Source organism: Inquilinus ginsengisoli (genome assembly GCF_050434925.1).
Lineage (GTDB): Bacteria > Pseudomonadota > Alphaproteobacteria > DSM-16000 > Inquilinaceae > Inquilinus > Inquilinus ginsengisoli_B.
This window is the reverse complement of the sequence record NZ_JBNDJK010000001.1, coordinates 7,897,501-7,953,253: the sequence shown is the minus strand read 5'-3', so window position 1 is coordinate 7,953,253 and position 55,753 is coordinate 7,897,501. Positions and strand designations below refer to the sequence as shown.

49 protein-coding genes, 2 tRNA genes, 2 rRNA genes and 1 pseudogene (2 of these 54 running past the window's edge) are annotated in these 55,753 nt (G+C 69.5%); 27 read left to right on the top strand and 27 right to left on the bottom strand.

Annotated elements, in window-relative coordinates; translation table 11 throughout:
* The 8 genes and pseudogenes from QFZ27_RS37055 to QFZ27_RS37020 form a co-directional block, all read right to left on the bottom strand.
* Positions 1-755, bottom strand: partial view of an ABC transporter ATP-binding protein gene (locus QFZ27_RS37055; protein ID WP_429231892.1) — the 5' portion only. 358 nt of this gene lie to the left of the window's left edge; 755 of the gene's 1,113 nt are visible here — the first part of the coding sequence; its start codon is at positions 753-755; its stop codon lies beyond the left edge, outside the window.
* Positions 756-773: 18 nt separating this feature from the next.
* Positions 774-1,691 (bottom strand): ABC transporter permease subunit, encoded by a 918-nt coding sequence (locus tag QFZ27_RS37050; protein ID WP_429231890.1) that lies wholly within the window; start codon positions 1,689-1,691, stop codon positions 774-776.
* A 10-nt stretch (positions 1,692-1,701) separates the two neighbouring features.
* On the bottom strand, positions 1,702-2,229 hold the full coding sequence (locus QFZ27_RS37045) for an ABC transporter permease (protein ID WP_429231888.1): 528 nt from the start codon (positions 2,227-2,229) through the stop codon (positions 1,702-1,704).
* A gap of 232 nt (positions 2,230-2,461) precedes the next feature.
* Positions 2,462-2,623: pseudogene (gene oppB, locus QFZ27_RS37040) on the bottom strand (oligopeptide transporter permease); the annotation flags it as partial.
* 110 nt (positions 2,624-2,733) lie between these two features.
* Positions 2,734-4,338, bottom strand: a complete 1,605-nt coding sequence (locus QFZ27_RS37035) for a peptide ABC transporter substrate-binding protein (protein WP_429231887.1) — start codon at positions 4,336-4,338, stop codon at positions 2,734-2,736.
* Between the two features lie 247 nt (positions 4,339-4,585).
* Entirely contained in the window at positions 4,586-5,653 is a 1,068-nt protein-coding gene (locus QFZ27_RS37030; protein WP_429231886.1) for a COX15/CtaA family protein, read from the bottom strand.
* 109 nt (positions 5,654-5,762) lie between these two features.
* Positions 5,763-6,707: a DnaJ C-terminal domain-containing protein gene (locus tag QFZ27_RS37025; protein ID WP_429231884.1), complete on the bottom strand. Its 945-nt coding sequence runs from the start codon at positions 6,705-6,707 to the stop codon at positions 5,763-5,765.
* Positions 6,708-6,795: 88 nt separating this feature from the next.
* Positions 6,796-7,764: a Gfo/Idh/MocA family protein gene (locus QFZ27_RS37020; protein WP_429231883.1), complete on the bottom strand. Its 969-nt coding sequence runs from the start codon at positions 7,762-7,764 to the stop codon at positions 6,796-6,798.
* A 142-nt stretch (positions 7,765-7,906) separates the two neighbouring features.
* Between QFZ27_RS37020 and QFZ27_RS37015 the strand changes: the two genes are divergently transcribed.
* The 4 genes from QFZ27_RS37015 (at position 7,907) to QFZ27_RS37000 (ending at position 10,400) form a co-directional block, all read left to right on the top strand.
* Positions 7,907-8,650: an SDR family oxidoreductase gene (locus QFZ27_RS37015; RefSeq protein WP_429231882.1), complete on the top strand. Its 744-nt coding sequence runs from the start codon at positions 7,907-7,909 to the stop codon at positions 8,648-8,650.
* A 48-nt stretch (positions 8,651-8,698) separates the two neighbouring features.
* Positions 8,699-9,541, top strand: a complete 843-nt coding sequence (locus tag QFZ27_RS37010; protein WP_429231880.1) for a fumarylacetoacetate hydrolase family protein — start codon at positions 8,699-8,701, stop codon at positions 9,539-9,541.
* Between the two features lie 153 nt (positions 9,542-9,694).
* Positions 9,695-10,081, top strand: coding sequence for a hypothetical protein (locus QFZ27_RS37005; RefSeq protein ID WP_429231878.1), 387 nt, complete (start codon positions 9,695-9,697; stop codon positions 10,079-10,081).
* Between the two features lie 136 nt (positions 10,082-10,217).
* Entirely contained in the window at positions 10,218-10,400 is a 183-nt protein-coding gene (locus QFZ27_RS37000) for a hypothetical protein (RefSeq protein WP_429231877.1), read from the top strand.
* An 8-nt stretch (positions 10,401-10,408) separates the two neighbouring features.
* On the opposite strand, the gene QFZ27_RS36995 is transcribed toward QFZ27_RS37000, so the two are convergent.
* The gene (locus tag QFZ27_RS36995) at positions 10,409-11,326 is read right to left on the bottom strand and encodes a DMT family transporter (protein WP_429231875.1); all 918 of its coding nucleotides are present in this window, start codon (positions 11,324-11,326) and stop codon (positions 10,409-10,411) included.
* Complete coding sequence (locus QFZ27_RS36990; protein ID WP_429231873.1) at positions 11,323-12,087, bottom strand: class I SAM-dependent methyltransferase; 765 nt, start codon at positions 12,085-12,087, stop codon at positions 11,323-11,325. Before QFZ27_RS36990 ends, QFZ27_RS36995 begins: the two co-directional genes overlap by 4 nt.
* Positions 12,088-12,258: 171 nt before the next feature.
* Here QFZ27_RS36990 and QFZ27_RS36985 point away from each other — a divergent pair, with 171 nt between their 5' ends.
* Genes QFZ27_RS36985 through QFZ27_RS36975 form a run of 3 tightly spaced genes read left to right on the top strand, consistent with a single transcriptional unit; the run spans position 12,259 to position 14,130 of the window.
* Positions 12,259-13,119 carry a helix-turn-helix domain-containing protein gene (locus QFZ27_RS36985; RefSeq protein WP_429231872.1) on the top strand — a complete coding sequence of 287 codons (861 nt, stop codon included), beginning with the start codon at positions 12,259-12,261 and terminating at the stop codon, positions 13,117-13,119.
* Between the two features lie 16 nt (positions 13,120-13,135).
* Positions 13,136-13,834, top strand: coding sequence for an AzlC family ABC transporter permease (locus QFZ27_RS36980; protein WP_429231871.1), 699 nt, complete (start codon positions 13,136-13,138; stop codon positions 13,832-13,834).
* On the top strand, positions 13,831-14,130 hold the full coding sequence (locus QFZ27_RS36975; RefSeq protein ID WP_429231869.1) for an AzlD family protein: 300 nt from the start codon (positions 13,831-13,833) through the stop codon (positions 14,128-14,130). The genes QFZ27_RS36980 and QFZ27_RS36975 overlap by 4 nt, the downstream gene beginning before the upstream one ends.
* A gap of 249 nt (positions 14,131-14,379) precedes the next feature.
* Here QFZ27_RS36975 and QFZ27_RS36970 read toward each other — a convergent pair whose 3' ends face one another.
* From QFZ27_RS36970 to QFZ27_RS36945, 6 genes are all read right to left on the bottom strand, one after another.
* Positions 14,380-14,595 carry a type II toxin-antitoxin system Phd/YefM family antitoxin gene (locus QFZ27_RS36970; RefSeq protein ID WP_429231867.1) on the bottom strand — a complete coding sequence of 72 codons (216 nt, stop codon included), beginning with the start codon at positions 14,593-14,595 and terminating at the stop codon, positions 14,380-14,382.
* 26 nt (positions 14,596-14,621) lie between these two features.
* The gene (gene acs, locus QFZ27_RS36965; protein WP_429231866.1) at positions 14,622-16,565 is read right to left on the bottom strand and encodes an acetate--CoA ligase; all 1,944 of its coding nucleotides are present in this window, start codon (positions 16,563-16,565) and stop codon (positions 14,622-14,624) included.
* 135 nt (positions 16,566-16,700) lie between these two features.
* On the bottom strand, positions 16,701-17,957 hold the full coding sequence (locus QFZ27_RS36960; RefSeq protein ID WP_429231864.1) for an LVIVD repeat-containing protein: 1,257 nt from the start codon (positions 17,955-17,957) through the stop codon (positions 16,701-16,703).
* A 46-nt stretch (positions 17,958-18,003) separates the two neighbouring features.
* Complete coding sequence (locus QFZ27_RS36955; RefSeq protein ID WP_429231862.1) at positions 18,004-19,113, bottom strand: ABC transporter substrate-binding protein; 1,110 nt, start codon at positions 19,111-19,113, stop codon at positions 18,004-18,006.
* Position 19,114: 1 nt separating this feature from the next.
* The gene (locus QFZ27_RS36950; protein ID WP_429231860.1) at positions 19,115-20,218 is read right to left on the bottom strand and encodes an ABC transporter permease; all 1,104 of its coding nucleotides are present in this window, start codon (positions 20,216-20,218) and stop codon (positions 19,115-19,117) included.
* A 336-nt stretch (positions 20,219-20,554) separates the two neighbouring features.
* Positions 20,555-22,114: a sugar ABC transporter ATP-binding protein gene (locus QFZ27_RS36945; RefSeq protein WP_429231858.1), complete on the bottom strand. Its 1,560-nt coding sequence runs from the start codon at positions 22,112-22,114 to the stop codon at positions 20,555-20,557.
* Between the two features lie 147 nt (positions 22,115-22,261).
* Between QFZ27_RS36945 and QFZ27_RS36940 the strand changes: the two genes are divergently transcribed.
* The 4 genes from QFZ27_RS36940 (at position 22,262) to QFZ27_RS36925 (ending at position 27,725) form a co-directional block, all read left to right on the top strand.
* Entirely contained in the window at positions 22,262-23,047 is a 786-nt protein-coding gene (locus QFZ27_RS36940; protein ID WP_429231856.1) for a helix-turn-helix domain-containing protein, read from the top strand.
* Between the two features lie 105 nt (positions 23,048-23,152).
* The gene (locus QFZ27_RS36935; protein ID WP_429231854.1) at positions 23,153-25,651 is read left to right on the top strand and encodes a mechanosensitive ion channel domain-containing protein; all 2,499 of its coding nucleotides are present in this window, start codon (positions 23,153-23,155) and stop codon (positions 25,649-25,651) included.
* The gene (locus QFZ27_RS36930) at positions 25,641-26,414 is read left to right on the top strand and encodes a methyltransferase domain-containing protein (protein WP_429231852.1); all 774 of its coding nucleotides are present in this window, start codon (positions 25,641-25,643) and stop codon (positions 26,412-26,414) included. The genes QFZ27_RS36935 and QFZ27_RS36930 overlap by 11 nt, the downstream gene beginning before the upstream one ends.
* A gap of 240 nt (positions 26,415-26,654) precedes the next feature.
* On the top strand, positions 26,655-27,725 hold the full coding sequence (locus QFZ27_RS36925) for an OmpA family protein (RefSeq protein WP_429231850.1): 1,071 nt from the start codon (positions 26,655-26,657) through the stop codon (positions 27,723-27,725).
* Between the two features lie 31 nt (positions 27,726-27,756).
* Here the strand turns inward: QFZ27_RS36925 and QFZ27_RS36920 are convergent, their stop codons facing one another.
* From QFZ27_RS36920 to QFZ27_RS36895, 6 genes are all read right to left on the bottom strand, one after another.
* On the bottom strand, positions 27,757-28,548 hold the full coding sequence (locus QFZ27_RS36920) for a DUF2182 domain-containing protein (RefSeq protein ID WP_429231848.1): 792 nt from the start codon (positions 28,546-28,548) through the stop codon (positions 27,757-27,759).
* A gap of 9 nt (positions 28,549-28,557) precedes the next feature.
* Positions 28,558-29,193: a DUF1326 domain-containing protein gene (locus QFZ27_RS36915; RefSeq protein WP_429231846.1), complete on the bottom strand. Its 636-nt coding sequence runs from the start codon at positions 29,191-29,193 to the stop codon at positions 28,558-28,560.
* Between the two features lie 121 nt (positions 29,194-29,314).
* Positions 29,315-31,393, bottom strand: coding sequence for a hypothetical protein (locus tag QFZ27_RS36910; RefSeq protein ID WP_429231844.1), 2,079 nt, complete (start codon positions 31,391-31,393; stop codon positions 29,315-29,317).
* Between the two features lie 13 nt (positions 31,394-31,406).
* Positions 31,407-34,163 (bottom strand): DUF4159 domain-containing protein, encoded by a 2,757-nt coding sequence (locus tag QFZ27_RS36905; RefSeq protein WP_429231843.1) that lies wholly within the window; start codon positions 34,161-34,163, stop codon positions 31,407-31,409.
* Positions 34,157-35,074, bottom strand: coding sequence for a DUF58 domain-containing protein (locus QFZ27_RS36900; protein ID WP_429231841.1), 918 nt, complete (start codon positions 35,072-35,074; stop codon positions 34,157-34,159). The genes QFZ27_RS36905 and QFZ27_RS36900 overlap by 7 nt, the downstream gene beginning before the upstream one ends.
* Positions 35,075-35,081: 7 nt before the next feature.
* Positions 35,082-36,089: an AAA family ATPase gene (locus QFZ27_RS36895; protein ID WP_429231839.1), complete on the bottom strand. Its 1,008-nt coding sequence runs from the start codon at positions 36,087-36,089 to the stop codon at positions 35,082-35,084.
* Positions 36,090-36,251: 162 nt separating this feature from the next.
* On the opposite strand from QFZ27_RS36895, the gene QFZ27_RS36890 reads away from it, so the two are divergent.
* From QFZ27_RS36890 to QFZ27_RS36875, 4 genes are all read left to right on the top strand, one after another.
* Positions 36,252-36,722 (top strand): DUF1285 domain-containing protein, encoded by a 471-nt coding sequence (locus tag QFZ27_RS36890; protein WP_429231837.1) that lies wholly within the window; start codon positions 36,252-36,254, stop codon positions 36,720-36,722.
* The gene (locus QFZ27_RS36885) at positions 36,719-37,333 is read left to right on the top strand and encodes a CoA pyrophosphatase (RefSeq protein WP_429231836.1); all 615 of its coding nucleotides are present in this window, start codon (positions 36,719-36,721) and stop codon (positions 37,331-37,333) included. Before QFZ27_RS36890 ends, QFZ27_RS36885 begins: the two co-directional genes overlap by 4 nt.
* Positions 37,334-37,596: 263 nt before the next feature.
* Entirely contained in the window at positions 37,597-38,799 is a 1,203-nt protein-coding gene (locus QFZ27_RS36880; protein WP_429231834.1) for a CCA tRNA nucleotidyltransferase, read from the top strand.
* 182 nt (positions 38,800-38,981) lie between these two features.
* Complete coding sequence (locus tag QFZ27_RS36875; RefSeq protein WP_429231832.1) at positions 38,982-39,830, top strand: alpha/beta fold hydrolase; 849 nt, start codon at positions 38,982-38,984, stop codon at positions 39,828-39,830.
* A gap of 4 nt (positions 39,831-39,834) precedes the next feature.
* Here the strand turns inward: QFZ27_RS36875 and QFZ27_RS36870 are convergent, their stop codons facing one another.
* Positions 39,835-40,773, bottom strand: coding sequence for an aldo/keto reductase (locus QFZ27_RS36870; RefSeq protein WP_429231830.1), 939 nt, complete (start codon positions 40,771-40,773; stop codon positions 39,835-39,837).
* Positions 40,774-40,923: 150 nt separating this feature from the next.
* Between QFZ27_RS36870 and gfa the strand changes: the two genes are divergently transcribed.
* A complete protein-coding gene (gene gfa / locus QFZ27_RS36865; RefSeq protein WP_429231828.1) occupies positions 40,924-41,493 on the top strand; it encodes an S-(hydroxymethyl)glutathione synthase in 570 nt (189 codons plus the stop codon).
* 221 nt (positions 41,494-41,714) lie between these two features.
* Here the strand turns inward: gfa and QFZ27_RS36860 are convergent, their stop codons facing one another.
* Positions 41,715-42,380: a dihydrofolate reductase family protein gene (locus QFZ27_RS36860; RefSeq protein ID WP_429231826.1), complete on the bottom strand. Its 666-nt coding sequence runs from the start codon at positions 42,378-42,380 to the stop codon at positions 41,715-41,717.
* A gap of 404 nt (positions 42,381-42,784) precedes the next feature.
* Here QFZ27_RS36860 and QFZ27_RS36855 point away from each other — a divergent pair, with 404 nt between their 5' ends.
* Positions 42,785-43,192 carry a hypothetical protein gene (locus QFZ27_RS36855; RefSeq protein ID WP_429231824.1) on the top strand — a complete coding sequence of 136 codons (408 nt, stop codon included), beginning with the start codon at positions 42,785-42,787 and terminating at the stop codon, positions 43,190-43,192.
* Positions 43,193-43,357: 165 nt separating this feature from the next.
* Here QFZ27_RS36855 and hemF read toward each other — a convergent pair whose 3' ends face one another.
* A complete protein-coding gene (hemF, locus tag QFZ27_RS36850) occupies positions 43,358-44,221 on the bottom strand; it encodes an oxygen-dependent coproporphyrinogen oxidase (RefSeq protein WP_429231822.1) in 864 nt (287 codons plus the stop codon).
* 78 nt (positions 44,222-44,299) lie between these two features.
* Positions 44,300-44,758 carry a tRNA (cytidine(34)-2'-O)-methyltransferase gene (locus QFZ27_RS36845; protein ID WP_429231820.1) on the bottom strand — a complete coding sequence of 153 codons (459 nt, stop codon included), beginning with the start codon at positions 44,756-44,758 and terminating at the stop codon, positions 44,300-44,302.
* 185 nt (positions 44,759-44,943) lie between these two features.
* Here QFZ27_RS36845 and petA point away from each other — a divergent pair, with 185 nt between their 5' ends.
* The 6 genes from petA (at position 44,944) to QFZ27_RS36815 (ending at position 50,742) form a co-directional block, all read left to right on the top strand.
* Positions 44,944-45,528, top strand: coding sequence for a ubiquinol-cytochrome c reductase iron-sulfur subunit (gene petA, locus QFZ27_RS36840; protein ID WP_429231818.1), 585 nt, complete (start codon positions 44,944-44,946; stop codon positions 45,526-45,528).
* Between the two features lie 25 nt (positions 45,529-45,553).
* Positions 45,554-46,825 carry a cytochrome b gene (locus QFZ27_RS36835; RefSeq protein WP_429231816.1) on the top strand — a complete coding sequence of 424 codons (1,272 nt, stop codon included), beginning with the start codon at positions 45,554-45,556 and terminating at the stop codon, positions 46,823-46,825.
* Positions 46,826-46,827: 2 nt separating this feature from the next.
* A complete protein-coding gene (locus QFZ27_RS36830; protein WP_429231814.1) occupies positions 46,828-47,628 on the top strand; it encodes a cytochrome c1 in 801 nt (266 codons plus the stop codon).
* An 80-nt stretch (positions 47,629-47,708) separates the two neighbouring features.
* Complete coding sequence (locus QFZ27_RS36825; protein ID WP_429231812.1) at positions 47,709-49,418, top strand: acyl-CoA dehydrogenase family protein; 1,710 nt, start codon at positions 47,709-47,711, stop codon at positions 49,416-49,418.
* Positions 49,415-49,975, top strand: coding sequence for a DUF924 family protein (locus QFZ27_RS36820; RefSeq protein ID WP_429231810.1), 561 nt, complete (start codon positions 49,415-49,417; stop codon positions 49,973-49,975). The genes QFZ27_RS36825 and QFZ27_RS36820 overlap by 4 nt, the downstream gene beginning before the upstream one ends.
* A complete protein-coding gene (locus QFZ27_RS36815; protein WP_429231808.1) occupies positions 49,975-50,742 on the top strand; it encodes a VOC family protein in 768 nt (255 codons plus the stop codon). The genes QFZ27_RS36820 and QFZ27_RS36815 overlap by 1 nt, the downstream gene beginning before the upstream one ends.
* Here QFZ27_RS36815 and QFZ27_RS36810 read toward each other — a convergent pair.
* Complete coding sequence (locus QFZ27_RS36810) at positions 50,739-52,115, bottom strand: M23 family metallopeptidase (RefSeq protein ID WP_429231806.1); 1,377 nt, start codon at positions 52,113-52,115, stop codon at positions 50,739-50,741. The genes QFZ27_RS36815 and QFZ27_RS36810 overlap by 4 nt on opposite strands.
* A gap of 746 nt (positions 52,116-52,861) precedes the next feature.
* On the opposite strand from QFZ27_RS36810, the gene QFZ27_RS36805 reads away from it, so the two are divergent.
* From QFZ27_RS36805 to QFZ27_RS36790, 4 genes are all read left to right on the top strand, one after another.
* Positions 52,862-54,347, top strand: a 16S ribosomal RNA gene (locus tag QFZ27_RS36805).
* A gap of 183 nt (positions 54,348-54,530) precedes the next feature.
* Positions 54,531-54,607 (top strand) — tRNA-Ile (locus QFZ27_RS36800).
* 5 nt (positions 54,608-54,612) lie between these two features.
* Positions 54,613-54,688: transfer RNA gene (locus QFZ27_RS36795), tRNA-Ala, on the top strand.
* A 335-nt stretch (positions 54,689-55,023) separates the two neighbouring features.
* Positions 55,024-55,753 (top strand): 23S ribosomal RNA (locus QFZ27_RS36790); it runs 2,010 nt beyond the window's last position.
* The 16S and 23S rRNA genes sit together here with 2 tRNA genes alongside, the layout of an rRNA operon.

Sequence of the window (55,753 nt, the reverse complement as noted above, 5' to 3'; positions counted from 1 at the left end):
CCGGCATACATCACCATCACCCGGTCGGCGAGGCCGGCGATGACGCCGAGATCATGGGTGATCAGCACGATCGAGGTGTTGAACTCGCGCTTCAGGTCGCGCATCAGGTCCAGGATCTGGGCCTGCACGGTGACGTCCAGCGCGGTGGTCGGCTCGTCCGCGATCAGCAGGTCGGGCTGGCACAGCAGGGCCATGGCGATCATCACGCGCTGGCGCATGCCGCCCGAGAATTCATGCGGGTACATGCCGATGCGCCGCTTCGCCTCGGGGATGCGGACCAGGTCCAGCATCTCGATCGAGCGCTTCAGCGCCTGGCCCTGGTTCATCCCCTTGTGCTGCACCAGCACCTCGGTCATCTGCCGCGAGATCGGCAGATAGGGGTTCAGCGACGTCATCGGATCCTGGAAGATCATCGACATCTTCGAGCCACGGAAGCGGTTCAGCTTCGCCGGCGGCAGGCCCAGGATCTCCTGCCCGCGGTACTGGACGCTGCCGGTGGCGTGGCCGTTCGAGGCCAGGAGGCCCATCACCGACATGAACAGCTGGCTCTTGCCCGAGCCGCTCTCGCCGACGACGCCAAGGGTTTCCCCGGCGGCGATGTCGAGCGAGATGCCGTTCACCGCGGCGACCAGGCCGTCGCCGGTCCGGAAGCGGGTGACGAGGTTGCGGATCGCCAGGATGGTCTCGGCCTGGGCGGCGGGGGAGGCCACGGTGCCGGCGCTCGGGGTCGGGGTGGTCACGAGTGTTGCGGTCATTGTGCGTTGGCCTCGGGCTCAGCGATCGCGCGGGTCGAGGGCGTCGCGCAGCCCGTCGCCGATGAAGTTGAGGCAGAACAGGGTGACGGCCAGGAACACGGCCGGGAACACCAGCATCCACCAGGCGATGGTCATGCTGCGGGCGCCTTCGGAGATCAGCACGCCCCAGCTCGTCATCGGCTCCTGCACCCCGAGGCCGAGGAAGGACAGGAAGCTTTCCAGCAGGATCACCTGCGGCACGGTCAGTGACATGTAGACGATGACCGGGCCGAGCGTGTTCGGGATCACATGCTTGCGGATGATGCCCCAGCTCGACACGCCGCAGGCATGCGCCGCCTCGATGTATTCCTTGCGCTTGATCGACAGGGTCTGGCCCCGGACGATGCGCGCCATGTCCAGCCAGTTCACCGCGCCGATGGCGACGAAGATCAGGAAGATGTGCCTCCCGAAGAACACCATCAGCAGGATCACGAAGAACATGAACGGCAGCGAATACAGCACGTCGACGACGCGCATCATCATGCTGTCGACCCGGCCGCCCAGAAAGCCGGAGGTGGCGCCGTAGGCCACGCCGATGACCAGGCTGACCAGGGTGCCGACGATGCCGACCATCAGCGAGATCTGGCCGCCATACAGGGTGCGGACCAGCAGGTCGCGGCCATTGGCCTCGGTGCCGAAATAATGCGCGGCTGTGCCGTCATCCGACGCCGCGAAGCTCGGCGGCGCGGTGAAGGCGGTGTAGTCGACCTCGTCCAGCCCCCAGGGCAGCAGATAGGGCCCGACGAGGCAGGCGATCCCGATGATCGCCAGCATCGCCACGCTGGCGATGGCGGCCTTGTTGCCGCGCAGGCGCCGCCAGGCGTCCTGCCACAGGCTGCGGCCCTTGATCGGCTGGGCGACGGGGGGCGGAAGGGTTCCGATGGTGGCGTCGGTCATCGCCGCGTCCTCAATCGTAGCGCACGCGAGGGTCGAGCGCGCCGTACAGCAGGTCGACCATGAGATTGAACAGGATGATCAGCACGGCGAAGAAGATCACCGTGCCCATCACCAGCGTGTAGTCGCGGTTCAGCGAGGCCTGCACGAAGTAGCGGCCGATGCCGGGGATGCCGAAGATCTGCTCGATCACGACCGAGCCGGTGATGATGCCGGCGGTGGCGGGGCCGAGATAGGAGACGACGGGCAGCAGCCCGGCCTTCAGCGTGTGCCGCACGATGGTGATCCGCTCCGGCAGGCCCTTGGCGCGGGCGGTGCGGATGAAGTTCGAGCGCAGCACCTCGATCATGCTGGCCCGGGTCAGCCGCGCGATATAGGCGGTGGGCGGCAGCGACAGCGCGATGATCGGCAGGATGAAGGAGGTCCAGCCGCCGGCGATGCCGCCCGCGGGCAGCACCCGCCAGGTCACGGCGAAGATCAGGATCAGCAGCGGCGCGACGACGAAATTGGGGATGGTGATGCCGACCATGGCGATCGCCATGGTGCCGTAGTCGCCCGGCGTGTTCTGCTTCAGCGCGGGCGATGGTGCCGAACAGGATGCCGAAGAAGCTGGCGATCACGATCGCGATCAAGCCGAGCTGCAGCGAATAGGGGAAGCCCTGATAGATCAGGTCGTTGACCGAATAGTCCTTGTATTTGAACGACGGCCCGAAATCGCCCTGCAGGACATTGCCCATATAGCGGCCGAACTGCATGTAGAGCGGCTCGTCCAGGTGATAGGCCTTCTCCAGGTTCCGCTTGATCTCGATCGGCAGCGGCTTGTCGCTGGCGAAGGGGCCGCCGGGCGCCAGCCGGATCATGAAGAACGCGATCCCGATGATCACCAGGATGGTCGGTATGGCGCCGAGGATGCGGCGCACGGCATAGGTCAGCATCGTTTCATATCCCTGCCCCCGCCCGAACGTCGGACATGTCGTGGGGGTAAAAAGGGCGATGCCCGCCCTCCGGCGCGAACCGGGGAGCGGGCATCGTCACGGAACCGCTGTTACCGCTCGACGGAGAGCCAGCGCGACAGATGGTAGTCCTGCACGTTGTCCTCCCAGCCCTTCACGGCCGGCGAGACGGCATGCTTGGTGGTGTAGAAGTAGATCGGGATGATCGGCAGATCCTGGATCATCATCTTCTCGGCTTCGACCATCAGCTCGCCGCGCTTGCCGAGATCGGTCTCGAGGCCGGCCTTCTTCATCAGCTCGTCGAACTTCGGATTTTCGTAACCCGAGGTGTTCTGCTCGCCGATATAGGCGGTCTCCAGCTCCAGGAAGTTGTTGGCGTCGTTATAGTCGCCGATCCAGCCGTGGCGGGCGATGTCCGGAAACTGCTTCTTGTCGCGCGTCTCCTGGAAGGTGCCCCATTCCTGGTTCTGCAAGGTGACGTCGACGCCCAGCGTCTTCTTCCACATCGCGGCGATGGCGACCGCCACCTTCTTGTGGTTCTCGCTGGTGTTGTAGGTGATCTCAAGCTTCAGCGGCTTGTCCGGGCCGTAGCCGGCCTTGGCGAACAGCTCCTTGGCCTGGGCGTCGCGCTCGGCCTGGGTCATCTTCGCCACATCGGGCTCGAAGCCCGGGTAGTTGTCGGTGCCCGGCGGCACGAAGCTGTAGGCCGGCAGCTGGTCGGCCTGCGTCACATGCTTGATCAGCGTGTCGCGGTCGATCGCCAGATACAGGGCGCGACGCAGGTCGGCGTTGCTCTTCCACGGCTCCTTGGTGAGGTTGTACGCGTAGAAGTAGGTGCCGAAATACGGCGTGATGTGGATCTGGTCCGGGATCTCTTTCTTCAGGGTCGGGATCTGCTGGCTCGGCAGCTCATAGGTCATGTCGAGCTCGCCGGCCTTGAAGCGCTGCAGCTCGGCGTCGATGTCCTCGGTCGGGTAGAACATGACCGTGTCGATCTTGACGTTGGCCGCATCCCAGTAATTCGGGTTCTTGACCACCTTGATGTAGCCCTGCGGCACCGCCTCGGCCAGCATGTAGGCGCCGTTCGAGACCATGTTGCCCGGCTTGACGAAGTCGTCGCCGAACTTCTCGTAATTGGCCTTGCTGATCGGGTGGGTCGAGTGGTGCAGCAGCGACGACAGGAAGTATGGGGTCGGCGCGACCAGCTTGATCTCGAGGGTGTGGTCGTCGATCGCCTTGACGCCCATGTCCTCCAGCTTCTTGCCGTTCTTGCCCTCGCGGATGTCGCGGGCATTGACGACCTGGTCGAGGAAGTAGCCGTAGTCGCTGGCCGTCTTCGGGTCGATCAGGCGGCGCATCGAGAACACCCAGTCCTCGGCGGTCACCGGGGTGCCGTCCGACCACTTCGCGTTCTGGCGCAGCTTGAAGGTGTAGGTCAGGCCGTCATCGGAGAGGGTGTAGCTTTCGGCCTGGCCGGGAACCGGCTCGCCCTTGGCATCGGCCATCAGAAGGCCCTCATAGAGGTCCATCTGGATGAAGGATTCAGGCACGCCCGAGGATTTGTGGACATCCAGCGTCTCCGGCTCGGAGCCGTTGCCGCGGTTGAATACCATCTCGGCCAGGGCCGCGCTCGAAACGCTGCCCAGGAGGGCGGCGGCGAGCAGCCCGCGCGCCAGGATTTTGGTGAAGCTGTGCATGTGTTCGCCCCTACTGTTTCCGGTTTCCCGGTCACTGGTTTGTTTACAAGGCACGCCTAAACGGCACGCTCTCGTCCGTCTCCCACCAGCGAGGAGTGATGGCGTGGACGGTATCGTTTTGACCGCATTTGAGCAATCGAATTCGCGGGTCTGCTATGAATCCGGCGCGCGTTTCATGCCTTGCAAAAGTCGCAAACAGGAAAGTGTCGAATCGGCTCTGCGCTTGTTCTTTACTTTCTTCTTGGCCTCATCTGAGCCGCGATTCCGAAACCGGCCGGGTTACGAAACGCAGCGCGAGCAGCAGGGCGAGCAGCAGCAGCGCGCCCGCCTGATGCATCGCCCCCAGCCAGACCGGCACCTGTGCCAGCAAGGTGGAGATGCCGAGGCCGACCTGGACCACCACCATCAGCCCGGCCAGATGGCCCCAGCCGACCACCGGCGTGCGGCTGCAGCGGAAAGCGAGGGCCAGCACCACCAGGGACGTGCCGATCGCCAGCCAGCGATGGGTGAACTGCACCAGGGCCGTGTTGTCGAACCAGTTCAGCCAGGCCGGGATGATGCTGAAGGATTCCGGCGGCGGCAGCAGGCGCCCGTCCATCAGCGGGAAGGTGTTGTAGACCTGTCCGGCGTCGAGCCCCGCGACGAAAGCGCCCCAGCACATGGTGACGGCGACGCAGCCGATCGCGAACGAGGCGTGCCGGCGCAAGGACCGCGCCCCGGCGAAGCCGCCCAGCCGCGGCAGCACCAGCCCGTAGGCGGTCCATAGGATCAGGGCATAGAGCAGCACGGCCAGGCCGAGATGCGCCGCCAGACGGTAATGGCTGACCGACGGCCGGTCGACCAGGCCGCTCATCACCATGAACCAGCCCAGCGCGCCCTGCAGCCCGCCCAGCACCAGCAGGCCGAGCAGGCGCAGCCGCAGGCCGCGGTCCAGGCCGCCGCGCCACCAGAACCAGGCCAGGCCGGCGGCGAAGACCAGGCCAATCGCCCGGCCCCACAGCCGGTGCAGCCATTCCCAGAAGAAGATCTGCTGGAACGCCTCCAGCGACATGCCGGTGTTCTTGTAGAGGTATTCCGGCGTCGCCTTGTAGGCGGCGAAGGCATCCGCCCAAGCCTGGTCCGACAGCGGCGGCAGCGCGCCCTTGATCGGCGCCCATTCGACGATCGACAGGCCGCTCTCGGTCAGCCGCGTGATCGCACCGATCACCGCCATGGCGAAGACCATGGCGGCGCACAGGAACAGCCACAGCGCGACGGAGCGCGTGGCTGGAGCGGCGGCAGGGCGCAGGGCCGCGGCGGCGGGGGCGGAATGCATGAACCGGCTTATCGCGCCGGCCCGCGGCGGCGTCAAATCTGCTTTTGTCGCAGGGATAGGAAGACGATCGTTTTGGACAAATGCCGCGGCAACTTACTGTGCCGAACCTTTACCGGATCTTTCCCTTGCGGGGGTCGTAGGGGTGGCGGGCGCCCCACTCCTCCACGAAGCTGGCCAGCTCCGGATCGGCCGGGTCGGGCAGGGTGACTGCCAGCCGGACATACTGGTCGCCGCGATTGCTGCCGGTGGGATTGCGCACGCCCTTGCCCTTCAGCCGCAGCACCGCGCCGCTGTTCGACCCCCTCGGGATGGTCAGCATCACCGGGCCCAGCAGCGTCGGCACCTCGACCCGGCCGCCCAGAACCGCCTCCTGCAGCGATATCGGCAGGGTCATGCGGATGTCGCTGCCGTCGCGCTCCAGCACCGGGTCTGGGATGATCCGGACCTCGATCAGCGCATCGCCGGGAACGCCGCGGCCGCCTTTCTCGCCTTGGCCGCGCAGGCGGATAGTCTGGCCGTCGGTCAGGCCGACCGGCAGGGTGACCTTGAGCGACCGGCCGTCGGCGAGCGTCACCGTGGTCTCGCCGCCCTCGACGGCCAAGCGGAATTCGGCCCGCAACGTGTAACTGATGTCGCGGCCCTTGCCGCCGGCCTTGCCGCCGCCGGCCCGGGCGCCGCCCTGGCCGAACATGCCGCGCAGGATATCGTCGATGTCGCCGGCGTCGGTGAAGGCATCATAGCTGTCGGTGCGCTGGTAGCGGGTGCCGCCGGCGCCGCTTCCGGCCCCTGCGCCGGGCCAGCCGCCGCCGGGCCGGCGGGCATAGCCGCGCTCGGTGCCGTTGGCGTCGATCTCGCCGGCGTCGAAGCGGCGGCGCTTTTCGGCGTCGCTCAGCAGGTCATAGGCGGTCGACACCGCCTTGAACCGGTCCTCGGCGCGCGCGTCGCCCTGGTTCAGGTCAGGGTGGTGCTTCTTGGCGAGCTTGCGATAGGCCCGCCGGATCTCGTCCTCGCTGGCGGTGCGGGCCACGCCCAGCACGGCATACGGGTCATCCATGGCTCGGATCTCGGGAGGTAAGTCTTTGATCCGGATAGATGATGTCGTGCCGTCCCGGTTTCAACATTCCCCTGCGCCCTGCTGGCGTTCAATTTGCGGTTGCGTCGCCGTCCTGGAACTTCCGGCGCCAGTCGGCCAGCTGGTGCGTGATGTCCAGCGCCGCGGCCAGCGCCGCCCGGCCTTCCGGCCCGCTGACCGCCGGCGGGCGCCCGTTGCCGACGCTGTCGAGGAAGCTCTGGATCTCCAGCTTCAGCGGGTCGCCGGTCTCGAACTGCTGCTCTTCCTGGTACAGCTCCGGCTGGCCGTCGCGGCCGCGGGTCTTGCGGATGAAGGTCAGCTTGGCCTCGCTCAGGTCGACCATGATGTAGCCGTCCTGCTGGAAGATCCGCATGGTGCGGTGGCGCTTCCAGCTGACCCGGCTGGCCGTCACCGTGGCGGTGCAGCCATTGGCGAATTGCAGCCGGGCGTTGACGATGTCGTCGGCCTCGCTCAGCACCGGCGCGCCGACGGCGTCGATCCGGTCGAGCGGCGCGCCGACGATCTTCAGCACCAGGTCGATGTCGTGGATCATCATGTCGAGCACGACATTGACGTCGGTGCCGCGCGGCTTGAAGGCGGAGATGCGCTGGCATTCGATGTAGCGCGGCCGGTCCAGGATCTTGGCCAGGCCCTGCACCACCGGGTTGAACCGCTCGAGATGGCCGACCTGCAGCACCAGCTTGCGGTCGGCGGCCAGGCGGCTCAGCGCGTCGGCCTCCTCCAGCGTGTTGCTGATCGGCTTCTCGATCAGCACGTGGATGCCGGCCTCCAGGCAAATGCGCGCCGTGTCGAAATGGGCGTTGGTGGGCACCGCGACGCTGACCGCGTCGACCTGGCCGATCAGCTCGGACAGGTCGCTCACCGCCCGAACGCCCAGCTTGGTCGCCAGCGCCCCGGCCCGGGCCGGGTCGGTGTCGCAGACCGCGACCAGCTCGGCCTCGGGCAATTCCGCATGCTTGGCGGCGTGCAGGCTGCCGAAATAGCCCGCCCCGATCACCGCGGTCCGGGTCCGCTTCATGTCGTCTCCACGCTCGTCAGCAACACTGCTGCGCCTTCCTAACGCTGTTGCCCACGCTTTGACCAGCGGTGATACGCTTCCGCTTGACGGGCGCGCCGCTCGGGGCGAGGAATACGTCCGACTTAACAAGCGGGTTCAAGACATGGCTGGCAGGCTGGCGGGCAAGACGGCGGTGCTGACCGCGGCGGGGCAGGGGATCGGCCGGGCGACGGCGCTGGCCTTCGTCCGCGAAGGGGCGACGGTCCACGCCACCGACATCAACGAAGCCGCGCTGCAGGCGCTGGCGGCCGAGGTGCCGGGGATCTCGACCACCCGGCTCGACGTGCTCGACCATGACGCGATCAAGGCCTATGCGGCCGAGCGCGGCGCCGTCGACGTGCTGTTCAACTGCGCCGGCTTCGTCCATGCCGGCACCATCCTCGACTGCGAGGAAAAGGACTGGGATTTCTCCTTCAACCTCAATGTCCGCTCCGCCTACCACATGTGCCGCGCCTTCCTGCCGGCGATGATCGGGGCCGGCGGCGGCACCATCGTCAACGTCGCCTCGGTCTGCTCCTCGATCAAGGGCCTGCCGAACCGCTTCGTCTACGGTGCCACCAAGGCGGCCGTGCTGGGCCTGACCAAGTCGATCGCCGCCGATTTCGTCGGCCAGGGCATCCGCTGCAACGCCATCTGCCCGGGCACGGTGGAGACGCCGAGCCTGCATGACCGCATGGCGGCGCAGGGCGATGTCGAGAAGGCGCGCGCCGCCTTCGTGGCGCGCCAGCCGATGGGTCGCCTCGGCAACGCCGAGGAGATCGCGTCGCTGGCCGTGTACCTGGCCTCGGACGAAGCCTCCTACCTCACCGGCCAAGCCATCAATGTCGACGGCGGCATCACCATCTGACCGCGGCTTCCGGCCGCCCAACACCCGCGTTCCAGGGAGAGAACACCAATGAAGCTGCTGCGCTACGGCCCCGTGGGGCAGGAGAAGCCGGGCCTGCTCGACGCCGAGGGCCGCATTCGCGACCTGTCGGGCGCGGTCCCCGACATCGCCGGCGACGCGCTGACCCCGGCCGGGATCGCCCGGCTGAAGGGTCTCGACCCGTCCTCGCTGCCGGTCGTCTCCGGCAATCCGCGGCTCGGTGCCTGCGTCGCCGGCACCGGCAAGTTCATCTGCATCGGCCTGAACTACTCCGACCACGCCGCCGAGACCGGCGCCACCGTGCCGCCGGAGCCGATCATCTTCATGAAGGCCACCAGCGCCATCGTCGGCCCGAACGATGATGTCGAGATCCCGCGCGCCAGCGAGAAGACCGACTGGGAGGTCGAGCTCGGCATCGTCATCGGCAAGCCGGCGAAATACGTGTCGGAGGCCGACGCGATGAGCCATGTCGCCGGCTTCTGCGTCATCAACGACGTGTCCGAGCGCGCCTTCCAGACCGAGCGCCACGGTCAGTGGACCAAGGGCAAGAGCTGCGACACCTTCGGCCCGACCGGCCCGTGGCTGGTGACGCCGGACGAGGTCGGCGACTACGACAACCTGCACATGTGGCTGGAGGTCGACGGCCACCGCTACCAGAACGGCTCGACCAAGACGATGGTCTACAAGACGCCGTTCCTGGTCAGCTATCTCAGCCAGTTCATGGGGCTGCGCACCGGCGACATCATCTCCACCGGCACTCCGCCGGGCGTCGGCATGGGCCAGAAGCCGCCGAAGTACCTGAAGGCCGGCCAGACCATCCGCCTCGGCATCGAGAAGCTGGGCGAGCAGGCGCAGAAGACCGTCCAGGCCTGACGGCCAGTCTCCGGATGACACGGGCGCCATCATGCCCGTGTCATCCGCCGCATTAATTTGCGGTAAGTCGCCTTGCCGCCGGCGACGGCGGCGCACCATCTCTTCGTGTAGGACAAGAGACACGCCGGCTTCGGCGTGCCGCGTTCAGCAGAGATGGTGTTCACCATGTTGAAGGTGTTCCACGTCACCCCGCGTCGCGCCGCGGTCTTCGCCGCTCTCGGCGCCGCGTTGGCCCTGCCGCTGATGGTGTCCACCCCGGCCGAGGCCTGGTGGCGCGGCGGCGGGTGGGGCGGCGGATGGCATGGCGGCTGGCATTCCGGCGTCAACATCGGCATCGGCCTGCCGCTCTACGGGCCGCCTCCGGTCTACTATGCGCCGCCACCCCCGGTTTATTATGGGCCGCCAGTGGTCTATGGACCCCCGCCGCCGGTCTATTATGCACCGCCGCCGCCGCGCGCGGTTTATGCCGGGCCGCCCGCCCGGACCTGGGTGCCCGGCTTCTGGAGCCGCGGCGTCTGGATCGAGGGCCACTGGCGCTGAGCCCTCGGCGACTTCTCTGCTCCGTCTGTGCCCTCGGTCACAGCGCCGGCCCGCCAACTTCGCCATAGTCGTCAATGCGCCTCGGTCGGATGGTCCGGCCGGGGCGTTGCGCTGGAATGCAGCGCGGAGTTGGAACATGAGCATCATCGGAACGACCGGCGTCGTGCCGGACGAAACGGTGGCGCAGAGCCGCGGCTGGTGCGCTTCGAAGTCGGAGTCCCGGTCCGCCCAGATATCCTGGTCCGAGGTCGCGGTCGCATGGGTGGCCGTACCCGTCGTGCTCGGCGCCATCACGGCGATCATCGCCCTGTTGTCTTGAGCTTGCGGTCAGCGTCGCGGCAGCGTCAGCAGCCCGACGCCGCCCAGCACCAGCAGCGCTCCCACAACCTGCAGCCCCGTCAGCCCTTCGTCCATCCCGGCCCAGGCCAGGAGGATGGTCGAGACGGGGCCGAGCGCGCCCAGCAGCGCCGCCCGGGCCGCGCCGATCCGCTTCAGCGCCTCGCTGGTCGCCCAGACCGGCAGCACCGTGCCGATCACCGCGATCCAGGCGGCGATGCCCAGTACTTTGCCCGACACCAGCAGGTGGTCGGCCGGGCGCAGCACGAAGAACTGGGCGATGCAGGCGACGCAGGCCGACATCATGGCGATGGCGGTGAAGCGGGTGCTGCCGATCCGCGGTACCGTCTCGCTGCCCCAGACCAGATAGGCGGCATAGCCCAGCGCGCTCAGCAGGATCAGCCCGGCGCCACCCAGCCGGGCCGCGTCGAAGCTGTCGGCCGCGGCGTCCAGCACCAGGAACAGCCCAGCATAGGCGACCGCCAGGCACAGGATCTCCCGCCGCTGCGGCCGGCGGCCGAGCACCACGGCCGATAGCATCAGCACGAAGGTCGGGTACAGGAACAGGATGATCCGGCCCAGCCCGGCCGGCACCGTGCGCAGCCCCAGGAAGTCGCAGTAGCTGGCAATCCAGTAGCCGAGCAGCCCCAGCGCCACGGTGCGCAGCAGGTCGCCCGGCGCCAGCGGCCCCGCGGCGCGGCGCCGGGCCCAGGCCCACATCGCCACGAAGAAGGGCAGCGACAGGCCCATGCGCAGCGCCAGCAGCGTCTCGGCGTCGACGCCCTCGGCATAGCCCAGCCGGATCAGCACCGGCCGGGTGGAGAAGGCGAGTACGCCGAGGATCGCCAGCAGATAGCCGACCGCCTCGCCGCGCCGGCCACCCTCGGTCCGCGCCGCCGCCGCGGTCATGGCGCCAGGGTCGCGGCGAAGCGCAGCCGGACGTAATCCGCGGTCCAATTGCCGGACTGGTCGCGCAGGCTGGGCGCCAGCAGCGCCTCCACCTCATCCAGGATCTCGGCCCGGGCCGCACCGGCGATGCAGTCGAGCAGCGGGTTGGCGAAGGTGTCGAGCCAGCCGCGCATGCCGGTGGGCAGCGGCGTCGGCCGCGGCACCAGGCCGATGCTGTCGACCCGGAAGCCCTGCGCCTCCAGCTTCGCCGCATATTCGGCCGGGGTCGGGAAGAACCAGGGGATCCGGGCGGCGCCGTCCAGGCCGCGGGCGTTCAGCGCCGCGACCAGGGCGGTCACGATCGCCGCGACATTGCCGTGGCCGCCGAACTCGCCGACGAAGCGTCCGGCCGGCTTCAGCGCCCGCCGGACGCCGGCGATCACGGCATCGGGCTGCCGCATCCAGTGCAGCGCGGCATTGCTGAACACCGCATCGAACTCGGGCCCGAACGCCAAGGCTTGGCCGTCGGCGATGCGCGCATCCAGCCCCAGGGCCCGCGCGGCGGCCACCAGCTCGGCCGAGGCGTCGGCGCCGACCACTTCGGCGCCGGCCGCAACCAGCTTGGTCGTCAGGGCGCCGTCGCCGCAGCCGAGATCGAGGATGCGCTCGCCCGGCCGCGGCGCCAGCAGCTCGAGCACCGGCTGGCCCAGATCGGCGACGAAGCGCGCATTGCGGGCATAGCCCTCGGCGCTCCAGGACTGCGCTTCCTTGATCGTGCTCATGGCGGTGGTCCTTGGGTATGGGCCCTGTTATGCCGGCAGACTATCGCGCCGGCGGGCGTCCCTGAGCCAATGCCCGATCGGTGTATCGGTCGTGACGGCGCAAAGCAGGCTCGCTCCGATAATGCCGATTTTCTACAAGACCGGGCCGGCGCCGGCCCTATGATCGGGCCGATGGACAGCATCACGCAGGAACAGGCGGTGGCGGCCGAGCCGCTCGCGCAAAGCGAGCGGTCGCGGTTCTTCACAGTGTCGGGCTTCGACGGGCTGGAATGCCTGGAGGCGACGTTCCGCACCCATCGCTATGCCCTGCACATGCACGAGACCTATGCGATCGGCGGCATCTTCGCCGGCTGCGAGACCTTTCTCGCCCGCGGCGAGCAGCGCTATGGCGGCGCCGGCGACCTCGCTCTGGTCAACCCGGAGGACGCGCATGACGGCGAGCCCTATGGCGGCGGCTACCGCTACCGCATGACCTATCCCTCGGTCGCGCTGATGCGGCGCCTGGCGTCGGAGATCGCCGGCCGGCCGGTGACCGAGACCCCGTTCTTCCCCCAGCCGGCGGTGCACGACTCCGAGACCGTGGCGCTGTTCGCCGAGGCCTTCGCCGCCCAGGCCCGGGGCGACGCCCTGGCGATGGAGGAACTGCTGCTGCGCGCCTTTGGCCGCTGCCTGATCCGCCACGCCGCATTCCGCCCGGCCGAAGCGCCATCGGATTCGGGCCGCATCGCCCGGGTGACCGAGCTGATGCGCGACCGCTATGCCGAGGAGCTGTCGCTCGACGATTTCGCGGCCGAGGCCGGGCTGTCGCGCCACCATCTGATCCGCGCGTTCCGGCGCGAGCTGCGGATGACGCCGCACGCCTATCTGCTGAACCTGCGCGTCCAGGCGGCCCGGCGCCGGCTGCGGGCGGGCGAGGCGCCGGCCGAGGTCGCGGCCGCCACCGGCTTCTGCGACCAGGCTCATCTGACCCATGCCTTCAAGGCGCGGCTGGGCGTTGCCCCCGGCGCCTACCGGGCCGGCTTCCACCTCTGACCCCATCGGCTTCCGCATGACCCGAGACTTCCGGCGCGATGCCCTGGACGGCATCCGCGATATCCTCCCGCCCGCCATCGCCGCGATCCCGATCGGCCTGCTCTGCGGCGCGCTCGGCGCCGCCAAGGGGCTGTCGCCGGCCGAGATGGCGCTGATGTGCGCCCTGGTCTTCGCCGGCGGCGCCCAGTTCGCGGCCATCGATCTGTGGTCCTACCCCGTGCCGGTGGCGACGCTGGTGCTGTCGACCCTGCTGATCAACTCCCGCCACATCCTGATGAGCCTGTCGCTGGCCCGCCGTACCGGGCACTTCACCTGGGGCCAGCGCCTGCTCGGCTATGCCGTGCTGGCCGACGAGAACTGGGCGATGGCGGAGCGGCGGGCCGCGGGGCGGGCGCTGACGCCGGCCTATTTCCTGGGGATGGGGGCCTTCTTCTATCTGAACTGGCTGGTGTGGGGGACGCTCGGCGCCGTGGTCGGCGCGGCGATCGGTGACCCGTCCCGGATCGGCGCCGATTTCGCCTTCACCGCGCTGTTCATCGGCCTGGTCGTCGGCTTCTGGCGCGGCCATCGCAGCACCGTCACCATCGCCGCCAGCCTGGTCACCGCCGCCCTGGTCTATCACCTGGCCGGCCCGCCCTGGCATGTCGCCGCCGGCGCCCTGGCCGGCATCGCCGCCGCCTGGCTGGCCGCCGAGCCGGAGGAGGTGCCGGCATGAGCGTCGATCCGACCACCCTGGCCGCCATCCTGGGCATGGCGGCGGTGACCTACCTGACCCGGATCTCCGGCCTGTTCCTGGTCGGGCGGCTGCGGCTGCAGGGCCGGCTGAAGGCGGCGTTCGACGCGGCGCCGCCGGCGGTGCTGACCGCGGTGATCGCGCCGATGGTGCTGGCCACCGGCTGGCCCGAGACCGCGGCGGCGGTGGTCACCGCGCTCGCCGCCACCCGCCTGCCGCTGCTCGCCACGATCCTGGTGGGCGTGGCCGCGGTGGTGGCGCTGCGGGCGGTCGTCTGACGGGCGCTCCAGAGTAGTGCGAACGCGTAGCCTCTCCCGCTTGCGGGAGAGGTCGGACATCCGAAGGATGTCCGGGTGAGGGCCAGCGGCGCTGCCGCGTTCACTGACCTTACCATGAACGAGCGATCATCTGCCCATCCTGAAGCGGTGATCCCGGCTGCGCCGCCGCGAGCCCTCACCCGGAGCCGCTTCGCGTCCCCGACCTCTCCCGCAAGCGGGAGAGGCAACGCGCACTAAATCGACAGATTCCTACGTACGAGGAGGCAGTTCGATCTTGGTTCCCGAAGGTGCGTGCTGGATCAGCCAGCGGCCGAGATGCTGGTCGTCAGGTCTCGTCAGCGCCTCGAAGGCCTGAGCCGAGATCACGATGCAGGGATCTGTGGTCCCGATCACCTGCGGCTCGCCAGCCCTGGCGCGCCGCAGGATTTCGGACAGATGGACCTTGGCGTCTTCAACGGTCCACACGGCAACCTCCAGTCGCGAAGCGGCGCCTACCCCCGGTTCATCCGGTTGTCGACGAGGTCGGACACCACCGCCGGGTCGGCCAGGGTGGAGGTGTCGCCCAGGGCTTCGTGCTCGTTGGCGGCGATCTTTCGCAGGATGCGGCGCATGATCTTGCCGGACCGGGTCTTCGGCAGGCCCGGCGCCCACTGGATCAGGTCCGGCGTGGCGATCGGGCCGATCTGCTTGCGCACCCACTGCGCCAGTTCTTTCCTGAGCTCCTCGGTCGGCTGCTCGCCGGCGATCAGGGTGACATAGGCGTAGATGCCCTGGCCCTTGATGTCGTGCGGATAGCCGACCACCGCGGCCTCGGCCACCTTCGGATGGGCCACCAGCGCGCTCTCGACCTCGGCCGTGCCCATGCGATGGCCGGAGACGTTCAGCACGTCGTCGACACGGCCGGTGATCCAGTAATAGCCGTCCGCGTCGCGGCGGCAGCCGTCGCCGGTGAAGTACAGCCCCTTGAAGGTGGCGAAGTAGGTCTGGATGAAGCGCTCATGGTCGCCGAACACCGTGCGCATCTGGCCCGGCCAGCTGTCGGCGATGCAGAGATTGCCCTCGGCCGCGCCCTCCAGCGGCTTGCCGTCGCCGTCGACGATCAGCGGCTTGACCCCGAAGAAGGGCAGGGTGGCCGAGCCGGGCTTCTGGGCGATGGCGCCGGGCAGCGGCGAGATCAGGATGCCGCCGGTCTCGGTCTGCCACCAGGTGTCGACGATCGGGCAGCGGCCGTCGCCGACCACGCGGTGGTACCACAGCCAGGCCTCGGGGTTGATCGGCTCACCGACCGAGCCGAGCAGCCGCAGCGAGGCGCGGCTGGTCTTCTGCACCGGCCCCTCGCCGTCGCGCATCAGGGCGCGGATCGCGGTCGGGGCGGTGTAGAAGATGTTGACCTTGTGCTTGTCCACCACCTGCCAGAAGCGCGAGGTGTCCGGATAGTTCGGCACGCCCTCGAACATCAGCGTGGTGGCGCCGTTCGCCAGCGGCCCGTACAGAATGTAGCTGTGCCCGGTGACCCAGCCGACATCGGCAGTGCACCAGTAGATGTCCCCGTCATGGTAGTCGAAGACGTACTGGTGGGTCATCGCGGCATAGACCAGGTAGCCGCCGGTGGTGTGCAGCACCCCCTTCGGCTTGCCGGTCGAGCCGGAGGTGTAGAGGATGAACAGCGGGTCCTCGGCGCTCATCTCCTCCGGCGGGCAGTCGGCAGAGACCTGGGCGGCGGCCTCGTGCAGCCAGAGGTCGCGGCCCTCGGTCCAGCCGATCTTGCCGCCGGTGCGGCGCACGACGATGACGGTGTCGACCTCCGGGCAGCTCTTCAGCGCCTCGTCGGCATTGGCCTTCAGCGCCACGGCGCGGCCGCCGCGCAGGCCTTCATCGGCGGTGATCAGCACGGTCGAGCGGCAGTCGAGGATGCGGTCCTTCAGGCTGTCGGGCGAGAAGCCGCCGAACACCACGGAATGGACGGCGCCGATCCGGGCGCAGGCCAGCAGGGCATACGCCGCCTCCGGGATCATCGGCAGGTAGATGGTGACCCGGTCGCCCTTCTTGACGCCGCGCGCCTTCAGCACATTGGCCAGGCGGCACACCTGCTCGTGCAACTCGCGATAGGTGATGTGGCGGCTGTCCTTCGGGTCGTCGCCTTCCCAGATGATCGCGGTCTGGTCGGCGCGCTTGGCCAGATGCCGGTCGATGCAGTTGTAGGCGGCGTTCAGCGTGCCGTCCTCGAACCAGCGGATCCGGACGTCGCCGGTGTAGCTGGTGTTCTTGACCTTGGTGAACGGCTTGATCCAATCGACCCGCTTGCCGTGCACGGCCCAGAAGCCCTCGGGATCATTGACCGAACGCTCGTACAGCTTTTCATACTGGGCGGCATCCACCCAGGCGCGCTTGGCCCAGTCGTCGGACACGGGAAAAAGGCTGGTGTCGCTGCTCATGGGGTCTCCCCGATCGATCTTTTCTCTCCGCGCCGGCCGGGTGGGCGCACCCCGGCCGGACGATCCCGCATTCATAGCAAGACGACCCCGCCCATGGCCACGGCTTGATCGGGAGAGACGCAGCGAGGCGATCGCTTAACCGGTATACTGCATGATCGACAGCCCGCCATTGTAGTCGTTGGCGTAGACCAGCCCCTGGGCGTCGACGAAGATGTCGCAGGACTGGACCACCCGGGCCCGGTTCGGCCGGCGGTCGACCAGGCGGCTGGGCGTGGCCGGCACCAGGGCCGCGGTCTCGACCGGGCGGAACGGGTCGCGGATGTCGTGCACCCGGATCCCGGCATTCTGCCAGGTCGAGAAGATCAGCTCCGAGCTGACGAAGCTGCCCGGCCGGTTCTCGTGCACATTGTGCGGCCCGAAATGCCCGCCCTTGGCGGCGTAGTCGGCCTCGTCCGGCCGCGGGAAGGTCGAGATGCTGATCGGATTCGCCGGCTCGCGGATGTCGAACAGCCAGATGTGCTTGACCCCGTCCTCCTGGTGGTCCAGCACCGCCTCGTCCAGCACCACCAGCAGGTCGCGATCCGGCAGCGGCAGGCAGTTGTGGGTGCCGCCGCCGAAGGGTGGGCTCCAGTTGCGATGCACGATCAGCTTCGGGTCGGCGCGGTCGGCCACGTCGATCATCACCAGCCCGGCGTCGCGCCAGGCGCCATAGGCGGTGTCGCCATGGATGATCGGGTGGTGCAGGCCGTAGCGGCGCTGCGCCGGCCAGTCCGGCTTCTCGCCCGCCGCCAGGTTCATGCCGGGCAGCCAGTAGCGGCCGGCGGCGCGCGGCTTCGTCGGGTCGCTCATGTCGACGGTCATGAAGATGTAGTCGGTGAAGCCGTCGAGCAGGGCCGAGACATAGGCCCAGCGGCCGCCGGTGTACCAGATCCGGTGCACGCCGCCGCCCTCGACCGGCATGAAGCCGATCTGCCGCGGCGCCGCCGGCTTGGAGATGTCGTAGACGGCCATCCCGGCGGTCCAGTTCCGCTCGGCCGGCTGCGTCGTCGCCGCGGTGCCGACCTTCTCGCCCAGCGCGCCCTTGTAATAGGCGCGCTCGTCCTGGAACTCCGCCGCCGCGAACATGTCCTTGGCGTTGATCACCAGAAGCAGGTCGTCATGGGTCTGCAGGTGGATGTTCCAGGTGCCGGGCGGCGCCGGCACATAGGCCACGGGTTTGGGGGCGCGCGGGTCGCGCACGTCGATGACGCTGAACCCCTTGGAGAACATGTGCCCGGTATAGGCGTGGCCGCGATGGATCATCAGTTGCACGCCGTCCGGCCGGCCGCCCTGGTCGCTGTGGCCGATCAGCGTCAGGTTCCGGGCATGGTCGGGGGTCGGGAGGTCGCTCATTGGCTCTGCCCTGGGTGTGAGGGAGGGGGCGCCAGGCGCCCCCGGGTCAGTTGACGCCCCAGATCTTCTTGTAGGCGTCGCGGTAGCCGTTCTCCGGGTCGTAGACATTGTCCGGCCCGCCATCGGCCTTGATGTTGGCCGGGGTGAACAGATGCGCGGGCGCGACATAGCCGCTGGCCTTCTCGCCGGCGAAGGCGCGGTTCAGCTCGTCGACCAGTTGCCAGCCATGCAGGCGCAAAGGCTCGGCCACGGTGCCGACCTGGTACTGGTTGGCGCGGATCCGCTGGAACGCGACCTCGCTGCCGTCGCCGGCCGAGACGTTGTGCGGCCTGCCGTCGCCGCCAATGCCGGCCGAGGCCAGCGACGGCGCCATGAAGTCGAAATACAGATCGTTGATGCCCAGCGCGTAGGTCCACTCATCGCCGAAGCGCTGCAGCAGCGCCGTGGTCAGCGGCCCCATCCGGGTGCCGGTGTCGCTCAGCGGCGTGTCCTCGACCGACAGCACCTTGCAGCCCGGGCAGCCGCGGATCACCTCGGCCATGGCGTCCGACTTGGCGATGGCGATGCGGTAGACCGAGTCGGTGAAGATGACGACGCCGGCCTTGCCGTCCGAATCGGCGATGGCGTAGGAGGCGGCGGCGCGGGCCACCTCCAGCGGGTCGGTGGTGATGTTGGTGAACACCGGCAGCGTGTCGCTCGGCCCCGGCTTGGCGAAGGAATGCCAGCCGACGATGACGATCTTCTGCTTCGCCGCGTCCTCGATCGGGGCAGCCTGCTCGGCGGCGTCGAGCGCGCCCAGCACGATCGCGTCCGGCTTCAGCGCGATCGCCTGGTTCATCGCGGCGGACCGGCCGGAGACGGTGCCCTGGCCGTCGATCACGCGGAAGTCCCAGCCGGCCAGCTTCGCCGCCTCGTCCATGCCCTCGGCGACGCCGCGGGCCCCGCCGTTGCGCTGGTCGGCCGAGACATAGACCACGGTCTTGCCGGATTGCAGCTTCGGCCCGGTGGTGGGGCCATCCCAGGGCGGGTTGGGCCTGATCACCTTCTCGACCACCGCCTTGGCCGCGGCGACGGCGTCCTGCGCCACCGCCGGAAGAGGGGCCGCCATCAGGGTCGCGAGCAGAAGTGCCGATGCCAGTGCCGAACGCCGTATCATCTCAGATCCTCCCAGTTTCGTTTGGTTGTCCGGCGGCCGTCGCGGCGCCGGTTGTGGTGGATGCTTCGGGGCCGTCCGGCCGCCGGCGGCGGGCCAGGCCACGCTTGCGCTGGGCGTAGCCGGCCAGGCCGATCGCCAGCAGCAGGGTCAGGCCGTTGAACAGCGGCTCGACATAGAAGGCGCCGCCCAGCTGCTGGATGCCGGAGATGCCGACCGCCAGGATGGCGACGCCGATCAGCGTGCCCCAGACATTGACCCGGCCGGGCTTGATCGTGGTCGATCCGAGGAAGGCGCCGACCAGGGCCGGCAGCAGGAACTCAAGCCCGACGCTGGCCTGGCCGATCCTGAGCTTCGCCGCCAGCACGATGCCGGCGAGGGCGCCGAGCAGGCCGGAGGCGACGAAGGCGCCGATGACGTAGCGCCGGGTCGGGATGCCGTTCAGCTCTGCCGCCCGCGGATTGGCGCCGATGGCGTAGAGGCAGCGGCCGACCGGCAGGAACTCGGCGGCGATCCACAGCATCAGCCCGATCGCCAGGACATAGAAGGCGGCGATCGGGATGCCGAAGACCTGCAGCGTGTACAGCGCCAGGAAGCCGTTCGGCAGCACGCCGATGACCTGGCGGCCCTCGGTGTACCAGAGGGCGATGGCGTACAGCACCGTGCCGGTGCCGAGCGTGGCGATGAAGCTGTCGATCCGCGCCACCTCGACCAGCAGGCCGTTGATGGCGCCGAGGACGCAGCCGAGCAGCAGCACGACGACCACCGCCACGCCCCAGGGGAGGCCGAGCTGGGTCTGCAGCGCGATCGCCACGATGTGCCACAGCACGATGCCGTAGCCGACGGTCAGGTCGATCCGCCCCGCCATCATCGGGATCATCGCGGCCAGCGACAGCAGCGCGATCACCGACTTGTCGCCCAGGATCGAGCGCAGGTTCAGCATGGTCGGGAAGGTGCGCGGCAGCAGCAGCGAGAACAGCAGGATCAGGACGACGGTCAGGATCGGCAGGCCGTAGACCGGCAGCAGCCGGGCGACCCGCTGCGCCGGGTTGAGGGCGGCAAGCTCCAGCCGCGTCGGCTCCAGGGCGTTCGACTTGATCGACTGCATGCGGGGTCGGCCCTTCCTGTCAGCGGCGGTTGATGTTGCGTGGCCTCGCCCGCGGGGCGGGAGCGGTCGGATATCCGCCGAAAACCAAATGAGTCCCCCCTCCCCTCGCGGGAGGGGGATAGGGGGAGGGGGTTTTCACCGCCGGAGCCGGCCTGAACTCTGGCGATCCAGCCTGGATAGCGAAGCCGGTCCTTTGCGCATTCGCGCGCGGACGCGCGCAGACCCCTCCCCCAGCCCCCCTCCCGCAAGGGGAGGGGGGACTAAAAAGGGATAGGCTTCGGCTATACTGAAAGAACCCTGCAGCCGGGAGAGGCAGCGCTCCGGTGCGGGACGCCCTCACTGCACCGACTCCCGGGCATCGGGCGCCAGCGAGACGGCGTGGACCAGGCGCTCGACCGACAGGCCGTCCTCGTCGATCTCGGCGACGATGCGGCCGTCGCGGAACACCACGGCGCGGTGGCAGATCTGGGCGACCTCCTCGACATCGGTCGAGACCAGGATCACGGCCAGACCGCGCTGCACCGCATCGGCCAGCAGGCGGTAGATCTCGGCCTTGGCGCCGACATCGACCCCCGCGGTCGGGTCCTCCAGCACCAGCACCCGGCCGCCGATGCGCAGCCAGCGGGCCAGCACCACCTTCTGCTGGTTGCCGCCGGACAGGGTCTCGACCGGTGCCGCGGGGTCGTTCGGCCGCAGCCCGACCCGGCCGCCCAGCAGCGCCGTCTCGGCCGCCTCGTCGGCGGCGCCGCGCCAGGCCAGCAGGCCGCGGCCGCAGGCGGCGGGGTTGAGGAACATGTTCTCGCGCACGCTCAGGCCTGCGGCCACCGAATCGGCGTTGCGGTCGGCGGCGACGAAGCCGATGCCGGCGCCGATCGCCCGCGGCGGCGAGGCCAGGTCGCAGGGCGCGCCGTCCAGCCGCACCGTCCCGGCCTCCAGCGGCAGCAGGCCGAACAAAGCGCGGCCGACCAGCTCCTGCCCGGCGCCGCGCAGCCCGACCAGGCCGACGATCTCGCCGCCCGACACGGCCAGGTCGACCGGCCCGACATCGCCGATCACGGCGCCCTCCAGCCGCAGCACGGCGTCGCCGCCGCGGCGCGGCGGGCGCACGAACAGCGATTCCGGCGGCCGGCCGATGATCAGCCGCACCAGCGCCTCGGGCTCGGTCGCCGCGGTCTCCTGCACCGCCACCAGCCGGCCGTCGCGCAGCACCGCCAGCCGGTCGGCGATGGCGTAGACCTCGTCCAGCCGGTGCGAGACGTAGATCATCGACACGCCGCGCGACTTCAGCCCGCGCAACACCCGGAACAGCCCCTCGACCTCTTCCTGCGGCAGGCTGGCGGTGGGCTCGTCGAGAACCAGGATGTCGGGGCGGGCGCCCAGCGCCCGGGCGATCGCCACCAGCGACTTCTCGGTCCGGGTCAGGGTCTGCACCCGCCGGCCGGGATCGATGCCCTCGGCCACCAGGGCCAGCGAGGCGCGGGCCGTGGCCTCGACCCGGCGCCAGTCGATCAGGCCCAGCCGCCGCGGGAAGCCCTGGGCGAAGGCGATGTTCTCCGCCACCGTCATCCAGTCGATCAGGCCGAGATCCTGGTGGATGAAGGCGATCCGGCCGCGGCCGGACCGCGCTTCCGTAGAATGGGGGTCATAGGCGGCGCCGTTCAGCCGGATCTCGCCGGAATCGGGGGCGTGCACGCCGGCCAGCATCTTGATCAGGGTGGATTTGCCGGCGCCGTTCTGGCCCAGTAGCGCCAGGATCTCGCCCGGGCGCAGCGCCAGGTCCAGCCCGTCGACCGCCAGCGTGCCGCCGAAGCGCTTGGCCAGGCCGCGGAACTCCAGAACCGGCACCGCCGACGCGGCAGGCGGGCCCGGCTCGGCCGGCGCCGAACGCAGCTCCATGCGCTTCCTCCTGCACCCCGCCTCGGCTCGGGCCGGGCGGATTGTTGCAGCGAGTGTGTCAGAAAGATCGGATGAGCGTCTTCCGGAAATCGCCCATAATCTTACGCGAAGGGGCCAATCGAGCGCCCCGGCCAGCGGGAGGAGCCCATGTCGCCATTCGCCAGCACCTCGACCTGCCCCGAGCACGCCGAGCTGTCGCGCTGCGGCCGGCTGGCCGAACGGTCGGCCGGGGACGCGAAGCACAAGGTGGTGCATGTCCGCGCCGGCCGGCTGGAGCTGGAAGGGCCGCGCGGCGTCTGGGCGATCCTGCCGACCCATATGGTGTTCATCCCGGCCGGGCGGCCCTACGAGATCCGCACGGACGACGGCACCGAAGTCACGGTGGTGCATCTCGACGCGCCGATGACGCCCTGGCACCACGACGGCTGCTGGGCCGCCGGCACCAGCCCGCTGGCGCGCGAGATGGTCGACTATGCCCTGCGCTGGCCGCGCGACCGCGACCGCGACGACCCGGTCGCCGGCTCGTTCTTCCGCACCTTCGGGCTGCTCTGCGCCGACTGGTTCAGCCGGCAGCGCATCCTGTGGCTGCCGACCGGCCAGTCGCCCGGCATCCGGGCCGCGATCCGCCATGTCATCGCCCATGTCGACGACGGCTCGCTGGAGGGGGCGGCCAGCGCCGCCAAGCTGTCGCCGCGGACGCTGCGCCGGCACTTCCGCGAGGACACCGGCATGACCTGGCGCCAGTTCGTGCGCGAGGCGCGGATGATGCAGGCGATGGAGATGCTGGCCACGGGCCGGCACCGGATCAGCGACGTCGCCATGGCGGTCGGCTTCAGCAGCTTCGGCGCCTTCACCCAGGCCTTCAGCGCCTGCGTCGGCCGCACCCCGAGCGATTTCGCCCGCAGCCAGCGCGGTGGCCCCGTTTCCGCCTGAGCGGCGCATTGCTGCTGCGACGACAGGCGGCCTCGCCTTCTTATCGCCGCTTTGGCATGCAGGGTGGAGCCTCTCCCCATCCATCCAGGTGCCATCCGGCCGACCATGACCTTTCGCGCCCTGTTCCTCCGCCTGCTGCTGCTGTTCGCCGTCATCTGCGCCGCCCTGCCGGCGGCGGCCCAGACCAATCCGGATTTCGACAGGCAGAGCACGGGGTGGCAGAGCACGCTGAGGCAGCTCTATGTCCAGCTCTCGGCGCAGAATCTGTCCGAGGACGGCTACAACGCGCTGCGCACCCAGCTGGCCGCCGTGGTCGACCAGACCCAGGCCGCGGCCGATGCCGCGAACGAGGCTCTCGGCAAGATCAAGCAGGTCAGCGACGCGCTGGGTCCCCCGCCCGCCGAAGGGGCGCCGCCCGAATCGGCCGATGTGGCCCAGCAGCGGCAGCAGCTGGCGGATGCACTGGCCAAGTACAACGGCCAGGTGCGGCAGGCCGAGGCGATCAAGACCCAGGCCCAGCTGCTGCAGCAGACCGCCGATGCGGCGCGCGTCGACCAGTTCCGGCGCGACCTGCTGACGGTGGCGCCGGCCACCTTCGACCCGCGGACCTGGCTGCCGATCCCCGACCAGGCCGGCTATCTGGCGACGCGGCTGCTGCTGCCGTTCCAGGATCAGCTCGGCCCCGGCTGGGACGGGGTGGGCGAGATCGCGCGCCGCATCCTGTTCGCGGCCATCGTCCTCGGCATCGGCTGGCTGGCGCGGCGCTGGCTGCTGCGGCGGTTCGGCCGGCGCCCGGCCGAGAGCGTCCCGTCCCTGCGGCGCCGGGTGGCCGCGGCGCTGGTGCACACCGTGGCCCATGGCGTGCTGCCGGCGATGGTGACGCTGGCGGTGGCGGTGATCTGCGCCGGCTGGCTCGGCGACCGGCCCGCCAGCTATGTCGCCATGATCGCCCTCGGGGTCGTGGCCTGGGGCATCGTCGCCTATTTCGTCGCCTCGGCCGCGATCTCGGCCACGCTGACGCCCGACGACCCGCCCTGGCGCCTGATCGACCTGACCGATGCCTCGGCCCGCACGCTCTGCCGCAGGCTGCGGGCAGCGGCGGTGGTCTGGACCGTCGCCGGGGTGACGCTGGCCATCGCCGATGGCCGCATCCTGATGCAGGGCGAGCTTCGGTCCCTGCTGGTCGCGGCGGCGCTGGCGGCGGGCGCGCTGGCGCTGCTGGCCCTGCTGCCGGGATCGCTGTGGGGCTATCGCGCCGATCTCCAGGCTTTGCCGGAGGGCGAGCCGGCCGACGACCAGCGCGCCGCCGCCAGGCCGTCGGGGCGCTGGCCGCGGGCCCGCCTGCTGGCCGCCGTGCTGACCGTGGTCGTGCTGGTCGCCGGGGTGATCGGCTATCAGAAGCTGGCGCTCTACATCACCTATCTTCTGGCCGCCGCGATCGGCATCGGCGCCGCCGTCCTGGTCCTGCGCAGCGTGATGCAGGAAGCCATCGGCCGGTTCATGACCCAGCCGGTCGGGCGGATGGCCAGGATCCGCCATTCGCTGTTCCCGAACGATCGCGGCCTGTGGGTGTTCGAGACCGGCGCCGCCCTGTGCACCGACATCGTCCTCGGCCTGGCTGCGCTGGTGGCGCTGGCACCGGTGCTGGGGCTCAGCGGCACCGACCTCGCCGCGATCGGCACGGCGGTGCTGGACGGGGCGACGATCGGCGGCGTCCGCATCGCGCCACTCAACATCCTCGGCGCCGTCGCCGCCTTCACCGTGGGGATCCTCGCCACCCGCTTCCTGCAGCGCCGGCTCGACGCCCGCTTCATCGAGAAGCTGCAGATCGACCGCGGCCTGAAGAACTCGATCCGCACCGGCATCGGCTATCTCGGCGGGCTGATCGTCGCCATCTTCGCCGTCGGCCTGCTGGGGCTCGACCTGTCGAACCTGGCCCTGATCGCCAGCGCGCTGTCGGTCGGCATCGGCTTTGGCCTGCAGAACATCGTCCAGAACTTCGTCGCCGGCCTGATCCTGCTGGTCGAGCGGCCGGTGAAGGTCGGCGACTGGGTGGTGGTCGGCGGGGCCGAGGGGACGGTCCGGCGGATCAGCGTCCGCGCCACCGAGATCCAGACCTTCCAGCGCGCCTCGGTGATCGTGCCGAACGGCAACCTGATCTCGTCCCAGGTCGTCAACTGGACCCACAAGGACAGGAACGGCCGGATCGACATCCCGGTCTCGATCGCCGCTTCGGCCGATGTCGAGAAGGCGCGCGAGATCCTGCTGGCGCTCGCCAAGGAGGACAAGCGCGTCGGCGCCTTCCCGGCGCCGGTGGTGGCGTTCAAGAGCTTCAGCACCGGGACGCTCGATCTCGAGCTGCGCTGCCACATCTCCGATGTCGACAATTTCGCCGGCGTCGGCACCGATCTGCGCTTCGCCATCTGGAAGGCGTTCCGCGAGGGCGGCCTGGCCTTCCAGCCGGCGGCGGCCGACATCTCGCTGCCCCAGGCGGTGCAGGTGCTGGCAACCGCGGTGCGCGAGCGCGACGGCGCCCGGGCCGGCACGGCCCCCGGCGATGCTCCCGAGTCCGAGAAGGCCCGGGAATCCTCGCATGCTGCATGACCTCGGCCGCGTCGTCGGCGCCATCGCCCGCGACCGGCTGGACGAGGCGGCGGTGTATCGGCGCGAGCGGCTCTACGCCCGGCCGCGGGCGCCGGCCGGGCCGCCCGGCGTGCTGGAGTGCCCGATCTGCGGCACCCGGGCGCGCCGCTTCCTGCGCTTCGGGCTGGAGGGGCGGCGCAACGCCATGTGCCCCGGCTGCGGCAGCGTCGAGCGGCACCGCTTCCTCTGGCTGTACCTGACCGCCCGGACCGACCTGCTGACCGGCCGGCACCGGGTGCTGCACGCGGCGCCCGAGCCATGGCTGGAGGCGCGGCTGCGCGGGCTGCCGAACCTCCGCTACCGCTCGGTCGACCGGTTCAGCCCCTTCGCCGACATCCAGGCCGACCTGACGGCGCTGCCCTTCGCCGACGCCGCCTTTGACGTGGTCATCGCCAACCATGTGCTGGAGCATATCCCCGACGACGGCGCCGCGATCGCCGAGCTGGCGCGGGTGCTGCGCCCCGGCGGCCGCGCCATCCTGATGGTGCCGTTCGATCCGAACGGGCCGACGCGGGAGGGGGCGGGCATCGCCGACCCGGCGGAGCGGATGCGCCGCTTCGGCCATCCCTACCACTACCGCATCAACGGCCGCGACTTCCCCGGCCGGCTGGACGCGGCCGGGCTGGCGCCGATTGCGGTCGACAGCCGGATCCTGCTGCGGCCGCATCTGCGCCGCCGCTTCCGGGTGAACCGCAACCACCTGTTCGACTGCCGGCGGGGATGAATGCCAGAATCGGCGAAGGTTCGACGTCTTTCTTATAGAATTTGATTAAAGATTTATGTTTTTAGACATTGAAATCTTTGAGTTGAGTAGGATCTTTCGAAGGTTCGCTTCGGCTTTATAGATTTCAGGTTGATCGTCCGCCGAAGCCTCCGTATTGATGCAGAGGGGGCCGATCGAAACCCTGCATAGAGATGTTGGGGATGGACGCCCTGGCCTGAACTCTGACCAGGATGGCGGCAGATGAAGATTTCGACCTTGTGCGCGACGGCAAGCGTCGCCCTGTTGCTGGCCACCCCCGTCTTGGCCCAGCAGGCGACGGGACTCTATCTGGGCGCCGGCGCCGGCGTGAACATTCGGCAGGACCAGAAGTGGAATTTCAACGATCCGCGCACCGATGGCCACGCCGATGTCGCCTTCGACACGGCGCCCGCCGGCAATCTCTATGTCGGTTATGATTTCGGGGCGATCCGGGCGGATATCGAAGGCAGCATCCGCGAGAACGACGTCGGCGACGTCGGGGTCAACTGGGATGCCTTCCGGTTCCGCGGGTTCCCCGTTCCCGCGGGCAATGACGTCAAGGTCAACGTCAAGGGCCATGAGCGCACCATCGGCCTGATGGCCAATGTCTATTACGATTTCGAGTTCGGGTCGCCCTTCGTGCCCTATATCGGCGGCGGCCTCGGCGTCGGCTTCAACAACTGGAAGGTGAAGATCCCGGACGCCGACATCAACTTCGACTATGACTCGCCGCTCTTCGCCTATCAGGGCATCGCCGGCGTGTCCTACTACATCACGCCGAATCTGGCTGCGAATGTGGAGTACCGCTATTTCGGCGAGTCCGATGCCACGTTCACCACGGGCAGCACCAGGATCAAGCTCGACGCCCCGGCGAACCACACTGTCCTGGCCGGCATCAAATACGTCTTCGACTTCGGGTCCCCCGCGGCCGAGCCGGTGGTGGAGACACCGGTCGACACCGGCCAGCGCAGCTATCTGGTGTTCTTCGACTTCGACAGCTCGCGCCTGACGCCGGAGGCGCGGTCGATCGTCGCCTCCGCCGCCACCGACGCGCTGCGGGGCCAGTCGACCCGGATCGACGTCACCGGCCACACCGACCGGTCCGGCACCGACGCCTACAACCAGGCCCTGTCGGTGCGCCGGGGCGAGGCGGTGCGCCGCGAGCTGGTCACGGACGGTGTCGCCGACAATCTGATCATCGCCCGCGGCGTCGGCGAGGCCGATCCGCTGGTCCCGACCGCCGACGGCGTGCGCGAGCCGCAGAATCGCAGGGTCGAGATCGTGATGAACTGAGGCGGAGGGGCGTGGGCCGGGCGATCCCGGCCTACGCCGCCGAGATCAGGGTCCAGCCGCCCCAGGCGATGAGGCCGGCGCCGGCTGCGTGGCTGAGCCAGCGGCCGCCGGGAATCGTCTTCTCCAGCAGGACGAAAAGCGCGATCACGCCGATCCAGGCGAGGTTCATCACGCCGCCGACGAACAGCAGCAGCATCAGCGCCCAGCAGCAGCCGAGGCAGAACAGGCCGTGGCGGAGGCCGAGGCCGAACGGCCCCGACCGGTGGTGCCGGGTGAGGAATTCGACCGGCGACCGGCAGCGGACGAGGCAGTCCTGCTTCAGCGGGGTGATCTGATAGGCGCCGGCGATCACCAGGGCGCCGCCGGCCAGCACCATGTTGGCAGTTGCCGTCATCGGGGACAGCAGGGCCAGGGAATCGAGGCGCCACTGCAGGATGGCGGCCAGGACGCTGAAGCCGGCCCAGACCACGAGATAGCCGAGCGTGAACAGCGCCGTCGCCGCCTGGGGGGCGACCTGCCGGCGGTGCCGCTGCAGCGCCGTGTAGGTCAGCACCATGGGTGCCGCGCCGGGCAGCATCATCGCCACCATCATCACCACCCACATCGCCACCATCAGCGCGAAAGTGGTGCCGGTCCAGGGCATCGGCATGGGCATCGCCGGGTCCATCGCCATGCCGGACATTTCCATGCCGGGCATCTCCGTGCCGATACCGAGGCCGATATAGGTCCAGGCCGCGATGCAGACGCAGGCGAGGGCGACCAGCGTCACCAGGCGGTCGCGGCGCAGCACTGCCTCGATCGCGGAGGGGGCGCCCGTAGCCATCGTCGCCGGCTACGCCACGATGCCGGCGTTGTTGAGATGGATGCGTGCGAACTGAGCATAGGTGCCCGCCAGGTCCAGCTCGATCCCGCCGGTGGCCTTGGTGGTGCCGCTGCCGATCTCGGCCAGGCGGTATTCGAATCCTTTGGGCAGATCGATGCGGACGCGGTGCTCGGCGCCGGTCACCGGGTTGCGGATCGGCTCGCCCGTCACTTCGACCACACCCGGCACGACGAAGCGCCCTCGGCGCCGATCGACGTCGATCTCGATCTCGATCGGCTCGAACAGGGGCTCCAGCCGGTTCGGCGACATGGCGGCGAACACCCACCACATCGTCGCCATGTCCTCGGTTTCCTGGCCGGTCATGATCTGGAGCAGCGCGTCGCGCTGGGCGGCGTTCGCCCGTTCGTCGATGATCAGCTGCATGATGCCATTGCCGTGATGCACCGGCCCCGGCCAGCGATACAGGCCGACGGCCCGCAGCCCATCGAGGCTGATGTCACCGAAATGCCCGCTCTCGATCAGGAAGCCGACCGCGGCGCGGCAATGGCCATGGGTCGGCAGGTCGTTGAACTGGCAGGGACAGCCATAGGAGCAGTTACAATTGGCGAGCTCCGTCGCCTTCAATTCCCACTTTACCATCGACATCGCCTGGGCCTCCCCGAAGGACTCGCTGGGCAGACGCAACAATCGAGCAAAACATAAAAGACTATTAAAATAATACGCTTGTTGCCGGGCCGCGGCAATGCCGCCATCCGAGGGGGCGTCTCTACCGCCCCTCGCGCCGCCAGGCGGCCATCAGCCCGCCGAGGCCGAGGAACAGGGCGATCAGCGGCGGCAGCAGCGGCGTCTCGGTCATGCCGGTGACGGTGTAGTCGCCATTGCCGCGCAGGCCGATCCAGCCGGCGCCGGCCGCAGCCCGGTCCGGCCGGGTGCGGCGGATGCTGGGCACGCCGTCGCTGGCCAGCCAGGCGACGCCGCCGCCGCTGGCCTGGGTCACCGGCGCCAGCTTGTCGGTCACCGCCCGCATGTCGCTCAGCTCCGGCGGGTTCAGGGTGCCGACCACCGCCAGCGCGGTCTTGTCGCCGTCGCTGACCCGGTAGATGCCCGGGCCCTGGGCATTGACCCGGCCGGCATAGAGGCCGGGCGTGGTCTCGCTCAGCGTCACGCTCTGGGTCTTGCCGTCCGGGTCGGTCACGGTGACCGGCGGGTTGCTCTGGTCCAGGTTGCGGCGGCGGATCTCGATGCGCTGCCCGGCCGCCTCGGCGCGCAGCACGTTCTCCTCCAGCTCCGGCTCGCGCATCAGCCAATGGGCGAGGCGGCGCAGCAGCTCCGCCTGCGGGCCGCCGCCCTCGAAGCCGCGGCTCCACAGCCAGATCTGGTCCGACGCCATCTGCGCCACCCGGCCCTCGCCGACCCGGTTGAGGATCAGCAGCGGTCGCCCGCCGGCCCCGGTCATCACCACATTGCCGCCATGCGGCACCACGTCGATCTGGCGGAACCAGCGGCCCCAGCTCGGGCCCCCGCCCGGTCCGCCGGTCGACCCGTCCAGCGTCGCCGTCACCGGATGGCGCTGGCCCAGCTCGGTCACGGTGGGGCGGAAGCCCTGCTCCAGCACCTCGCCGGTCGGCTCGGCCGGCAGGATGTTGCCGATCGGGGTGCGGTACAGGCTCAGCGGCTCGGCGAAGGCCTCGCCCGAGACCTCCAGGAAGGCGCCGCCTTCCTCGACATAGCGGGCGATGTTGCCGAGATACAGGTTGGGCAGCACCCCCATCCGCCGGTAGCGGTCGAAGATGATGAGGTCGAAGTCCTTGAGATTGGTCTCGAACAGCTCGCGGATCGGAAAGGAGATCAGCGACAGCTCGTTGATCGGCGTGCCGTCCTGCTTCTCCGGCGGCCGCAGGATGGTGAAGTGGACCAGATCGACCGAGGGGTCGGATTTCAGGATGTTGCGCCAGGTGCGCTCGCCCGGATGCGGCTCGCCCGAGACCAGCAGCACGCGCAGCCGGTCGCGCACGCCGTTGACCACGATGGCGGCGCGGTTGTTGGCCTGGCTCAGCTCGCCCGGCAGGCCTTCGACCGCGAATTCGAACACGGTCGGGCCGCCATGATCGAGGCGGAAGCTGACCTGGGTGTCGCGCCCGACCGGCAGCTGCAGCGCCTCCGGCGCGCCGGCGTCCTTGGTCGCGGTCACGGTGGCGACGGCGCCGGGCTCGGCGTTCGGCAGGTCGTCGACCCGCAGGGTCACGGTCACGTCCTGGCCGACCAGGCCGAAGCTCGGCGCCTGGGCCACGACGATGCGGCGGTCGAACTCGTCCGGCCGGCCGGTCAGCAGCGTGTGCACCGGGCCGAAGGAGGTGCGGACCGCCGGATCGGTCGGCACGTCGTGCACCTGGCCGTCGGTGACCAGGATAGCGCCGGCCAGCCGCCGCCGCGGCACGTCGGCCGTGGCCGCGCCCAGCGCCTCGAACAGATGGGTCTCGTCGAGCGGGGCGCTGGCGCCCTCGCCGACGGTGACGAATCGGGTCTCGAGATCCGGGAAGGCCGCCAGCCTGGTGCGCAGATCGGCCAGGGCGGCGTCGATCCGGGCCGGGCGCTCCTCGATCTGGTCGGAGGGCGAGCGGTCGACCACCACCACGGCGACGTCGCGGATCGGGTCGCGCTTCTCCTCCACCAGCGACGGGTTCAAGAGGGCCGAGGCCAGCGCGAGGAAGGCGAGGGTCCGCCAGCCCAGCCCCGGGGCGCGGCGCCAGGCGCCGACCAGCAGGGCCAGCACGGCGAGGCCGAACAGCGGCCCGAGCACGGTCCAGGGCAGGAGGGGCGAGAGGGCGACTGAGGCGGCGTCCATGGTCAGTGTCCTCTCACTGGCCCAGCCGTTCCAGGATCGCCGGCACATGCACCTGGTCCGACTTGTAGTTGCCGGTCAGGGCGTACATCACCAGGTTGACGCCGAAGCGGTAGGCCATCTCGCGCTGGCGCTCGCCGCCCGGCACCACCGGCAGCATCGGCGCGCCGCCCGGCCCGGTCGCCCAGGCTCCGGCCCAGTCATTGGCGCCGATGATGATGGTCGAGACGCCGTCATTGACCGTGGCGTCCGCGGTCTCCACCCACAGGTCGCCGCCGGTGTAGCGGCCGGGGAAATCCTGCATCAGGTAGAAGGCGCGGGTCAGGATGTGGTCCGGCGGCGCCGGCGTCAGCGGCGGCACGTCCAGGCCCTGGGTCAGCTCGCGCAGCTTCTCGGCGCCCGGCCCGGCCAGCGCCCCGCCGCCGCCCGTCGCCTGGTCGCGGGTGTCGAAGAAGATGGTGCCGCCGGTACGCAGGAAGGCGTTCAGCTTGCCGATCGCGGCATCGGACAGCGCCGGCTGCTCCGGAGTCATCGGCCAGTACAGCAGCGGGAAGAAGGACAGCTCGTCGCTCTCGACATTGATGCCGACGGCGCCCTCGGCATTGACCGAGGTGCGGTCGCGCAGCACCTGGGCCAGGCCTTCCAGCCCGGCCTGGCTGACCGCGTCGACATCCTGCGACCCGGTCTCGACATAGGCGAGGCGGACATGGTTGGCCATGGCGATGATGCGGCTGTCGTCCTGCGCGCGGGCCGGGGCAGGCGCCAGCAGCGACGCGGCGACGGCGCCGGCCACCACCAGCGACGCCGTGGCGGCGCGCCGCGGCGGGGTCAGCAGGCCGCGCATGAACAGGGCGATCAGCCCGTCCAGGATCAGCAGAATCATGGCCAGGGCGAAGACCCAGGGCCGCAGGTCGACCTCGGCCGGGGCCTCGTAGCCCGCGACCGACACGCCGGGCGGCAGGGCCGGCATCGGCTCCAGGCTGGTCACGGCCGATCCGAGGTTGAGGGCGCGGCGGTTGTCCTCGGTGCCGTAGAAGCCGGGCGGGTGCTCCGGCCCCGGCACGGTGCTTGCGAAGGCCGGACCGGCGATCGGCAGGGCCAGCGGCGGCGGCGGCACCAGCCGGCCGAGCCCGTCCAGCAGCCTGACCGGCGGCAGGCTGGCTTGGCCGCTATCGCCGCCGACCCCGCTGCCCAGCGCCACCAGGCGGCGCAGCATGTCGACGAACAGGCCGGAGAAGGCGAGGTTCGACCAGCCGGGACCGGCGGTGGTGTGGATCAGCACCAGCCAGCCGCGGCCGCGCTTCTCGGCGGTGACGATCGGCGTGCCGTCGGTCAGCCGGGCCCAGGTCTTGTCGGCCAGGTCGGGCGACGGGTCGGCCAGCACCTGGCGCTGGATCCGCACATCGTCCGGGATGGCCAGGCCCTGGAACGGGCTGGTGGCGTCGAACGGCGCCAGCGGCATCGGCGCGGTCCAGGACATGGCGCCGGACAGGGTGCGGTCGCCGAAGCGCAGCGGCACCGGCACCAGCGGGTCCGGATTGGCCGCCAGGATCGGCCCGGCGAAGCGGATCAGGGCGCCGCCGCTTTCCATCCAGCGCTCGGCCGCCTGGCGGTCGGCATCGGAGGACAGGGTGCCGTCGGGCACCAGCAGGGCGGCCAGCCGGTCGGTCGGCTGGGTGCCGCCCAGCAGGTCGGCAATGCTGCCGCGGCGGATCTCGGCGAAGGGCTCCAGCGCCCGCTGCAGATAGTAGTTCTCGGTCAGCAGCGGCTGGGCCCGGGCGGTGTCCTGCGGCGCGGCCAGTCCGACCGGCCGGCGGCGCCAGCGCTCATCGACCAGCACGGTGGCGCCGGCCGTGGTCTCGCCTTCGATCGACACCGCGGCGATGGCGTTGCGCGCGGTCGACGGCAGCTCGAACCGGGCCTCGGCCTGGCGCTGCCCGGCAGGGAAGCGGATTTCGGTCCGCGCCAGCGGGCGGCCGTCCTCGGCCGTGGCGCGCAGCACCAGCGGCACGTCACCGACGGCGGCGGCGCGCTTCACCGGCACGGTCAGGGCGGCGTCGGCCACCTGCGGCGTGCCGACCAGATGCGCCAGGTCGAAGGCCTGCGGGGTCAGCACCTCCAGGCTGCCGAAGCGCTGCAGCCGGGCGGCGAAGTCGCGCACCCCGTCCGCCTCGGTCTCGGTGGTGATGCCGTCGCTGGCCCAGACGACATGGGTCGATCCGGTCAGGCGCAGCGCGTCGGCCGCCTTCAGTGCCGCCGCCCGGTCGGTCGGCCACGGGCTGGGCGCCAGGTTGTCGATCAGGCCGCGGGCCTCGCCCGGGCGCAGCAGGCGGCTGGCCGCGACCGGCTCGCCCGGGGCGGTCGGCGCGGTGGCCAGCAGCACCACGTCGCGGCCCGCCCGCTCCGCCTTGTCGACGGCGGTGCGCAGGGCCTCCTGCCGCTGCGGCCAGCCCTTGCCGGCGGCCCAGCCATTGTCGACCACCAGCAGCACCGGGCCGCTGCCAGGCAGGGCGGAGCCGGGGTTCAGCACCGGATGGGCCAAAGCGACGATGATCAGCGCGGCCAGGGCCAGGCGCAGCAGCATCAGCCACCACGGCATCCGCTCCGGCGTCTCCTCCTGCGTCTGCAGGCCCAGCAGCAGGCGGATCGCCGGGAAGCTCAGACGCCGCGGCGCCGGCGGGGTGACCCGCAGCAGCCAGTAGATCACCGGCAGCAGGATCAGCGCCGCCAGGATCGCAGGCGCCAGGAAGACCAGGCCGGCGAGCGTCACCATCTGGCCCTGCCGGTCACGGCCCCGGACATCACGCCCCACAGGCTCAGCAGCGCCGCCTCGGCCGATTTGTCGGTGCGGTGCACGGCGAAGCTCCAGCCGGCGCGGCGGGCGATCGCCGCCAGCCCGTCCTGGTGCTCGGCCAGGCGCTCGCGATAGGCGTCACGCACCGACCGGACCCGCGGGATCAGCGCCGATTCGACCTCCTCGATGCCCTCGAAGCGGATGCGGCCCTCGAAGGGCAGCGTCGCCTCGGCCGGGTCGAGCACCTGCAGGATATGGCCGCGCACGCCGCGGGCGGCATAGGCGGCGACCGAGGCGCCGAATTCGTCGAGCGGGGCCAGGCAGTCGCCCAGCAGCACCATGGCGGAATGGCGCGGCACCCGCAGCTCCCACGGCACCGCCTTGCTGACATCATCCAGCGTGCCGCGGTCCAGCGCCACGGCCAGGCGCAGCAGGCTGGCCCGGCCCGTCGCCGGCGGGGTATCGCCGCCGATCAGCGCCACCCGCTCGCCGGCGCGGTTCAGCAGCGAGGCCAGGGCCAGCAGCAGCACCTCGGCGCGGTCGCGCTTGGTCGGCAGCGACCGGTCGGAGCGGTAGTCCATCGACGGCGAGGCGTCACGCCACAGCCAGGCGGTCTGCACCGCGGCCCATTCCGTCTCGCGCTGGAACAGCCCCTCGGATTTGCCGGACTGGCGCCAGTCGATCCGGCCGATCGGCTCGCCGGCCTGGTAGCGGCGGAACTGCCAGAAGCTCTCGCCGACCCCGACCCGGCGGCGGCCGTGCACGCCCTGGGCCACGGTCGAGGCGACGCGGTCGGCGGCGATCAGCAGCGGCGGCAGCGTCGCCGCCAGCGCATCGGCGGCCTTGCGCCGCTGGGCGCCGGTCAGGGATGAGGATGAGCCGTCCGCCACCTCGGCCTCAGCCCAGGCGCGCGACCAGCCGCTCGACCACGTCGGCGATGGTGGCGCCATCCGCCCGGGCGGCGAAGGTCAGGGCCATGCGGTGCTGCAGGATCGGGCGGGCCAGGGCGGCAACGTCGTCGACCGAGGGCGAGGTCCGGCCCGTCAGGATGGCGCGGGCGCGGCAGGCCAGCATCAGCGACTGGCTGGCGCGCGGGCCGGGGCCCCAGCCGACCATGCGCTGCACCTCCGGCAGGTCGGTCGAATCGGGGCGGGCGGCGCGGACCAGCGACAGGATCGCCTCCAGCACCGTCTCGCCGACCGGCAGCCGGCGCACCAGGCGCTGGGTCCGCTGCAGCGTGTCGGCGCTGATCACCGCCTCGATCTGGGCTTCGTGCACGCCGGTGGTGGCCAGCAGCATCCGCCGCTCCGACGCCAGATCGGGGTAGCCGACATCGACCTGCATCAGGAAACGGTCCAGCTGCGCCTCGGGCAGGGGATAGGTGCCCTCCTGCTCCAGCGGGTTCTGGGTGGCCAGGACGTGGAACGGCTCCGGCAGCGGCAGGTAGCGGCCGGCGATCGACACCCGGTGCTCCTGCATCGCCTGCAGCAGCGCCGACTGGGTGCGCGGGCTGGCGCGGTTGATCTCGTCGGCCATCAGCAGCTGGCTGAACACCGGGCCGGGAATGAAGCGGAAGCTGCGGCGGCCGGTCTCGCTCTCCTCCAGCACCTCGGAGCCGAGGATGTCGGCCGGCATCAGGTCCGGCGTGCACTGCACCCGCCGCTCCTCGAGGCCCAGCACGGTGCCGAGCGTCTCGACCAGCCGGGTCTTGGCCAGGCCGGGCAGGCCGACCAGCAGGACATGGCCGCCGGCCAGGATCGTCACGAGGCTCTGGTCGATCACCTCTTGCTGGCCGAAGATGACCCGGCCGATCATGCTGCGCACGGCGGCCAACCGTTCCACCGCCGCATCGATGTCGGCGGGCGTGGCCGGGGTGTCGAGCTCGGTCGGGACGGTCGTTTGCATGGGCGTGCCGCTCTGCCGGTGAACTGACGGATCTATTGCAAGAGTATGGCGGAATTGAGCGACGGCGAGTCCAAGAAAACGCAACCGGCCCAGGCGCAGTCTGACGCAGGCGCCGTTGACGCGGCTTTGGCCGGCGCCCGGCGCACCCCCCCCTCCACGGAAATGGCGGCTGCGGACGAGGCCTATGACATCCGCATCGGCCGCGACGGCACCTGGTACTATCATGGCAGCCCGATCCGCCGCCTGCCCCTGGTCAAGCTGTTCGCCACCGTGCTGCGGCGCGACGCAGCCGGCGACTACTGGCTGATCACCCGGGCGGAGCGCGGGCGGATCACGGTCGACGACGCGCCCTTCGTCGCCGTGGCGGTGGAGGTCTCGGGCACGGGCGAGGATCAGGTGCTGACCTTCCGCACCAATCTCGACGCGGTCCGCGAGGCCGGGCCGGAGCATCCGATCCGCGTCGCCTTCGCCCCTGACACCGGCGAGCCGTCGCCCTATATCCGGATCGCCGAGGGGCTCGACGCGCTGCTGTCGCGCCCGGTGTTCTACGAGCTGGCCGAGATCGCCGTCGCCCGGGACGGCCGGATGGGGGTCTGGAGCCACCGGACATTCTTCCCGCTGGACCAGGCGTGAGCACCGAGTCGCCCGCGATCGTGGCCGATCTGGAGCGGCTGCGGCGCTACCGGCCGGTACTCTCCCGCGGCGACCACGACCTGAACCCGGACCTGAAGCCGCTGGCGAGCCTGCGCCCGGCGGCGGTGCTGGTGCCGATCGTCCGGCGGCCGGACGGCGACACCATCCTCCTGACCCTGCGCACGCCGCACCTGACCGCCCATGCCGGCCAGATCGCCTTTCCCGGCGGCGGCGTCGATGCGGGCGACCCCGATCCGCTGGCGGCGGCGCTGCGCGAGACCGAGGAGGAGATCGGTCTGCCCCGGCACAAGGTCGAGATCGTCGGCCGGCTCGACACCTATGTCAGCCGCACCGGCTTCGAGATCCAGCCCTTCGTCGGCCTGCTGACGCCGCCGCTCGAGACCGCGCCCGATCCGTTCGAGGTGGCCGAGATCTTCGAGGTGCCGCTGGCCTTCATCCTGGCCCCGACCAACCCGAAGCTGCACCGCATCACCGTGCAGGGGGTGGAGCGGCAATACTATGCCTTCCCCTATCGCGACCGCTATGTCTGGGGCGTGACCGCGGGCATCCTGAGGAATCTCCGCGACGTGCTGCTCGGGACCACGGAATGACGTATAGCCCGCATTTCTCACCCTCCCTGCGCCCTGCGTCGCCTTGCGGTGAGTCGGATGCGGGGGCGGGACGCGAAGGGCGTAGCGGCACTACGGTCGAGCGGCCCGCCCCCGCAGGCGGCCACCGCAAGGCGACCCTCCGGGCCATCGTCCCATGCCCGCAGGGTGCGTCGAGCGGCTTGCCCGATGTGCCGCATCGCGCTGCGCGACTCTCCTGCCCTGCGGGCATGGGACGATGGCGCAGGGCACAGGGAGGGTGAGAAATGCGGGCTTCGCATCGCCTGTCGCCGCTGCCCGGCTGGGCCACCGATGCCGCCGCCCGGGCGGTGATCAACGCCCTGTCGATCCCGGGCTTCGACCCGCGCTTCGTCGGCGGCTGCGTCCGCAACGCGCTGCTCGGCCGCGATGCGGCGGATGTCGACATCGCCACGCCGCTCAAGCCGGAGGCGGTGATGGTGGCGCTGCACAATGCCGGGCTCGGCGTGATCCCGACCGGGCTGCAGCACGGCACGGTCACCGCCCGGTCGCATGGCAAGAGCTTCGAGGTCACCACGCTCCGGGTCGATGTCGAGACCGACGGCCGGCACGCGGTGGTCGAGTTCACCGCCGACTGGCGGGCCGACGCGGCGCGGCGCGACTTCACCATGAACGCGCTGTCGGCCGATGCCGAAGGCGCGGTGCACGACTATTTCGGCGGGGTGGCCGACGCGCTGGCCGGCCGGGTCCGCTTCGTCGGCGACCCGGCGCAGCGCATCGCCGAGGACGCGCTGCGCATCCTGCGCTTCTTCCGCTTCCACGCCCATTACGGCCAGGGCGAGCTCGACCCGCCGGCGCTGGCTGCCTGCGCCGCCGCGTCCGGCCACCTCGACCGGCTGTCGGGCGAGCGGGTGCGGGCCGAGCTGCTGAAGTTGCTGGCCGCGCCCGACCCGGTGCCGGTCTGGCGGGCGATGGTCGAGGCCGGCATCGCCCGGCGCGTGATCGGCGAGGAGGGCGACATCGCCCGGCTGCAAGGGCTGGTCCAGGTCGCGCCCGGCTCCGACCCCCTGCTGCGTTTGGCGGCGCTGCTGCGCGGCGACGCGGCGGCGGTGGCCGCGCGGCTGAAGCTGTCGAATGACGAGCGCGACCGGCTGATCGGGCTGCGGGACAGCACGCTCGACAACGCGCCGGACGAGGTCGGGGTTCGGCTGCTCCTGTACCGGCACGGCCGCGCCGGCGGCCGCGACCGGCTGCGCCTGGCCTGGGCCGCGGCGCCGAAGCGCTGGAGCTTCAAGCGCGCTTTGGCGGTGCTGGAGAAGGAGCATGTGCCGAGCCTGCCGGTGCGCGGCCGCGACGTGGTCGCCCTCGGCGTCTCCGGCCCCGCCGTCGGCCGGACCCTGGTCGAGATCGAGCGCTGGTGGATCAGCCAGGGCCTGCGCCCCGGCCGCGACGAAAGCCTCGGCCGGCTGCGGGAGTTGGCGGGGGTCTGATCCCAGCGGCCGTTGAGATTGCCGCTCCGGTTCATTTCCGTCATGGCGAGGCGCGGAGCGCCGTGGCCATCCAGAGATCGAGCCGCTGGATGGCCACGCCCCTTCGGGGCTCGCCATGACGGGTCGATGTTTCGGGCCATTGGTCCAAAACGGCCAGACTGACGAAAAGGGGAGGGGAAGAAATGAACCAGAAGACCGTCACGGCCGACGGCGTGGAGATCGCGACCGAGGCCTTCGGCGACCCGGCGCACCCGCCGGTGCTGCTGGTCATGGGCGCCATGGCCTCGATGCTGTGGTGGCCGAAAGGGTTCTGCCGCCGTCTGGCCGAGCAGGGCCGCCACGTGATCCGCTACGACAACCGCGACACCGGCCTGTCGACCTTCTATCCGCCGGGCCAGCCGCCCTACGGCTTCGACGAGATGGCCGACGACGCCATCCGCGTGCTCGACGGCTATGGGCTGAGCCGTGCCCATGTGGTCGGCATGTCGCTCGGCGGCATGATCGCGCAGATCGCGGCGCTGGCGCATCCGGACCGGGTCGCCTCGCTGACCGCGATCAGCACCTCGCCGGTCGGTACCGACACCTCGCAGCTGCCGAAGACCATCGCCGCCTATATGGAGCACGCTGCCTCCGGCGAATCGGTCGACTGGACCGACCGGGCGCAGGTGATCGACTTCATGCTCCGGGACGTCCGCGTGATCGCCGGCACCGCCCATCCGCATGACGCGGCCGCCGCCTGCCGGCTGATCGAGGCCGATTATGACCGTGCCCGCAGCTTCGCCAGCGCCACCAACCACTTCATGCTGAAGGGCGGCGACCGGTGGCGCGGCCGGCTGAGCGAGCTGCAGGCGCCGCTGCTGGTCATCCACGGCACGTCCGACCCGATCTTCCCGGCCGAGCACGGCGCCGCGCTCGCCGCCGCCGTGCCGGGCGCCCCGCTGGTGCGGATCGACGGCGGCGGGCACGAGTTGCATCCCGCGGACTGGGATGCGTTCGTGACCGCGATCGCCGAGCACACCGCGGCGGCGTAGGGGCCTACGCCGACACCCGCTCCGCGGCCAGCTCGGCCCACAGCACCTCCGGGATGTCCTGCCGCAGCAGTGCCAGGTTGCGGTCGACCTCGTCGGCCGACTGGTGGCCGACGACGACGCTGACGACAGCCGGATGGCGCAGCGGGAACTGCAGCGCCGCCGCCGGCAGCGTCACGTCGTGGCGCCGGCACACCGCCTCGATCCGCCGGGTCTGCTCCAGCACCTCCGGCGTCGCCGGCTTGTAGTGGTAGCGCGCGCCTTCGACCGCGCCGGTCGCCAGGATGCCGGTGTTGAACGGCGCCGCCACCAGCACCGAGATCCCGCGCGTCACGCAATCGTCGAGGAACGGCACCGAATCCTGCTTCAGCAGGGTGTAGCCGCCGGCCAGCATCATGCAGTCGAACTCGCCGGCCTCAGCGAAGCGCTGGCACACCTGCCAGTTGCTCACGCCGACGCCGATCGCGCCGACCACGCCCCGGCTGCGCAGCTCCGCCAGCGCCGGATAGGCGCCGTCCATCGCCTCGGCGAATCGGGCCTCATAGGCGTCGCCGTGCAGGTCGGGGGTGACGTCGTGGATGAAGACGATGTCCAGCCGGTCGCGCTTCAGCTTGGCCAGGCTGCGCTCGACCGACCGCAGGATGCCGTCGCGGCTGTAGTCGAAGCGGTTCTCGCCGTCCTCATTGGTGCGGCCGGCCTTGGTCGACAGCACATGCTCGTCGCGCGGCCGGTGCGCCAGCGCCGTGCCGAACCGTGTCTCGCTGACCCCGCCGGCATAAAGCGCGGCAGTATCGAAATGGCGCAGGCCACGGTCCCAGCAATGGTCGACCAGCGCGACCACGGCGGTGTCGCCGATCGAGCTGAACAGGCTGCCGCCGCCGATGCCCAGGCGGGACACGCGCAGCGTGGTGCGGCCGACCGGACGGCGCTCAACGGGATCGAACATGATGCTCCTCGGGGTGGCTCAGGCTGGGCTGAAGCCCGATCTTGGCACCATTTCTCGTCCGAGGGTCCAATAGAGATTCCGCCGCGCATGTCCGACACTTCCGCCGGAACGACCATCCGGGTCAACGAACCTACAATAGGGAGAAACGCGATGAGCGAGTCCATACACCCGGTCGTCGACGGCGGCGTGCGCCAAGGGTCCGGCAGCTTCCAGGGCGGCACGCTGACCTGTCTGTGCACCGATCGTCCCGTCAAGGTGCGCATCGAGGGCGACGTCGCCCACAACCATGCCTGCGGCTGCACCAAGTGCTGGAAGCCGAAAGGCACGGCCTTCTCGGTCGTCGCCGTGGTGCCGTCCGACAAGGTGACGGTGCTGGAGAACGGCGACAAGCTGGCGGTGGTCGATCCCAGCGCCCTGATCCAGCGGCATGCCTGCAAGCAATGCGGCGTGCATCTGCACGGTCCGGTCGAGCGCGACCACCCGTTCAAGGGTCTGTCCTTCATCCATCCGGAGCGGTTCGAAAGCAGCGGCTATGCCGCGCCGACCTTCGCCGCCTTCGTCTCGTCGATCATCGAATCGGGCGTCGACCCGAGCCGCATGGAAGGCATCCGGGCCCGGCTCAACCAGCTCGGTCTGCCGCCCTATGACTGCCTGTCGCCGGGGCTGATGGACTACGTCGCGACCTGGACCGCCAAACGCTCCGGCGCCCTGCCGGCATAGCGGACTGAGTTCGGGCCAGATCGGGTTATCCTGATCGCAGCACGGCTGTGAGTTTTTGCCTCTCCCGCTTGCGGGAGAGGTCGGAGACGCGAAGCGGCTCCGGGTGAGGGCTCTTTGTCGAGGCCCGGGCCAGCCCTCACCCGGTCGTCCTGCGGACGCCCGACCTCTCCCGCCAGGCGGGAGAGGCAATTTGATTGCGCCAGGCATTTATAGATCCAGGCTCACTTCTCCCCTTGCATCCGCTCGCGCCGGGAGAGTTCGGCCTCGGTCGGCTCGGCCAGGGCGAAGGACCCGGTCGTCACCTCGCCGGACCGGACATAGCTGCTCATCACCACCCCGGTGGTCGACACCTGGCTGCTCACCAGCTTCAGCCCGGCCGGGATGGCGCCGCGGCCGAACAGCCGCTTGCCGGAGCCGAGCACGACCGGGAAGGTCATCAGCCTGAACTCGTCGATCAGGTCATGCGCCAGCAGGGTCTGGACCAGCTCGCTGCTGCCCTGCAGCAGCAGGTCCGGCCCGTTGTGCCGCTTCAGCTCGGCCACCGCCTGCGCCGCGTCGCCGCGCAGGGCGACGGAGTTCCGCCAGGCCAGAGGTGCGGTCGAGCTGGTGACGACATATTTCGTCACCCGGTTGAACAGCGTGCCGACCGGGTCGTCGGCTGGGACGCGCGGCCAGTGGGCGGCGAAGATCTCGTAGGTCTTGCGGCCCAGCAGCAGATCGAACGGGATGCCGAAGGCCTCGTCGATGGCCCGGCCCATGACATCATCCCAGTGGTGGAACGTCCAGCCGCCCAGGGTAAAGTCGCCGTCCGGGTCCTCCTCCGGCCCGCCGGGGGCCTGCATCACGCCGTCCAGGCTCAGGAACGCGGCGGCCACGACCTTCCTCATCTCGTTCTCCTGTCGATGGCGGCGTCTCGCACGCCGGGATCGTTCCTAGGACGGCCGGTGAGACGGCGATCCGACAGGCCGGCCATCTCTTTGCGTCCGGGCCTGTGAACACAATGTTCATTGCGCGCATCCGCGATCTTCGTTCATGCTATGTTCCATGGATGAGGCGCAATCCGAACCGATCCGGCCGACCGAACCCGACATGCATTGGACGGGCTGGGCGCTGACCACGCTGCGCGGGGCGGCCGAGATCGACATGCGCTGCAAGCGGCTGATCGAGCGGCAGCAGGAGCGGGCGCATCACGACCCGAAGGCGCCGCCGGCTTTCGGCCTGATCCAGGCGCGGCTGACGCGCTCGGTGCGTCTGACGGTCGCCCTGACCGACCGGAATCCGCACCGGCTTCATGACCCGGCGGGACGAGCGCAAGGCCTCGGGCGAGGAAGACCGCCGCCGGCAGCGGCGCGAGCGCGCGGCGCAAATGGTCGGCGAGGCCACGGCACAGGCCGAGCGCGGGGTGGACGCCGAATGCATGCGGGCGATGGCGTGGGAGACGCTGGTCGAGGACGAGATGCTCGACGCGCAGCTGGACACGCTGTCGGCCGAGGAATTCGTGTGGGAGGTCTGCCGCAAGATCGGCCACCCGCCGGTGCGGCTGCCGCAGAGCTGGGACGAGGGCTGCGAGATGACGCCCGTCCCGCCGGTGGAGACCGAAGCGGCCGATCGCGAGACTGCGGACGATTGGTCCGTCGAGCCGGCCGACTCCGCCACCGGCCGGCATGTGCCGGAGCCACCGGACCCGGACAGCAGCTGAGCGCTGCGTCGCTCGTCACGCCTGCCGATTTCCAAGCCCAACCCAGCCTTCCACTCTCCCCCTCCACTTGCGGGAGGGGGGGGCAGGGGGAGGGGCTGCGCGCGTCCGCGCGCGAATGGCCTGCCTTCGCTTAAAGAATCTCAACGGCCAAGAGGGCCGGCTGTCCTACGGCCAAGCGACGAGAGGCGGCAGCGACATCAGGATGGCTTCGGTGTTGCCGCCGGTCTTCAGCCCGAAGGTGGTGCCGCGGTCGTACAGCAGGTTGAACTCGACATAACGGCCGCGGCGCTGCAGCTGGTAGGCGCGCTGCGCCTCGGTCCAGGGCCGGTCCATGTGGCGGCGGACGATGCGCGGATAGGCGTCGAGGAAGGCCAGGCCGACATCGCGGGTGAAGGCGAAATCGGCGTCCCAGTCGCCGCTGTCGAGATTGTCGTAGAAGATGCCGCCGACGCCGCGCGGCTCGTCCCGGTGCGGCAGGAAGAAGTACCGGTCGCACCACTCCTTGAAGCGCGGGTAGTAGCCGGGGTCGTGCCGGTCGCAGGCGGCCTGCAGCGCGGCGTGGAATTCCGCGGTGTCCGTCTGGTCCGGAACCATCGGCGTCAGGTCGGCGCCGCCGCCGAACCAGCCGATCGAGGTCTCGATCCGCCGCGTGTTCATGTGCACCGCCGGCACCAGCGGGCTCTGCAGATGGGCAACGACGCTGATGCCGGAGGCCCAGAACCGGCCGTCGCCCTCGGCGCCCTTGATCTGCGCCCGGAATGCCTCCGAGAACTCGCCATGCACGGTCGAGATGTTGACGCCGACCTTCTCGAACACCCGGCCGTGCATCGTCGACATCACGCCGCCGCCGCCGCCCGGCCGGTCCCAGGCCCGGCGCTCGAAGCGCCCCGGCGGCCGGTCGGAAAACGGGCCGGCATAGTCGTCCTCGATCGCCTCGAAGGCGGCGCAGATCCGGTCGCGCAGCGTCGCGAACCAGGCGGCGGCTTCGGCCTTGCGGGATTCGACCAGATCGGATGGGGTCGGGCTCATGCGGCGGGCCTTTGTTGCAGCGCCCGCACCATAGGGCGGGGCGGCGAGGGCGGGAATGGCCAACCGCGCCGCAGGACCTCAGGGCCCTCGGGGCCCGGCGCCGGTCTGGCGAATCGCCTCGCCCAGCACCATCGCCGCCGCGGTCGCGACATTGATCGAACGCGCCTCCGGCCGCAGCGGGATGACGATGCGGGCATCCGCCGCAGCATGCACCGCCTCGGGCACGCCGGCGCTTTCGCGCCCGACCATGATCCGGTCGTCGGTGGCGAAGGCGAAGCCGGCATAGGGCTGGCTGGCCCTGGTGGTCAGCAGCACCAGCCGCCCGGCATGGGCCGTCTCGGCATAGCGCCGCCAGCTGGTCCAGCGCGTGAGATCGAGGAAATCCGCGTAGTCCATGGCCGCGCGCCGCAGCCGCCGGTCGTCGACCAGGAAGCCGCAGGGCTCGATCAGGTCGACCGCGACGCCCAGCGCCGCCGCCAGCCGCATCATCGTGCCCGCGTTCTGCGGGATGTCGGGTTCGTAGAGGACGAGGCGCATGATCGGTCGACTCCGTGCCGCGGTGCTGCGTCGCTGGGCGGTTCTAGCGAATTGCAAGGGTCGGAATGGCATTGTATAGACCCGTGGCCGCCTCCTGCCCGGGATACGGCATCGTCGCCCCGGGCCAAAGCCAGCTCGGGAGGCGCGGGGGAAGATAAGGTCGACCGAGAAGGACCGTTGCAACAATGTCGGATACCACCCTCCAGGGCGCGCCGGGCCCGAGTCACACGCCAACCGGGGATCATGGATCCGGGGAGGGGGGCACTCGTCGCGACTTCCTGTATCTCCTGACCGGCGCGGTGGGCGCGGTTGGCGTCGCCAGCGTGGCCTGGCCCCTGATCGACAGCATGAACCCGTCGAAGGACGTCCTGGCCCTGGCCTCGATCGACGTCGACCTGGCGCCGGTGGCCGTCGGCCAGTCCCTGACCGTGAAATGGCGCGGCAAGCCGGTGTTCATCCGCCACCGGCCGGAAGACCAGATCAAGGCCGCCGAAGAGGTGCCACTCAGCCAGCTGCCCGACCCGCAGCCCGATTCGGCGCGTGTGCAGAAGGCGGAATGGCTCGTGGTCATCGGCGTCTGCACTCATCTCGGCTGCATCCCGCTGGGCCAGAATCCGGGTGAGAACCGCGGCCCGTTCGGCGGCTGGTTCTGCCCCTGCCACGGGTCGATCTACGACACTTCCGGACGCATCCGGCAGGGTCCGGCGCCGCAGAATCTCGCCGTGCCGACCTACGCCTTCACCGCCGACACCAAGGTCAAGATCGGCTGAGCCGCTCGTTCCGGAGAGACTTCTTATGGCACACTCAGCCCAGCCCTCGACCTTCAAGAACCCGGCGATCCGCTGGGTCGATTCGCGGCTGCCGATTTTCTCGATGATGTACAAGGAGTACGGCGAGTACCCGGCTCCGCGGAACTTCAACTACCTCTGGAACTTCGGCGCCATCGCCGGGATGATGCTGGTGATCATGATCGCCACCGGCCTGTTCCTGTCGATGCAGTACACGCCGCATGTCGATTTCGCCTTCCAGTCGGTCGAGCGCATCATGCGCGACGTCAATTACGGCTGGCTGATGCGCTACATCCATGCCAACGGCGCGTCGATGTTCTTCATCGCCGTGTACATCCACATCTTCCGCGGCCTGTATTACGGCTCCTACAAGAGCCCGCGTGAGCTGGTGTGGATCTTCGGCGTGCTGATCTTCCTGCTGATGATGGCCACCGCCTTCATGGGCTACGTGCTGCCCTGGGGCCAGATGAGCTTCTGGGGCGCCACCGTCATCACCAACCTGTTCTCCGCCATCCCGCTGGTCGGCGAGAACATCGTCACCTGGCTGTGGGGCGGCTTCGCGGTCGACAACCCGACGCTTAACCGCTTCTACTCGCTGCACTTCCTGCTGCCGTTCGTGATCCTCGGCGTCGTCGTCATCCATGTCGGCGCCTTCCACGTCACCGGCTCGAACAACCCCTCGGGCATCGACCCCAAGGGGCCGCAGGACACGCTGCCCTTCCACCCGTATTACACGGCCAAGGACAGCTTCGGCATCGCCGTGTTCCTGATTTTCTATGCCTTCATCGTGTTCTTCGCGCCGAACCTGATGGGGCATGCCGACAACTACATCCAGGCCAACCCGCTGCAGACGCCGGCGCATATCGTCCCGGAATGGTACTTCCTGCCGTTCTACGCGATCCTGCGCTCGATCACCTTCAGCCTGTTCGGCATCCCGGCGAAGCTGCTCGGCGTCATCGCCATGTTCGGCGCCATCGCCATCCTGTTCGTGCTGCCCTGGCTCGACACCAGCCGGGTCCGCAGTGCCCGGTTCCGGCCGATCTACCGCTGGTGCTTCTGGCTCCTGGTCGCCTCGGTGATCGGCCTCGGCTATGCCGGGTCGCAGCCGCCGGAAGGTCTGCCGGTGCTGATCGGCCAGGTCGGCATGGTCTACTACTTCCTGCACTTCCTGGTGATCCTGCCGATCCTGGGCAAGATCGAACGGCCGCTGCCGCTGCCGCGCAGCATCAGCGAATCCGTCCTCGGGCCGTCGGCCGCTACGAATACGGTGAAGGCGTGACCATGCCGCTCCTCGACAAGATCATGCTCAGATCCGCCCTCGCCGCCGCGGCCCTGCTGCTGACCCTCGGCACTGCCCTTCCGGCCGCCCGGGCGGCGGAGGAGGGGGCCGAGCCGCCGGCCCAGAACTGGACCTTCGGCGGCTTCTTCGGCAGCTTCGACCGGGCCTCGGCCCAGCGCGGCTTCCAGGTGTACAAGGAGGTCTGCTCGACCTGCCACTCGATGCACCTGATGTCGTATCGCGACCTGACCGGGCTCGGCTTCAACGCGGACGAGGTCAAGGCGATCGCCGCCGAGTACAAGGTGGCCGACACCAACGACGCCGGCGAGCCGATCGAGCGCACGGCGCTGCCCTCGGACAAGTTCCACAACCCGTTCCCGAACGACAAGGCGGCGGCGGCGGCGAATGGCGGCAAGCTGCCGCCCGACCTGTCGCTGATGGCCAAGGCGCGCGGCGAGGGCGGCGAGACCGACGGCCCGAACTACATCTACGCCTTCCTCACCGGCTTCCATGACGCGCCGGAAGGCTTCCAGGTGCCGGACGGGCTGAACTACAACGCCTTCTTCCCCGGCCATGTCACGGCGATGCCGAACATCCTGGGCGACGACGCGGTGACCTACAGCGACGGCACCAAGGCGACGCATCAGCAGGAGGCCTGGGACGTCGTCAACTTCCTGATGTGGACGGCGGAGCCGTCGATGGAGGAGCGCAAGCACACCGGCGTCAAGGTGGTGCTGTTCCTGATCATCTTCGCCGGCCTCCTGTACTCGGTGAAACGCAAGGTCTGGGCCAACGCTCACTGAGATAGGCTTCCGATCCGGCACGAGGCGGCGCTTGCGCCGCCTCGTGCTATTTTGGGGCATCGCTGCTAGGAGGCCCCGCCATGGACCGGATCGAGACCCGACCGCTCGCGCTTCCGCCCGCCATCCGCGGCCTGAACCTGTTCACCACCGACCGCGACCTGCAGCGCCGCCTGGCCCGGCGCAGCCCCGACCTGCTGCCGCGCTTCGGCGACCGGCTGTCCGAGTTCGGCGGCTGGGTCGGCGACGCGGTGGAGGCGCAGGCCGACTACACCAGCCGGCACGCGCCGCCGCGGCTCGAAAGCCATGACGGCACCGGCGCGCCGGCCGGCCGGGTGGTGCTGAACGCCGAATACCGCGCCTGCCACGCCGACGCCTATCGCCGCGGCGTTGTCGGCCTGGCGTTTGGTTCAGAGGGGGGCGGGCCGGAGCGGGCGCCGCATCTGCTGTCCTTCGTCATGGGCGGCGTGCTGTCCCAGGCCGATGTGTCGCTGCACTGCCCGGTGACGCTGACCGGCGCCGTCGCCTGGGCGCTCGACCGGCTGGCCCCGGATCCGGTCCGCAGCCAGTGGCTGCCGCAGCTGACCCGGATGGACGGCCAGGCGCTGTCCGGCGGCACCTGGGCCACCGAGCTGCATGGTGGCACCGATGTCGCCGCCACCACCACGGTGGCGGAGCCGGACGGCGCGGCCTGGCGCCTGACCGGCCTGAAATGGTTCACCAGCAATGCCGGGGCCGGACTGGCGCTGGCCACCGCCCGGCCGCGCGGCGCGCCGGACGGGGCGCGCGGCCTGGGCTGTTACCTGGTGCCCTCGATGCTGCCGGACGGCACGCCGAACCGGCTGCATGTCCGCCGCCTGAAGGACAAGGTCGGCACCCGCGGCCTCGCCACCGGCGAGACCGTGCTGGACGGTGCCTGGGCGGTCGAGGTGGCGCCGCCGCCGCACGGCCTCAAGGCAATGCTGGAGGCGCTGGAATACAGCCGGGTGCACAACGCCTTCGGCGCCGCCGGCATGCATCGCCGCGCCGTGCTCGAAGCGCTGGCCTGGACCAGCCACCGCCGGGTCGGCGGCACGCTGCTGCGCGCCACGCCGATGATGCGCGATTCGCTGCTCGACCTCGCCGCCACCCAGGAGGCCTCGGCGGCGCTGGCCTTCGAGGCGGCCATGGCCTTCGAGGCGCCGGGCGAGGAGCCGGCGGTCGAGGGCTGGCGCCGCGCCGCAGTGGCGCTGGCCAAGTACTGGACTGCGGCCGAGGCGACGGCGGCTGCCGCCCAGGCGGTCGAGATCGTCGGCGGCAACGGCTACACCGAGGAATGGCCGACCGCGCGGCTCTACCGCGACGCCCTGGTCACCGCGGTGTGGGAGGGGCCGGCCAATGTCCAGGCGCTGGAGTTCCTGCGCGCCACCATCGGCAAGCTGCCCGGCGATCAGGCCTTGCTCGACCGCATCTCCGGCATCCTCGATGCGGCCCCCGGGGCACTGCAGCCGATCGCGGCGCGGCTGCGTCCGCTGCTCGACGGCTGCCGCGCCGGCTTCGCCCATCTGCGGGCGCGGCCGGAGGACGGGCCGCGCCTGGCCCGCCGGCTGATGCATCCGGCGGCCGAGCTGCTGGCCGCTTGCCTGATGCTGGAGGAGGCGGCCGCCGACCTGGCCGAGGGCGACCGGCGCAAGGCGCTGATGGCCGGCCGCTTCGCCCTCCGGCTCGACCCGCACGGGATGGTGGACCTCGCCGAGGATCCGCTGCATGCCCTGTTCGACGACATCATCGGCTACGGACTCTGCCCCGCATGACCCCACTCTCCGTCTCCGCCCATGACCTGCTGGCCTTCTGGTTCGAGGAGTCCGGGAAGGAGCGCTGGTTTTCCGGCGATGCCGGCTTCGACGCCGAGATCCGCGCCCGCTTCCTGACCCTGCACGAGGAGGCCGCGTCCGGCCGGCACGACGACTGGGCCGGCTCGCCGCTCGGCGCCGTGGCGCTCTGCATTCTGCTCGACCAGCTCCCGCGCAACCTGTTCCGCGGCACGTCGCGCGCCTTCGCCACCGATCAGAAGGCGCTGGCCGTGGCCAAGGCCGCGGTCGGCCAGGGCTTCGACCAGGATCCGTCGATGACCGACGACCACCGGCTGTTCCTCTATCTGCCCTTCGAGCACAGCGAGGACCTGGCCGACCAGCGGCGCAGCCTGGACCTGCAGGCCGCCGGGATCGCCGACCAGGAGTATGTCGGCTATGCCCGGCGCCATCTCGAGGTGATCGAGCGCTTCGGCCGCTTCCCGCACCGCAATGCCATCCTCGGCCGCGCCAGCACGCCGGAAGAGGAGGCTCACCTGGCCGAGCACGGGGGCTTCTGATGGCAGCGATCACCGGGCTCGACCACGTCATCCTGGCGGTGGCGGCGCTGGATGCGGCGCGCGACACCTGGCGCCGACTCGGCTTCACCGTGACGCCGCGCGGCCGGCACATCGGCTGGGGCACGGCCAATTACTGCGTCATGCTGGAGGCGGATTACATCGAGCTGCTCGGCGTGCTCGACCAGACCCAGTTCGACAACGGCCTCGGCGAGCGCCTGGCGCGGGACGGGGAGGGGCTACTCGGCATTTCCCTCGCCACCCGCTCGGCCGATTCGGCCGCGGCTGCCTTCGACGCCGCGGGGGCCGGCGGAGAGAAGGCGCGCGATCTGGCCCGGTTGCTGGATCTGCCGGAGGGGCCGGTGCAGCCCGCCTTCCGGCTGTCCTACCCGGCCCGGCGCGACGCCTTCGGCCTGCCGCTCTTCGCCTGCGAGCACCGGACGCCGGAGCTGCTGCGCCGGCCGGAATGGGAGCGCCACGCCAATGGCGCCACCGCCGTCCTCCGACTCGACCTGCCGGCACCGCTCGCCGAGCCGGCTTTGGCCACCTGGGCGGCGCTGGACGGGGCGCGGCGGGAGGGCGATTCGGTCGTGATCGGCGGCTTCATCCTCGGCGTCGGCGACCAGCCGATGCTGCACCTCGCGACCCGCGACCTGGATGCCTGCGAAGCGGCGCTGCGGGCCGGCCATGTCGGCCATGTCCGGCATCCGGGCGAGATCAAGGTGCCGCCCTTGCCGGGAACCGGTTTGGCGCTGCGCTTCGCCGGTTAACCGTCGACCCGGCCGGCCGAGGCCACCGGTGCTTCCTCGGTCAGCTGCCGGAACTCCCGGTCGATCGCCTCGACCCGGCGCCGGAACTCGGTCCGGTCGCGGCCGGCCAGCGTGGTGCCGGTCGGCAGGTCGACGCTCAGCGGGTTGACCTGGGCGCCGGCGACCAGCACCTCGTAATGCAGATGCGGTCCGGTTGCCATGCCACTGGAGCCGACATAGCCGATCACGTCGCCCTGCTTGACCCGCGCGCCCTTCTTCAGCCGGGCGAAGCGGCTCATATGGGCATAGGCGGTCGACAGCCTGCCGTTGTGCTGCAGCCGGATGACGCGGCCATAGCCGCGCTGGGTGCCGATCAGCTCCACCGTGCCGTCACCGGCGGCGTAGATCGGGGTGCCGCTGGAGGCGCCGAAATCGACGCCGCGATGCATCCGGGTGTAGCCCAGGACCGGGTGGCGCCGGGCGCCGAACCGGGAGGTCAGCCGGGCGCCGTCGACCGGGGTGCGCAGCAGCAGCCGGCGGACGCTGGTGCCGTCGCGGTCGTAATAGTCGACCGTGCCGTCGCGGCTCTCGAACCGGTACATGGTCAACGTCTTGTCGCCGAGCTCGAGCCGCGCCATCTCGACCGGCCCGAGCCGGGCGACGCTGCCGTCCGGACTGTGGTCCTGGCTGAACAGCACGGCGAATCGGTCGCCCGGCTGCAGGTCGCGCTGGAAATCGACCGAATAGGCCCAGGTCTTCAGCAGCGACAGCACCACCGCATCCGGAACCCCGGCCGTGGTCGCATCGGCATAGAGGCTCGAATCGATCTCGCCGGTGATGCCGACCGGCCGGCTCTCCAGCGCCCGCTCGGCCTCGCTGCTGCGGAAATCGCCGTCGGGCATGCGCCGGGCGGTGACGGTGCGGTCGACCTCCGGCATCAGGCTGACCGCCTTCAGCACGCGCTCGCCGCCGCTGCGGTCGAAGGTCACCGTGACCGGCTGTCCGATTCGCAGCTTGGTCGGGTCGTACAGCCCATCGAGAGCGGTCGCGGCGGCATGGGCCTCGTCCTCGGCGATCCCGGCCTCTGCCAGCAGGCCGGTCAGGGTGTCGCCCGGCGCCACCTCGACCACCCGACGCTCGGTGCCGCGCGGGACCTGCGGCCGGGCAAGGCCTTCGGCAACGCCCGCCAGAACCCAGTCCGCCGGCTCGTCCAGGTCGGGAAGCAGCGCGTCATAGGCGATCTGCTCGCGCAGATCCGATTGGAACGTCGGGACCGCCGGGCCGCCGGTGGCGGCATCGGCCTGGTGCGGCGATTCGGGGAGGAGCAGTACGGCACCGGCCCCGAGACCGGCCAAAGCGAGAAACGACAGGACTCCGAACGGCGCGATTCGCAATGGATCGGTCTCCGAGGGGCGGTGGGGAGGCCGCCCGCAAGGCGGGGCGCGCCTGGATCACCGGCCGAAGATGCGGGAGCGGCGGAATCAGGTCAACCGGCCCGGCGCCTCCAAATCCTCCCTGGTTCCCTTGCGCGCGTATGCGCGACTATCCATATTAGGGCTGGCCGGATCGGGCGGAAGCGCCCGATCCGGTGGTGTCTGGAGCTCTCTGCCTTGCGCGGGAAAGCGCCTCGCGAGGAGAAAACGCTGTTCGAAAAATTTTCGTCACAAAGCGTTTGACAGGCTCCGGTGACCCCCCTATAAACCGCCTCACCGACGACGACACGGCGGCGAGCGAAAGCGAAACGGCGGGTCGGACAGGGCAGCAGATGAAAATCTGGTTGCACTGAGAAGTCGGAAGGATTACATCGACGTTTCGCCCTGGCGGGCCGGCCCTGGAAGGGGAAGGCGCGACGGGCGGATGCGGCTCTGGAGCCAGGAAGCTGGTGGTAAGGGCGACGGATCTTGGACAAGTGAGAAGCATTGGAGAAGGGATACGCGGCCGGCGGTTTGGTCTTCGGTTGGAGGGCACAAACAAGCGGGCGCGGTATCTCGGACGCTAGTAGAGTCATGAGCGTCGGGCGGGCGCAAGCCGGTTCGACGTGGATGGCTCAGGTGTGTGAGGTGCAGCCTCGGTCTTCGGACTGGGGTGGAGCGCTCCACTAGTAGGGTTTGGTTGGCGCAAGCTGGCTGGATCTGAAGTCGAACCTGAGAGTTTGATCCTGGCTCAGAACGAACGCTGGCGGCAGGCCTAACACATGCAAGTCGAACGCTCCGCAAGGGGAGTGGCGCACGGGTGAGTAACACGTGGGAACCTACCTTCTGGTACGGAACAACCAAGGGAAACTTTGGCTAATACCGTATACGACCTCCGGGTGAAAGATTTATCGCCGGAAGAGGGGCCCGCGTCCGATTAGGTAGTTGGTGAGGTAACGGCTCACCAAGCCGACGATCGGTAGCTGGTCTGAGAGGATGACCAGCCACACTGGGACTGAGACACGGCCCAGACTCCTACGGGAGGCAGCAGTGGGGAATATTGGACAATGGGCGCAAGCCTGATCCAGCCATGCCGCGTGAGTGATGAAGGCCTTCGGGTTGTAAAGCTCTTTCACCCACGACGATGATGACGGTAGTGGGAGAAGAAGCCCCGGCTAACTTCGTGCCAGCAGCCGCGGTAATACGAAGGGGGCAAGCGTTGTTCGGAATGACTGGGCGTAAAGGGCGCGTAGGCGGTTCGTTGCGTCAGATGTGAAAGCCCCGGGCTCAACCTGGGAACTGCATTTGATACGGGCGAGCTTGAATCCAAGAGAGGGTGGTGGAATTCCCAGTGTAGAGGTGAAATTCGTAGATATTGGGAAGAACACCAGTGGCGAAGGCGGCCACCTGGCTTGGTATTGACGCTGAGGCGCGAAAGCGTGGGGAGCAAACAGGATTAGATACCCTGGTAGTCCACGCCGTAAACGATGTGTGCTAGCCGTCGGGCAGCTTGCTGTTCGGTGGCGCAGCTAACGCGATAAGCACACCGCCTGGGGAGTACGGTCGCAAGATTAAAACTCAAAGGAATTGACGGGGGCCCGCACAAGCGGTGGAGCATGTGGTTTAATTCGAAGCAACGCGCAGAACCTTACCAACCCTTGACATGGGAAGTATGGGCCTGGGAGACCGGGTTCTTCAGTTCGGCTGGCTTCCACACAGGTGCTGCATGGCTGTCGTCAGCTCGTGTCGTGAGATGTTGGGTTAAGTCCCGCAACGAGCGCAACCCTCCTCTTCAGTTGCCATCATTCAGTTGGGCACTCTGGAGATACTGCCGGTGACAAGCCGGAGGAAGGCGGGGATGACGTCAAGTCCTCATGGCCCTTACGGGTTGGGCTACACACGTGCTACAATGGCGGTGACAGTGGGCAGCGAAGGGGCGACCTGGAGCTAATCCCCAAAAGCCGTCTCAGTTCGGATTGCACTCTGCAACTCGGGTGCATGAAGTTGGAATCGCTAGTAATCGCGGATCAGCACGCCGCGGTGAATACGTTCCCGGGCCTTGTACACACCGCCCGTCACACCATGGGAGTTGGTTTTACCCGAAGACGGTGCGCTAACCAGCAATGGGGGCAGCCGGCCACGGTGAGATCAGCGACTGGGGTGAAGTCGTAACAAGGTAGCCGTAGGGGAACCTGCGGCTGGATCACCTCCTTTCTAAGGATGCCCGACAGTTGGAGCCTAGGTCTCGATCATGAGGCTGAAGGCCGCCGGCCACGTATCCCTTCTCCGTTCCAGCCGATGAACCGGCTGGCCTCGAGCGACGCTGCGGCGCTGATCCTTCGGGATTGGTCTCCGGCAGCGAAGCGATAGGCCAGACGCCGGTTCATCAAGCTTTTAGGGCTAGTAGCTCAGCTGGTTAGAGCGCGCGCTTGATAAGCGTGAGGTCGGAGGTTCAAATCCTCCCTGGCCCACCACCCTTGGGGGCGTAGCTCAGTTGGGAGAGCGCGTGCTTTGCAAGCATGAGGTCGTCGGTTCGATCCCGTCCGCCTCCACCAAATGGTGTGAGAAGACGAGGGGCTGACGATGAGGCCTCAAGTAGCGCGAAGCGCGATAGGCCACGCTAAAGGTTAAGCTGGAACGAGAGAAGACGACGGATCGCAGCTCCGGATGGAGCTGTGGCAGATCGCGCAAGTGATCGCGGATATTGGACATTGTGAAGAGAATGCGAAGACGGAACGATCGCCGTCTTGGACCTGAGGGGCTTGCCCTGACTGGTCACAAGGCGAGGATTGTTCCGGCTGCGGGGAGAGGCGTCGATGTATGGTGCCGAGAGTCCTGGGTTCAGGGCGCTTGCCACTGTGCGCGGTGCTTCTCTAGTAGAAGAAGCTGAGATCAAGCGTTTAAGGGCATCTGGTGGATGCCTTGGCACTGAGAGGCGATGAAGGACGTGGCACGCTGCGATAAGCTGCGGGGAGGGGCGAGCACCCTTTGATCCGCAGATTTCCGAATGGGGAAACCCACCGCTTATGCGGTATCCGGCACTGAATCCATAGGTGACGGAAGCGAACCCGGGGAACTGAAACATCTCAGTACCCGGAGGAAAGGACATCAACCGAGACTCCGTTAGTAGTGGCGAGCGAACGCGGACCAGGCCAGTGATCACATCTACATAACCGGAACCGTCTGGAAAGTCGGGCCATAGCGGGTGATAGCCCCGTACGGGTAAACCGGGTGTGATCCATGAGTAGGGCGGGACACGTGAAATCCTGTCTGAACATGGGGGGACCACCCTCCAAGCCTAAGTACTCCTCAGTGACCGATAGTGCACCAGTACCGTGAGGGAAAGGTGAAAAGCACCCCGACGAGGGGAGTGAAAGAGACCTGAAACCGGATGCCTACAAGCAGTCGGAGCGGACTTGTTCCGTGACGGCGTACCTTTTGTATAATGGGTCAGCGACTTAGCGTGTGCAGCAAGCTTAAGCCGAGAGGTGTAGGCGCAGCGAAAGCGAGTCTGAATAGGGCGTCAGAGTTGCACGCGTTAGACCCGAAACCGGGTGATCTAGCCATGGCCAGGTTGAAGGCGGGGTAACACCCGCTGGAGGACCGAACCCACGTCCGTT

Coding starts and splice junctions, on each gene's coding strand:
- QFZ27_RS36830 (WP_429231814.1), top strand. CDS start 46,828: ATGCCGCTCCTCGACAAGATCATGCTCAGATCCGCCCTCGCCGCCGCG.
- QFZ27_RS36945 (WP_429231858.1), bottom strand. CDS start 22,114: ATGGAGCTGCGTTCGGCGCCGGCCGAGCCGGGCCCGCCTGCCGCGTCG.
- QFZ27_RS36845 (WP_429231820.1), bottom strand. CDS start 44,758: ATGCGCCTCGTCCTCTACGAACCCGACATCCCGCAGAACGCGGGCACG.
- QFZ27_RS37045 (WP_429231888.1), bottom strand. CDS start 2,229: ATGGCGATCGCCATGGTCGGCATCACCATCCCCAATTTCGTCGTCGCG.
- QFZ27_RS36935 (WP_429231854.1), top strand. CDS start 23,153: ATGACCTTTCGCGCCCTGTTCCTCCGCCTGCTGCTGCTGTTCGCCGTC.
- QFZ27_RS37050 (WP_429231890.1), bottom strand. CDS start 1,691: ATGACCGACGCCACCATCGGAACCCTTCCGCCCCCCGTCGCCCAGCCG.
- QFZ27_RS36880 (WP_429231834.1), top strand. CDS start 37,597: ATGCGGGCTTCGCATCGCCTGTCGCCGCTGCCCGGCTGGGCCACCGAT.
- QFZ27_RS37005 (WP_429231878.1), top strand. CDS start 9,695: ATGGTGTTCACCATGTTGAAGGTGTTCCACGTCACCCCGCGTCGCGCC.
- QFZ27_RS36855 (WP_429231824.1), top strand. CDS start 42,785: ATGACCCGGCGGGACGAGCGCAAGGCCTCGGGCGAGGAAGACCGCCGC.
- QFZ27_RS37030 (WP_429231886.1), bottom strand. CDS start 5,653: ATGCATTCCGCCCCCGCCGCCGCGGCCCTGCGCCCTGCCGCCGCTCCA.
- QFZ27_RS36920 (WP_429231848.1), bottom strand. CDS start 28,548: ATGGCTACGGGCGCCCCCTCCGCGATCGAGGCAGTGCTGCGCCGCGAC.
- QFZ27_RS36890 (WP_429231837.1), top strand. CDS start 36,252: ATGGCGGCTGCGGACGAGGCCTATGACATCCGCATCGGCCGCGACGGC.
- QFZ27_RS36825 (WP_429231812.1), top strand. CDS start 47,709: ATGGACCGGATCGAGACCCGACCGCTCGCGCTTCCGCCCGCCATCCGC.
- petA (WP_429231818.1), top strand. CDS start 44,944: ATGTCGGATACCACCCTCCAGGGCGCGCCGGGCCCGAGTCACACGCCA.
- QFZ27_RS36990 (WP_429231873.1), bottom strand. CDS start 12,087: ATGAGCACGATCAAGGAAGCGCAGTCCTGGAGCGCCGAGGGCTATGCC.
- QFZ27_RS37025 (WP_429231884.1), bottom strand. CDS start 6,707: ATGGATGACCCGTATGCCGTGCTGGGCGTGGCCCGCACCGCCAGCGAG.
- QFZ27_RS36875 (WP_429231832.1), top strand. CDS start 38,982: ATGAACCAGAAGACCGTCACGGCCGACGGCGTGGAGATCGCGACCGAG.
- QFZ27_RS36835 (WP_429231816.1), top strand. CDS start 45,554: ATGGCACACTCAGCCCAGCCCTCGACCTTCAAGAACCCGGCGATCCGC.
- QFZ27_RS37000 (WP_429231877.1), top strand. CDS start 10,218: ATGAGCATCATCGGAACGACCGGCGTCGTGCCGGACGAAACGGTGGCG.
- QFZ27_RS36975 (WP_429231869.1), top strand. CDS start 13,831: ATGAGCGTCGATCCGACCACCCTGGCCGCCATCCTGGGCATGGCGGCG.
- QFZ27_RS36905 (WP_429231843.1), bottom strand. CDS start 34,163: ATGGTGACGCTCGCCGGCCTGGTCTTCCTGGCGCCTGCGATCCTGGCG.
- QFZ27_RS36960 (WP_429231864.1), bottom strand. CDS start 17,957: ATGAGCGACCTCCCGACCCCCGACCATGCCCGGAACCTGACGCTGATC.
- QFZ27_RS36860 (WP_429231826.1), bottom strand. CDS start 42,380: ATGAGGAAGGTCGTGGCCGCCGCGTTCCTGAGCCTGGACGGCGTGATG.
- acs (WP_429231866.1), bottom strand. CDS start 16,565: ATGAGCAGCGACACCAGCCTTTTTCCCGTGTCCGACGACTGGGCCAAG.
- QFZ27_RS36985 (WP_429231872.1), top strand. CDS start 12,259: ATGGACAGCATCACGCAGGAACAGGCGGTGGCGGCCGAGCCGCTCGCG.
- QFZ27_RS36915 (WP_429231846.1), bottom strand. CDS start 29,193: ATGTCGATGGTAAAGTGGGAATTGAAGGCGACGGAGCTCGCCAATTGT.
- QFZ27_RS36820 (WP_429231810.1), top strand. CDS start 49,415: ATGACCCCACTCTCCGTCTCCGCCCATGACCTGCTGGCCTTCTGGTTC.
- QFZ27_RS37010 (WP_429231880.1), top strand. CDS start 8,699: ATGAAGCTGCTGCGCTACGGCCCCGTGGGGCAGGAGAAGCCGGGCCTG.
- QFZ27_RS36950 (WP_429231860.1), bottom strand. CDS start 20,218: ATGCAGTCGATCAAGTCGAACGCCCTGGAGCCGACGCGGCTGGAGCTT.
- QFZ27_RS37015 (WP_429231882.1), top strand. CDS start 7,907: ATGGCTGGCAGGCTGGCGGGCAAGACGGCGGTGCTGACCGCGGCGGGG.
- QFZ27_RS36930 (WP_429231852.1), top strand. CDS start 25,641: ATGCTGCATGACCTCGGCCGCGTCGTCGGCGCCATCGCCCGCGACCGG.
- hemF (WP_429231822.1), bottom strand. CDS start 44,221: ATGAGCCCGACCCCATCCGATCTGGTCGAATCCCGCAAGGCCGAAGCC.
- QFZ27_RS36955 (WP_429231862.1), bottom strand. CDS start 19,113: ATGATACGGCGTTCGGCACTGGCATCGGCACTTCTGCTCGCGACCCTG.
- QFZ27_RS36910 (WP_429231844.1), bottom strand. CDS start 31,393: ATGGACGCCGCCTCAGTCGCCCTCTCGCCCCTCCTGCCCTGGACCGTG.
- gfa (WP_429231828.1), top strand. CDS start 40,924: ATGAGCGAGTCCATACACCCGGTCGTCGACGGCGGCGTGCGCCAAGGG.
- QFZ27_RS36995 (WP_429231875.1), bottom strand. CDS start 11,326: ATGACCGCGGCGGCGGCGCGGACCGAGGGTGGCCGGCGCGGCGAGGCG.
- QFZ27_RS36870 (WP_429231830.1), bottom strand. CDS start 40,773: ATGTTCGATCCCGTTGAGCGCCGTCCGGTCGGCCGCACCACGCTGCGC.
- QFZ27_RS37035 (WP_429231887.1), bottom strand. CDS start 4,338: ATGCACAGCTTCACCAAAATCCTGGCGCGCGGGCTGCTCGCCGCCGCC.
- QFZ27_RS36815 (WP_429231808.1), top strand. CDS start 49,975: ATGGCAGCGATCACCGGGCTCGACCACGTCATCCTGGCGGTGGCGGCG.
- QFZ27_RS36895 (WP_429231839.1), bottom strand. CDS start 36,089: ATGCAAACGACCGTCCCGACCGAGCTCGACACCCCGGCCACGCCCGCC.
- QFZ27_RS36980 (WP_429231871.1), top strand. CDS start 13,136: ATGACCCGAGACTTCCGGCGCGATGCCCTGGACGGCATCCGCGATATC.
- QFZ27_RS37020 (WP_429231883.1), bottom strand. CDS start 7,764: ATGAAGCGGACCCGGACCGCGGTGATCGGGGCGGGCTATTTCGGCAGC.
- QFZ27_RS36940 (WP_429231856.1), top strand. CDS start 22,262: ATGTCGCCATTCGCCAGCACCTCGACCTGCCCCGAGCACGCCGAGCTG.
- QFZ27_RS36925 (WP_429231850.1), top strand. CDS start 26,655: ATGAAGATTTCGACCTTGTGCGCGACGGCAAGCGTCGCCCTGTTGCTG.